This window comes from Candidatus Pelagibacter communis, assembly GCF_001180205.1.
In the GTDB taxonomy this organism is placed as follows: Bacteria; Pseudomonadota; Alphaproteobacteria; order Pelagibacterales; family Pelagibacteraceae; genus Pelagibacter; species Pelagibacter ubique_O.
Map to the genome: position 1 here is coordinate 1 of NZ_CVSU01000021.1, position 57,671 is coordinate 57,671.

Consider the following 57,671-nt stretch of genomic DNA (forward strand, 5'->3'; position numbering starts at 1 on the left):
TTTCCAGATGATGAATTAGAAATTATTAATAATGAAGGTAATCAAATTTGTGAAATCATTTGTTTTAATAAGGATGGTAAATCTGATGTTGGAATTTTAAATTTAAAATCAAACAATGAAAAAAATTTCATTAGAAATATTCTTAATGGTAAAGATGAAACAATATTAGCGACAAATCATCAATTAAAAAAAAGAAACTTAAATATTTCAGATTCAAAATCTTCAATTATATTTGATCCAGATTCTAAAGCAGGAGAAAGTATCAAATTTAAATCAAAAGATAAGTGTTATGCTATTTTTGCAGCACCTGGTGAGGATATGGATGTCACAAATCAAAATCCTCCAACTGATTTAACAATTTTTATTAAAAGATCTAAAATCGTTAATGATAAAGAATTAAATGTAATACCAGATCCAGTCTTTGAACCTTTGTATGAAGAAAATATAAATAAAGAAACTTCTATATCATACCAAGTAAAAGAAGGTGATTATATTCAAGTAATCAGTCCAACTGGAAGACAGTGTTCTGACTTCGTAGCATTTGATACAAGAAAATTAGAAAAAGGAATTGAAAAAGGATTGGACTGGCAAACTACAAGAACATTTATGGGCAATACTTTTCCTGGACCTGGATTGCATTCAAAATTTTATGATACAGACCATGAGCCTCTCGTTGAGGTTATAAGAGATACAGTGGGAAAACATGATACTTTTAACCTAGCATGTACTTCAAAATATTATGAAGACGCAGGATATTTTGGTCACCCAAACTGTTCAGATAATTTGACTGAAAGCATGTCAAAATTTGGAGTACAAAAACAAAAAGGTTGGCATGCGATTAACCTTTTTTTTAATACTTCTGCTGCAGGTTTAAATTCTGTGATATCCGATGAGTCATATTCTAGACCAGGAGATTATGTAATGTTTAGAGCTTTAAAAGATTTAACAATTGGAACTACAGCTTGTCCTAGTGATATTGATGCATGTAATTCGTGGAATCCTACAGATATTTTTGTTAGAACTTATGATAAAAATAAAGAATTTAGTAAATCATTTGCTTTTCGAATGAAAACAGACTCAGAAAAAAAATTAACTAGAAATTCTGGATTTTACGAAAGAACTTCAAAACTTACTAGAAACTTTGTTGATGCAAGAGGTTTTTGGTTACCAAATGATTATACCAAACATGGTTTAGTTAATGAATATAATGCTTGCAGAAACGATGCTGTATTAATTGATCTATCATCACTAAGAAAATTTGAAATAATAGGTCCTGATGCAGAGGAGTTAATGAACTACACACTTACAAGAAATATAAAAAAACTTTCTGTTGGACAGGTGGTTTATTCTGCAATGTGTTATGAAAATGGAATGATGTTTGACGATGGAACTCTCCTAAGATTAAGCGAAACAGGTTTTAGATGGATTTGTGGTGATGAATATGCTGGAGAATGGTTAAAAGAAATTGCTAAGAAAAAAAATTTCAATGCCAATGTTAAAAATTCTACAGATCAAATAAGCAACGTTTCTTTACAAGGACCGAAAAGTAGAGAAATTTTAAAAAAAATTATTTTTACACCACCCACACAACCATCGATCGATGAATTAGGATGGTTTAGGTTTACCATTTGCAGAATAGAAGAATTACAAGGAATTCCTTTAATTGTTTCAAGAACTGGTTATACCGGAGAATTGGGTTATGAAATATGGTGTCATCCAAAACATGCTCCTGAAGTTTGGGATAAATTAATGGAAGCTGGAAAAGATGATGGCTTGATACCAGCTGGATTTGCTGCATTAGACAAACTTAGAATTGAAGCAGGGTTAATTTTATTTGGAAATGAATTTGATGGACAACAAGATCCTTTTGAAGCTGGCATCGGCTTTGCAGTGCCTTTAAAAACTAAAGAAGAGGATTTTATTGGTAAAGAAGAATTAATTAAAAGAAAAGCCAATCCACAAAAAAAACTTGTTGGTTTAGAACTTGTAGGAAAAGAAATTGCAGGCCATGGAGACTGTGTGCATGTAGGGAGATCACAAGTAGGTATTGTTACTAGCGGATGTTTATCATCAACCTTAAATAAAAATGTTGCTCTGTGTAGAATTGATTTACAGTATTCAGAAATAGGTACAGAAGTAGAGGTAGGAAAAATAGATGGACACCAAAAACGAATTAGTGCAAAGGTGGTTGGGTTTCCATTCTATGACCCAACAAAATCAAGGGTTAGAGCATAAAGAAAAATAATGCCCAAAGAAAAAAAAAACACTATTAGATTTTTGGGAAGATCAAATGAGACAATCTCATACATCAAGCAATTACTTTTTTAGAAAATCACCATCGCACTATCATATGATGTTGCTGGTAATGTCTGCATATAAAGAAGGTAAAAAATTATCGGTAGAGGAATTAAAAACGAAATTATTCAAGACTTCTAGACCTAAATCAGCTTTAATAATTACAGAAGCTTGTGAAAAAGGATTCTTTAGACTTGAAAAAACTTCAACTGATCAGCGAATTAAAAATATAATGCCTAGCGAGTCTTTTATTCAAGAATTCGACGATTATTTGCTTACTTTAAAAAACATAAGTTATTAGCCAAATTTTTAAATAAATTCGAAGTATCTATTTTTTATATATAATTTTTAGTTCTATAAAAAATTATATTAATTACCCCTACCAAAAAATAATGTTTTGGCATGACGACATTACCTTCGAAAGCAAAAGTAGTTATCATCGGTGGTGGAATTCACGGACTAAGTACTGCATGGAAACTTTCTGAAACATATAAAAATCCTGGTGACATAATTGTATTAGAAAAAAAAGATACTGCAGCAGGTGCAAGCGGAATTGCTTGTGGTGTTGTAAGAAATAATTATTTCCAACCAGCAATGAGAGAGTTAATGGCTCACTCAGTTTCAGTTTGGGAGAGTGATCCTAAAGCATTTAAATATAATCCAGTAGGTTATTTACAAATTTCGCCTGAAGTAATGCATGAAGATGTTGCAAGTATTTATGAGCAACAAAAAGCGATCGGGTACGAGTCAGTTTTTATTGAAGGTGAAAAAGATTGTTCAAATTATATGAAAGGTATTTTTGATGATTGGCAAGCACAAGGGATCACTTCAATACTTCATGAAAAAAAAGGTGGATACGCATTTAACAAAGATTCAATTAAAGCACTTGAAAATAAATCTACATCAAATGGTGTACAGGTTATGAAAGGTGTAAAAGTAACAGGATTTAAAAGAGGAAGTAACAGTCAAGCTGTTACAGGAGTAGAGACAGACAAAGGTACAATTGAGTGTGAACAGGTTGTTATCGGCGCAGGTCCATGGGCGAGAGATTTTTGGAATATGTTAGAGTTACCTAAAACGGCTAACATAAAAGGTAAAGACGGTAAAATGCATGTGACGGATATGTGGACTTACTGGATGTTACAAGAGGGTGTTATTGGCGTTGAGCCAGATTTTCTAAAAACAAATGACGGAAAACAACCTCCTGTGGTTCATGTAGACTCGACTGCTCCATTATATTCAGACAAAACTAAAAAATTATTAACAGATAAAATTTGGGGAATTTATTACAAACCTGATATTGAAGGTTTGGGTGTACAAGGAGGAACTTCTCCTTACATAGTTAAAAAACATTTTGATGAAGTAAATGTTGATCCTTATGGAATTGAGTCACCTGAATATCAAACAACAGACGCATTTAGTGAAATGTGGTGTTCAGCTTTAGCGCATTGTCAAAAAAGATTTGAAGGTAAATCAGATTTATATAGAAAAGGACCATCGGGTGGACTCGGATGTATGACACCAGACTCGTTTCCAATCTTTGATAGATTTTTTGAAAACGTTTACATGATTGCAGATGCCAATCATGGTTATAAAATGATTGGGGTCGGAGAACTTGTTGCAAAAGAAATTCTTGGTACTGAAAGTGATTTATTAAAACCATTTAGATTCAACCGTTACGAGAAGGGTGAACTTCACCCTACTTCGAACAGTCCGTTTCCTTGGAGCTAGACTCTAAGCCTAGACACAAATAAATTTTTCAGCTACGTTTGAATAAATTAAATTCATTGAGGGGTGAAAATGACAGATCTAGAGAAACACGTTAACCAGCCAGGTAGAGCGAAATTAGTTAAAAAAGTTAGAGAAAAAATTAATGAACTTGGCATCACTTATATTTATTATCAATTCATTTCTGTAACAGGTAGAGTTGTTGGTAAAGGTATACCAGCAGATCACTGGGAAAGAACAGCTGAAAAAGGATTTCAATTAGTTTACGGTGCTACAGCAAACTTGTTCTTAGATCGTCATAATAATTACATTGGATATGGACCAGAGGCTATGGAGCTTGTTGGAATACCTGATCCTGAAACTTTTGTTCAATTACCATGGGATAAAAGAGTTGGAAGAGTATTTGTAACTTGTTTTAGAAACAGAGAAGAAAGAAAAAATCCAGGCGGTCATTTAACTTCAGACTGCAGGGGAAATCTAAGAATTTTCATGGATGAATTTAAGAAAAAACATGGTCTAGAATTAAGAGTTGGTACTGAGCCTGAAATGATGTGGTTAACAAAAAATGAGGATGGAACACCTACAGGTAAAGGTTTTTCTAAACCATTCTGTTATCACATTGATCAATTTGAGTCATTAAGACCAGTGTTTATGAAGGTTATTGAGTACGCAAAAGCAATGGGTCTTGATATGATTCAAGGAGATCACGAAGATGCTCCGGGCCAATTAGAGTTAAACTGGACTTACGATAACGTTTTAAGAAATGCAGATAGATTGTCAACCTACAGACAAATTTGTGCTCAAGTAGCTAGAGAACATAATTTAATTGCTTGCTTTATGACAAAACCATTTATGGGTGTTTCTGCTAGTGGTTGTCATACAAACATGTCTTTATGGAAAGGTGGAAAAATAAAAGTTAACAAACTTGGAAATAAAACTCTACCAGGTGTAGAAGAAGTATTTAGTTATGTTGAAGGTGGAACTAATACTTTCATGCCAGATACAAAAGATATGCAATTACCAGGTAAAATTGGTTTGCAATCAATTGCAGGTATCATGAAGCACTTACCAGCATTGACAGCTCTTGGATCTTCAACTGTAAATTCTTATAGAAGATTATGGGATCAAGGTTTTTGGGCTCCTGTTTACGCAGACTGGGGATATCAAAATAGAACTTGTGGTTTAAGAGTTTCTGCTCCAGGAAGATTTGAATATAGATCAGTAGACTCTATGCACAATCCTTATCTATTAGGTGCTGCTTTATTAAAAGCTTGTGATGAAGGTATAACTAAAAAAATGAAACCAGCAGCTCCAGAATCTAGAAATATTTATGAAGCTCAAAAAGCTGGTAAAGATGTAAAAAAACTTCCATTAAGTTTAGGTGAAGCTTTGGATAGGCTGGCAGAGGATGAAGTAATCAAATCTGCAATGCCAGATGAAATGTATAAAGTTTTCCATTGGTACAAAAACGATGAGTGGGAAAGATTTCTTGGTGCAACAACACAATGGGATCTGGATACTTATCTTGATTGTCTACCGTAGGTCACAGAAATAGATAGAAAGGGTATAAATATATGTGTGGAATAGCAGGTTTAATTCATAGAGGGAAATCTTCAAATGTTGGAAGTGAATTACAAGGTATGCTTCAAGCATTAAAACATAGAGGAGAAGATTCAACAGGTTACGCTTTATATGGCGATACCGATGGAAAAAACTTCATAATGCGTTTTAAAGTTGGAGAAAACGTTGGAGAAGGAAGTTCATCAGTTATGGAGGATGTATCTGTTTACGATGAGAGAAAAAAAATTGTTGATGAAACTCTGGCTGAAATGGGAGCTAAAATAGTTAAAGAAGAAAGAACCCTTCCCTACTCTTTAAGATATGAAATTGATTATAATGTTAAAGATCTGTTAGAATTTTCACAACGTATAGAAAGTATTCCAGGTGTTGAAATTCTTTCTATGGGTAAATCTTTAGAAGTGATTAAAGATCTGGGAAACGCTAAAATGGTTTGTGATAGATATAGCTTAGATAAAGTTGTTGGAACACATGCTATAGGTCATGCTAGAATGGCTACAGAGTCTGGTGTAGATATCAAATCTGCCCACCCTTTTTGGGGATATCCATTTAGTGATGTATCTGTAGTTCATAATGGACAATTAACTAACTACTGGAATAACAGAAGAGTTCTAGAAAACAAAGGCATGAGATTTATGTCAGAGTGTGACTCGGAATTAATTGCAGTTTACCTTGCTGAAAAAATGAGAGACGGTGCAACTTTAGAAGAAGGAATGAAAGCATCTTTAACTGGTTTAGATGGTGTTTTTACTTACTTTGTTGCTACAAAAGACTCATTAGGTATGGCTAAAGATACTATGGCTGCAAAACCATTGGTGTTATATGAGTCTGATGATTTGGTTGCTATGGGATCTGAAGAAATTGCAATTAGATCTGTATTACCACAAGAAATTGATACATATGATCCGTTTGATGGGGAGGTGAAAGTATGGCAAATCTAAAAACAGTTTCAAAAAAATCAAAAGCCCAATCGATGGGTATGCATACTGAGGTTTTAACAGGAAGAACTCAACAAAAATTCTTTAATCCTGATGAGGCAGAAAACTTTTACTATTTTGGGACATACGATGTAGATTTTAATAAAAGAACAGAACTTGATGTTAAAGACATGACAGCGCCTGAGGCTAATAAAGAAATCGATAACTTAATGAGCCAAGGATATGGAACAATAGTAATAAAAAACCCACAAGGTAAACACAGTCTTGGAGTTGGTATTTTAAATAAACTAAATTTAATTTTTGAAGGAAGTTTAGGGTACTTTGGAATGGGTTCTTGTGATGGTCCAATAGTTAGAATTAATGGAAGAGTTGGATGGTCATGTGCAGAAAATTTAATGGCTGGTAAAGTAGTGATCGAAAAAAATGCTGGTTCTTGTTTTGGTGCGGCAATTAGAGGTGGAGATTTAATTTGCAAAGGTAGTGTTGGTGCCAGAACTGGTATTGATATGAAAGGTGGAACTATAATAATTGGTGGTGATGCTGGTGCCTTTACTGGTTTTATGATGCAAAGAGGAAGAATAATTATTCTTGGTGACGTAGGAATAAACTTAGGTGACTCGATGTATGATGGGACAATTTTCGTAGGTGGAGAAATTGGATCATATGGTAGTGATGCAGTAGACGCTGAATTAACTAAAAGTGATCAAGATTGGCTAAAAAGAAAATTAAAAGTTGCTGAGATTGGTGAAAATTTTGACGTTAGTAAAATGAAAAAAATTGTAGCTGGTAAAAAACTTTGGAATTATGACAATTTGGAACCTACAGAGAAGAAGGGAGCAATATAATGCCTAAGAAAAAATCTAAAAAAGTTAAAAAAAATGGAAAAGGTGTTGGTGGAAAAGCTGATGTCCATGCGCATGAAGAAGGTAAAAGAAATAAAAGTTTATTAGGTCATAACGCTATCTTCACACCTGAAGTAATAGATGACATTCATATTAAATCTCAATTAGGAAGATACAGAATGCGAGGAATGGCATTAATGAAAAAAATTCCTACTTTCGATGATTTAGTTTTCTTACCTGGAACACTAACTAGATTTGTAATCGAAGGTTACAGAGAAAAATGTGAGACGAAAACTGTTATTGGACCAAGATGTGAAAATCCAATTGAGTTAGATATTCCAGTTTATATTACGGGAATGAGTTTTGGTGCGCTTTCTTATGAAGCAAAAACTGCTTTAGCAAGAGGAGCAACTATGGCAGGTAGTGCTACATGTTCTGGTGAAGGTGGAATGATACCTGATGAAAGAAGATACTCTGAAAAATGGTACTATCAATGTATTCAATCGAGATATGGTTTTAATCCTCATCATGCACAATTAGCAGACGGTATTGAAGTGTTTATTGGACAAGGTCAAAAAGTTGGAATGGGAGGACATTTAATGGGTCAAAAAGTTACTGACCAAGTTGCTGAGATGAGATCACTACCATCTGGTATTGACCAAAGATCTCCAGCGAGACACCCTGACTGGTTAGGACCAGATGATTTAGCTTTAAAAGTAGAAGAGCTAAGACAATTAACAAAAAATAAAGTGCCAATTCAATTAAAGTTAGGCGCATCTAAAGTTTATGACGATGTGCGTATGGCTGCAAAATGTGATCCTGACTCTATTTACTTAGATGGAATGGAAGGTTCTACTGGAGCTGGCCCACATATCGCTGCTGCAAACACTGGTATTCCAGGTATAGCTGCAATCAGAGAAGCAAGAAGAGCAATCGATGATGTCGGAAAAACTGGAAAAGTAACATTAATTTATGCTGGTGGTGTAAGAGATGGTGCTGATATGGCAAAAGCTTTAGCTCTTGGAGCTGATGCAATAGCTATTGGTACAGGGTCTATGATTGCATTAAATTGTAACAAAGACATCCCAGAAGCAAATTTTGAAAAAGAAATGGGAGTAAAAGCAGGTGAATGTTATCACTGTCATACTGGAAGATGTCCAGTTGGTGTTGCAACACAAGATCCTAAGCTTAGAGCTAGATTAAATCCTGATGATGCTGCGCTAAGAGTTTACAATTATCTTCACTCAATGACTTTAGAAGCTCAGTTGTTAGCAAGAGCTTGTGGAAAAACAAATATCCATTCTCTAGAACCTGAAGATTTAGCTGCTTTAACATCAGAAGCATCAGCTTTAGCAAAAGTTCCATTAGCTGGAACTAACTACACAGTTGGTGTTGATAACTACCACAAAATATAGAGGTAACTATGCCGAAGAAAAAAAATAAAAAAGTAGCAAAAACAAAAGAGATCAAAGGTCAGTTAGGTAAAAAGAAAGAGACTGCCAGAGAAAAAATGATTGGTCAGTCTATTGGTTACAGATACGATGTTAATCTTTTACCGGACTATTCTAAGTTAACTCCATTTCTTAAGAAATATATAGAAGCGATGGGATGGGATGATTTAAATTGGTTAGAAGATGTTCACATGGGTTATGAGGAAGATAGGCCAGCAGTGTTCTGCAGAAATGCGAATGGTTGGGTTACTATTCCAAGCTCAATTAAGCTTCCGAATAATCAACAAGATAGAGATATGATTGCAAGAGAACTTTTAGTAAAGTTTCAAATGTCTCCAAAACATCCTCTTGTTGATTTAAAAAAAGCATATTTAAAATTTTAATATTTCAATTAAGAGTTGATAATTTTTAAAAACCTAGTGTACAGACTAGGTTTTTAACTGTTTTTATATTTGTATCGAATCATAAAATTTAATAGGCTTCGATAAACTAATATGGAGAGAGAATATGACTGATCAGTTAGGTGCTCTTACAACCATATTTACAGAATTTTACTACTGGGTGACAGTGGTGCTGATGTTCTTAATTCACGTCGGTTTCTGTATGTATGAAGTTGGAGCTTCTCGATACAAACACCATCAACATACTCTTATGAAAAATACGATGCTGATACCTTTAGTAACAGTAACGTGGTTTTTATTTGGTTGGTGGATTTACTGGGCTTTTCCTACAGGACCTGGATTAGCACCATCAATAATGAATGAAAGTGCTGCACTAGTTACAGATGAATCTGCATTTAGTGCTACATGGTATACTGCTACAAGTGATTTAATGGCTGTCAATTTAGGAGACCACATTTCTGGTGTCTTCTGGGCTGCCTTTTTACTTTTCTCTTGGACAGCTGCTTCCATCGTTTCTGGAGCAATCATTGAAAGAATAACGACCTTTGCATTTGGTATTTTAGCAATTGCAATTGGTTCTGTATTTTGGACAATTGATGCTGCATGGGGATGGCACTTCGACGGTTGGATGTTGAAACTTCTAGGATATCATGATGCGTACGCATCAGGAGTAATTCACGCAATTGCGGGTGGATTTGCTTTAGGTGTTCTAATGGTTTTAGGCCCAAGAATTGGTAAGTTTTCGTCTAGCGGTGAACCAAGAAACATCGGACCAAGAAATCCTTGGTTAGTAACAGTAGGATTGTTTTTAATTTATACTGGTTTCTGGGGATTTTATGCGGCATGCAACATACCTATTTTCGATCTAGGACCAGAGTATGGTATGGAAGGTATATCTTACTGGACAGCAACAAATATCTACGTAACGCCTACTACACTTAGTGGTATTACATTCAACTTCTTGATGTCATTATCAGGAGGATTGTTAGCTGGATATTGGATTGCTAAAGGAGATCCTTTCTGGACTTACTCAAGTGGTCTAGCAGGTGTGATCTGTGCTTCAGCTGGAAATGATTTATATCACCCAATTCAAGCAATGATCATTGGTATGATCGGTGTTGTTATTGCATACAAACTACATTACTGGGTTGAACGTAAGTTCAAAATTGATGATGCAGTTGGTGCCGTAGCAGTACATGGTTATGCTGGATTTGTAGGTCTTGTTATTTGTGGTTTTGTCTTAAATGGTTATCCATCATCTGGTTACAGTGTTGGTGCTATGTGGGACGGAACAACTTATGCAACAATTAATCCATTAGGACAGTTCATCGGAGCATTAATAATGTTCGTTGTTCTTGGACTAATACCAGGCTACATCATAGCTAAAGTTCTTAACGGAATGGGCAAATTAAGAATCCCACGTGAAGTTGAGATAGCTGGATTAGACTATGAAATGATGGAATCTGCTAAAGAAGATGAAAAAGCAGTTTCATCTGCAACCAGGTAAAGGAGGAAAATATGGCTACAGTTACAAACTGGATAGATCACCTTAATAAGCCAGCAGAAGAAGTTGCTGGCGCAATTTACCCTGGTGCTGGATCTGTTGAAGGCATACTGGTAATAATTGCATTGATCTTATGGGTTGGTTGGCACATTCTAACAGCAAAATCGGAAAGTGATGAACTTTCAAGACTTGCTAGAAAAAGACATAGTGCTAACGATCATAAAAGCAATATTACTGACTGGTAATTAAAATTTAAATTTGGGCGCCACTTAAATGTGGCGCCCTTTTTTATATTTAATATTCATGGAAGATAATAAAGAAGAACTAAGACCCTCAAAAATGAGAGGTGTAGCGTTTCCTAAGGCTAAGTATGGTGCGATACTAGCTGTAATTGTGATTATTGTTGTGAATTTAATTTATTATAAAGAAACAATTTTATCTTTTTTTAAATAATTGTGTTAACCTAAGTTGTGTCTAAAAATTTATTTAAAATTGCTAAACAAAAAAAGATTAAATATTTTTTAATAAGTTTTGTAGATTTATTTGGTGTACTAAGATCAAAATTAGTACCTGCTCACGCGATAAAGGATATGCAGAATGCAGGAGCTGGTTTTGCTGGATTTGCAGCGTGGTTAGATATGACACCCGCAGACTCAGACATGTTTGGAATTCCCGACCCAGATAGTTTAATTCAACTTCCATGGAATAAAGAAGTTGGATGGTTAGCATCTGACTTGTGGATGGATGGCAAACCAGTAGATGCATCACCAAGAGTGATGTTAAAAAAGCAGATAAAAAAACTTAAAAAACAAAATTTAACAATGAAATCAGGTGTTGAGTGTGAATATTTTTTGATTTCACCTGATGGCAACTCAATTGCAGATCCAAGAGATACACAATCCAAACCTTGTTATGATCAATCTGCATTAATGAGAAGGTATGATTTAATTAAGGAAATTTGTGACTGTATGATTAAAATGGGATGGGGCCCTTATCAAAACGATCACGAGGATGCTAACGGACAATTTGAAATGAATTGGGATTATTCAGATTGCCTAAAAACTGCAGATAGACATACCTTTTTTAAGTTTATGGTAAAAACAATTGCTGAAAAGCACGGATTAAGAGCAACATTTATGCCTAAACCATTTGGAAATTTAACCGGTAATGGTTGTCATGCTCACGTATCAGTTTGGCAGGGTAGTAAAAATAAATTTTTAGACAGTAAGGATGAACTTGGTTTAAGTAAAATGGCCTATAATTTTTTAGGTGGAGTAATTAAAAATGCTTCATCTTTATCTGCGTTTTTTAACCCAACAATCAATAGTTACAGAAGAATAAATGCACCACCTACAAAATCTGGAGCATCGTGGTCACCTAGTAGTATTTCGTATACAGGTAATAATCGAACACACATGATCAGAATTCCTGATCCTGGAAGATTTGAATTAAGATTAATGGATGGTTCTGCAAATCCTTACTTGTTGCAGGCAAGTGTTTTAGCAGCTGGTCTATATGGTTTAAAAAATAAAGTTGATCCAGGCAAACCTTTGAATTGCAATATGTATGAAGACCACGCTAAATATCCAGATTTACCCAAACTACCTGATGAACTTGCACAATCATTAAATTTATTAAAAAATAATAAAGATATGAATGATGCTTTTAGCAAAGATGTGATTAATAGTTATATAAAATTAAGAAGTTCAGAAATGAATGAATTCAAGTCAAAAAATAGTTTTGACAAAACAAAAGATGTTACAAAGTGGGAAAAAGATAATACTCTAGATTGTTAGTACATGACTATATTATCTAACGGTCATCAATGGAAATACACAGAATTTACTGACAATCAAAATTATTCATTTAATAAAAAAGAAATTCTCAATTCTTTAACCTCAGAAGAAATTGATGATGCTTATAAGAGTATTTCAAATTGGAAAGGTTATTCTCCTACTCCCTTAATTTCTTTAAATAAACTTTCAAAAGAATTAAATTTAAATAAAATTTTTTATAAAGATGAAAATAAAAGATTTAATTTAAAATCTTTTAAAGCTTTAGGTGGAGCTTATGCAGTAGAAAAAGTAACCAAAGGAAATAAAGATATAGTAGTAGCAACAGCTACCGCTGGCAATCATGGAAGATCAGTTGCCTGGGGGGCCAAAAGATTAGGTCTAAGCTGTAAAATATTTATTAGTGAATTTGTAAGTGATGCAAGAGGCAAGGCTATGGCCGCACTTGGAGCAGATGTAGTAAAAGTAAAAGGTAACTATGAAAAATCATTAATGGAATGCATAAAGCAGTCTACTGAAAATAATTGGCAAATAGTTCAGGATGTTGCTTGGAAAGATTATATGGTCGTCCCTAAGTATACAATGGCAGGTTATACAGTCATGATGAGGGAGATAGCAAATCAAATCCAGGAAGAGAAAATAACTCACATCATTTTACAAGCTGGCGTTGGTGGCATGGCTGCTGCCATGGTTGCAGGTATTGCAAGATATTTAAACTATGTTCCAACAATTATAGTTGTTGAACCTGATAGTGCTGCGTGTGTAATGGAAAGCATTAAAACTGGAAAAATAGAAAAAATAGATATTAAAAGAGAAAGCTTAATGGGTGGTATGTCTTGTGGTGAAGTATCATTAGTCCCATGGGAAATACTCAAAAATTCAGTTAAACATTGTATTAGTTTACCAGATGATGATATTGCAAAAACTATGAAACTACTTGGAAATTCAAGCTTTAGTGATGATAAAATAATTGCAGGAGAAAACTCAGCACCTGGCGTAATCAGTCTGATTACGAGTTGTGAAGATCAAGCAATTAAAGAAAAATTAGATCTAAATGAAAAATCTAATGTTTTGGTTTTTGGTTGTGAGGGAGATACTGATCAAGAAATGTATCAAAAGTTAATTAACCAAAATTAAACCAATGAGTAGCACAGGTATTTTTTGGATAAGAGAGGATTTTAGAATTGAAAATAATCCTGCCTTATCTTTTGCAACACAAAATCATGATAATGTAATTGCATTATATATTTATAATAATAATGATTTTGATAACAAAAGAGAAGCTCAAAAATGGTGGGTTTTTAAATCTCTAGAAACTTTAAAAAAAGAATTATCAGATTATAAAATTAATCTTGAAATAGTAAAAGGTGACGAATTAGAAATTTTTTCTAAATTTAATAAAAAGGATAAGCTTTCAGTTTATTGGAATAAAATTTATGAGCCAGATGTTATAGCTAAAGGAAAAAAAATACGTGACTTATTTATTAAAAATGAAATTAATTATAAATATTTCAAAGGAAATATTTTAAACGAATTTCAAGAGATAACAAAAAATGATGGAACTCCCTTTAAAGTGTTTACACCTTTTTGGAGAAATGCGGAGCAAGTTTATTTAAATAAGCCAACAAGCAAAAATTATATTATTAAAAAGAAAACAAAAAAGATTTCATATTTTAAAAAGTGTATTGAACCAAATGATATTTTACCAAAAAAAAATTGGTATAAAAAATTTGAAAAATATTGGAAAGTTTCAGAAAATGACTCAAAAAAAATATTAAAAAATTTAATTGAAAATAAAATTAAGGATTATGGAACTTCTCGAGATATACCATCTATCGAAGGAACCTCAAAATTATCTCCCTACATCAAACATGGTCAAATTCATGTAGGCAGTATTTGGAAAAAATGTTCTGAAATTAAATCAAAAGGTACTGGTTATAGAAAATATATTAATGAGCTTGGCTGGAGAGAGTTTTCACATAGTTTAATTAATTATTTCCCAGAATTCTTAAAAGGAAATTTTAGAAAGGAATTTGATAAATTCCCTTGGGCAAAAAACGAGAAATTCTTAAAAGCATGGAAAAGAGGAATGACCGGTTATCCTATTGTCGATGCTGGTATGAGAGAATTATATGAAACTGGATGGATGCATAATAGAATAAGAATGGTTGTTGGCTCGTTTTTAGTCAAACATTTGAGAATTAATTGGACTGAGGGTGAAAAGCATTTTAGAAATTGTCTACTAGATTTTAACAAAGCAAATAATGTTGCTCAATGGCAATGGGTTGCTGGCTGTGGAGCAGATGCAGCACCTTATTTTAGAATATTCAATCCAATACTTCAGGGTGAAAAATTTGATAAAGAAGGCAATTATGTAAAAAAATGGGTTCCTGAACTTAAAAATGTTCCAAATAAATTTATTCATAAACCATGGGAAATGGAATTAAAGTATCAAGAAGCTATAAAAACAATTATTGGCAAAGATTACCCGGGCCCTATTGTTGTTCATGAAAAAGCTAGAGCTGCAGCTCTTGAAGCATTTCAATCTTTGAAGAAAAAATGATTTTAATTTTATTCTCCAATAAAATGGTGAATTATAGTTCTTTTTTGAGCCTCTAATCTGTGTTCAAATAAATATATGCCCTGCCAAGTTCCAAGCAACAATTCACTATCTTTGACACTTAGAGAAATTTGATTATTTGTTAATGCGGATTTAATATGTGCAGGCATATCATCTTTTCCCTCCGTAGTATGAACATATAGTTTGTTATCCATAGGAGCTAATTTATCGAAATAATTTATTAAATCTGTTTGTACATCTGGATCTGCATTTTCTTGAACAATTAATGAGGCGCTTGTGTGTTGAATACTTAGATTAAGAAAACCATTTTTAAAGTTATTTTGACCAATCCAATGAATTGTATCATAAGTAAACTCATATAACTTTTGACCATTAGTCTTAATTTGAAGATTATAAAATTCTTGTTTCATTAATTATACTCCTTCGATGTAAGCTCGTATAAACGACTAATGGTTCGTTTAAATGGTTTTTCTAACAATCTTGAAGAGGTAAATTGATCTAAATTTTGATCGGCTGTAACTGCTAATGAAATATTTTTATCATAAATTACATCTAACAAAGTGATAAAACGTTGTTGTTGATTTGAATTTACATCGTTAAATTGAGGTATTTGATCTATTACCATAAATTTACAATTTTTAGTTATTTCCAAATAATCTTCCGCTCCTAAATTTTGATCACAAAGATGATTAAAGTCACATCTAACAATTCCCTCATAAAAGTTTTCTATTTTAAATTCTCTTCCTTTGACATTAATTGTTATTGAAGATTGTTTTTTATCCTTTGTTATGGTTCTAAAAAATTTATTAATCTTAAAATTGGTTTCTTGATTAAGTGGAAAAAAATATCTTTGTTTTTGATTATCATTAGATTTTCTATAATCATCCTCAATTTTTAATTCATACTCAATGGATTGATCTTCCATTATTTTTATAAAAGGTATAAATTGTTCACGTTGAAGACCTTCTTTATAAAGTTCTGAAATTTTAATGTTTGAAGTAAGAATAATTTTAATATCTTCTTTAAAAATTTCTTCAAATAGTTTTCCTAAAATCATTGCATCAACAATGTTTGTTACTTGGAACTCATCGAAATAAACTAATGAAGCTTTTGATTTTAAATTTTTAACAAATTGATTGATTATATTTTCTTCATTTTTTTCTTTTTGCTCATGGACAAAATCATGAAAACCTAACATAAATTCATTAAAATGCTTTTTTAATTTTTTTTCTTCAAGATGATCATAAAAGAAGTTTAAAATCATTGTTTTACCAACCCCTACACCACCATATAAATAAAATCCTTTTTTAGTTTTTTGTTTGAAAAATAATTTTAAAAAAAATGATTTGTAATTACTATTATAGTAATCTTCTAAATTTTTAATAACTTTGATTTGATTAGGATTAGCTTCTAAATTTTGATTTTCACAATAAGATATGAATTCTTTTTCAAATTTTTTTGGCATCAATTTTTTTTAGTTTTAAAATCAATACCATACTCTGATCTTGGTCCTTTTCTTAGCCCAAATGGACCTGAGATGAATAAAGTTAATGGTTTGGTTCCTGGTTCCAAATCTACTCGATGCAAATTATTTGCCGATCTAAAGCCAATATACCCTGGTGGACGCCAAAACTTGCCAGTGCTTAATGTTTCCCAATAACCACCTCTTAAAATTATAGTGATATAAGGAAATGTATGATTATGAACTCCTTCTCCATGGTCATCTGCTAGCATCTCATGAATTAATATATTAAATGGAAACCATTTAGGTCGATGTCTCATCAAAACATAGTAACGGTTCATCCAAGGCTTTGCCTCTTTAAAATTAGGATGTGAAGGTCCTCTATCTAATACAACTTTTTTTCTACCAATTTTTTCTAAAAATTTTAAAAACATGTTTAGTTATATTGTACAATTGAACCATTTCTTACTACATATAAATTGTTATTAAATATAAACGGTTCAGATACTAATCCACCAGAAACTTTTTCAATTTTTATTATTTTTCCATCCTCAATCCCGGCTATGATCATCTTGCCATCTGAGTTAGTTAAAAATATGTTTTTGTCTCCAATTACAAAACCAATTGGATAAATATTTTTTCTTTTTTTATCTTTGTAATTCAGAAATAGATCTGTAATTCGAACTATATTGCCTTTATTTTTGTCAATTAAATATAAATAACCTTCATTAGAGATTGTAAAAATTAGATTTCCAACCAAAATAGGTTTTACATTAGAATTAACTTCATTTATCCAGTTTGTTGTTCCTGTTTTTAAATCAATTGAATAAAACTGATTTTTATTATTTGAAAAAAATATAGAGTTTCCATCTGATACTAGTTTAGAAGTCTTAAAGTTATAAGTTTCATTTATTATCGAGCTACTCTGTGTAGGTAGTTGCCATGTAATTAAACCTGTTTCAATATCTACAGCTGTAATATCCCCTATAGAATTATTGAAAATAACATTATCGTTTAAAATAATTAAAGAATATTTAATATTTGAAATTGTAAATGAGTTCTCTGTTTGCAAATTCCAACATTCAGAACCATCTTTAATTTTAAAACATCTCAATGTATTTTTATAATCAATAACAAATATTTTATCCTTATGCTTTTTAATGTTTGAATTAAACGGATAATCATTATTATTTGACCAATTTAATTCTCCTGTACTAATATTCACAGAATAATATTTTGCTATGCTATCGGTTACTAAAAGATTTTGACCATCTACTAAAAAATTAAGTTTTGGTTTTAATTTTTTTTCAGATTTTGAATAATGGTTTTTTTTCCAAATAACTTTCTGATTATTATCATACCTAATAATTGAACCTTTTTTATCAAAAAATATTATTCCATTGTTCAAAAAAATCGGTTCGAAATCTAATTGATTAAGTTCCTCTAACTTTGAAAACTTAAAGTTACCAATCTTTGTTAATTCACCTTCGTAATTTAGCAAGCCAAGATTATTTAGATTGTCATTTTTTTTATTATTTATTTTTATTGATGATAAATCTAATTTTAAATCTCTATTAAATTCTGAAACATTTACATTTTCTTCCACAAAAACTTTTGTTATTTTTTTATCTGTTTCTAATTTGTTTTCTTTGTCTTTCCAAATTCTAGAGTTTTCGTTAAATGAACAGTTATTAAGAAAAAAAAATGCTATAAAAGTAAAAATAAATTTATTCACTCAAATCTCTGTTTAATCTTTTCTCTGCTTGGAGCCTTATATCTGGATTTGAATTTTCTAAAACTATTATTTGGTTGAAAAATTCTTTAGCTTTTTGTTTTTGATTATTTGCATAAAAATATTCCGCCATTAAATATAAAGAATGTGATTTCCATACACTTTTTGAATTGATCAGTGGATTTAACATATTTAGAAGATCACTCTCCTGAGCGTTATCTGCATTGTAGAGTGCCTTCTTGTATATAATTAAGTTGTTAATCTCACTGTCTAACGAAGTATCGTTTATCAATATATCAAATAATGAATTAATTCTGGACTGATCACTTACAAGATTATTATCAATGATGAAATAAAGGGATAAAGGTGAATAAGTTGGATCTTTCTTGTTTATAATTTCAATTAGTCTGTTAGCTGTTTTTTCTTTTGTTTTTTCTGAATAATCAATGATTATTGAATTATAACTATCTGAGATATCTTTTTTTTTATTAATTAAATATTTATCGTAACTAAAAACGCCAACTATAATAATTATTAAGATAATTATACCTGAAATTATTTTATTTTTATTATTTACAAAAAAATTCTTAATTTTTTCATTTCTTGTATTGGTGTTTATAATTGATAAATCTTCATCCATAACTAAATCATATTCCTTAAAACGTACTGCAGAATACCTCCATTTTTATAATACTCTAATTCATTTTTTGTATCAATTCTGCATAAAGTTTTAATTTTCTTTATTTCGCCTGAAGCATATTTAATTTCAACTGTCACTTCATCTGAGGGATTAACGCCCTTTTCTATATTTAGAATACTAATTAATTCAGAACCAATTAATTTTAGATTTTTTCTATTTACATCGTCGATAAATTGTAATGGCAATATACCCATTCCAATTAAATTAGATCGGTGAATTCTTTCAAAACTCTCTGCAATTACTGCTTTTATTCCAAGTAGTTTTGTTCCTTTAGCTGCCCAATCTCTAGATGATCCGGTTCCATACTCTTTTCCACCAATTACAACTAAATCTGTTCCTCTTTTTTTATATTCAACAACTGCATCATAGACAGGAAGAACTTTTTCTTCTGGATATAACTTTGTAAAACCACCCTCTGTACCAGGAGCCATTTCATTTCTAATTCTTATATTTGCAAAAGTTCCTCGCATCATAACTTCATGGTTACCTCTTCTTGAACCATATGAGTTATAATCTTTAGGTAAAATTTGGTGTTCCATAAAATATTCGCCAGTTGGACTATCTTTTTGAATACTGCCGGCTGGCGATATATGGTCAGTGGTAACCATATCACCTAAAATTAATAATGGTCTTGCATCCTTAATTTCTTTAAATCCTTCTGGTTTATCTGGCAACGAGTCAAAAAATGGAGGTTTTTTTACATATGTTGATCCCTCATCCCAATTATAGATACTGCTTTTATCAGTTTTAATTTTTTGCCATTGAGTTGGGCCCTCAGAAACATTTGAGTATCTTTGTATAAACATCTCAGCATTAAGCGAAGCTTTTAAAGTTTCTTCTATCTCTTTATTTGAAGGCCAAATATCTTTTAAAAATACATCTTTTCCATCTTTATCTTTTCCTAATGAATCTTTATACAAATCAACTTCCATATGCCCAGCTATTGCATATGCAACAACAAGTGGGGGTGAAGCCAAATAGTTAGCTTTTATATGTGGAGAAATTCTTCCCTCAAAATTTCTATTTCCAGATAAAACTGAAACAGCATAAATATTTTCTTTTTGAATCGCTTCTACAATATTTTCTGGGAGTGGTCCTGAATTTCCAATGCAAGTAGTACAGCCATACCCAACTAAATTAAAGCCAAGCTGATCTAAATAAGTGTTTAATCCAGCTTTTGCTAAATAGTCTGTAACTACTTGAGATCCAGGCGCTAAAGAAGTTTTTACCCAGGGTTTAACTTGCAAACCTTTTTCAATAGCTTTTTTAGCTAATAGTCCAGCCCCAATTAGAACATTTGGATTAGAAGTGTTTGTACAAGAAGTTATTGCAGCAATTAATATTGAGCCATCTTTAATTTCGTAATCTGTATTTGATACTTTGGAAATTGAATTTTCATTTTTATTTGTAGCTTCCTGCAATACTTTTTGAAACGAACTAGGTGCATCTGTTAAAAGAACTTTGTCTTGAGGTCTTTTAGGTCCTGAAATAGTTGGTACGACTGTGGACATATCTAAAGATATAATGTCAGTAAATTCTATTTCGTTACTCGCCCATAAACCTTGTTCCTTTGCATAATTTTCAACAATATCAACAGTTTGTTGATCTCTTCCAGAAAATTTTAAATACTTTAATGTTTCCTCATCGATAGGAAAAAAACCACAAGTAGCACCATATTCTGGTGCCATGTTTGCAATTGTTGCTCTATCCGCAAGAGTTAAATTTTTTAAACCTTCTCCATAAAACTCAACAAACTTACCAACCACTCCTTTATCTCTTAACATTTTAACAACAGTTAATACTAAATCAGTTGCAGTAGTTCCTTCTGGCATTTTGTTTTTTATTTCAAAACCGATGACTTCTGGTATTAACATAGAAATTGGTTGACCTAACATTCCTGCTTCAGCTTCAATTCCTCCAACACCCCATCCTAAAACAGATAAACCATTTACCATTGTTGTATGACTGTCCGTTCCAACTAAAGTATCTGGAAAAAGATATTTATCACCTTTAAATTCTTCTGACCAAACAACTTTTGACAAATATTCCAGATTTACTTGGTGACAAATTCCTGTTCCTGGTGGAACTATTCTAAAATTATCAAATGCCTGCTGTCCCCATTTTAAAAAAGAATATCTCTCACCATTTCTTTCAAATTCTATATCGACATTTTTTTCAAAAGAATCTGCTTTTGCAGATTGGTCGACTTGCACAGAGTGATCAATTACAAGATCAACTGCAGACAGTGGATTGATTGAATTTGGATCTTTATTTTTTTCTTTAACTGCTTCTCTCATTGCAGCTAAATCTGCAACCGCAGGTATTCCTGTATAATCTTGAAGCAAAACTCTTGCTGGTCTATATGCAATTTCAGTTTTAGATTTTTTTATCTTTAGCCAGTTTTTAATCGCTTCTATTTGAGATTTCGTTACACTTAAGTCGTCTTCGTATCTTAATAAATTTTCTAGTAAAACTTTTAGTGATTTTGGAAGTTTATTTATTCCTTCAAGTCCATTTTTTTCTGCTTCATTTAATGAGTAATAATTATACTCCTTGTCATTAACTGTGATTTTTTTTAGTGATTTATAAGAATTTTTGTTTCCTGGGGTCATATTATAAATAAAAAGTTATTATGCTTGTTAAAAGAAGCAGTGACATAGCATAATTAAAGTAATTAATAAATTTCTGATTTGTCGCAAATTTCCTGAAAAATTTACCTAAAAAAGTCCACAGAGTTATACTAGTCACTGAAACAATTAAAGCCATAACGATAATTTGAGTCGTATAACTTACAAAGGTTTCTCCTGGATTAATATAAGTTGAAACAAGAATAATTGATGCAATAACGCCTTTAGGATTTAAAAATTGAAAAATAAAAGTTTCATGAAACTTAATTGGATTTTTGTTTTTATTTTCCTGATCAGAAGGTCCTGAAAAAGAAATTTTATATGCTAAATAAATTAAAAATAGAGTTCCTAAGTATTTCAATACCTCTTGAATTAAAGGATAAAGCTTAAAAATATTTATCAGACCTAGAGCTAAACATAATAACAAAAAAGGAAATCCTAAAGTTACACCAATTATATGTGGCAGTGTTCTAAGAATACCAAAATTGAAACCAGAATAGAAAGCAACGAAATTATTTGGTCCAGGAGTAAATGCTGCAACAATTCCAAATAAAGTTATAGAAAGAATTTCAGGATGCATTATTAAGCAATCGGTAATCCGTTTTCTGCTTTTTGAGAAGGATGAACAAGTGTAACTTTGCCATCGGCATCAATTGCTCCTAAAACCAACACTTGAGAAACAATTCCGGCAATATTTTTTTCAGGAAAATTACAAACAGCAATAACTTGTTTTCCTTTTAAATTCTCCTCATTATAATAATGAGTAATTTGAGCGGAAGATTGTTTAATGCCAATTTCGTTTCCAAAATCAACTTCTACCACCAAAGATGGCTTTCTCGCCTTTTCATTTTTTTTTACAGAAATTACAGTACCAATTCTAATATCTACTTTATCAAAATCATTATAGGTAATTTGCTCTTTAATCATAATATAATATAGTGTTTTAAGTTTATGAGTATAGATAACAATTTATATGAAAAATCAATCAAGATTTTAACTGACTTAATCGCATTTAAAACTATCTCAGGTCAGGATAACAGTAATTTAATTGATTATTGTGAAAAAATTTTAAATAACATCGGAATAGATACTTTCAAAGTTTATGATGATGATAAAAAAAGAGTAAATCTTTTTGGAACTCTAAAAGCAAAAAATCAAAGCACAAAAAAACCAATTATATTATCTGGGCACACTGATGTGGTTCCTGTATCTAAAGGTTGGAATAGCGATCCATTCGTTGCAACTATTAAAAATGATAAATTATATGGAAGAGGCTCATGTGATATGAAAGGTTTTATCGCATGTACACTTGCTTATGCGCCTATATTCAAAGAAAGTAATTTAGATAGAGACTTACATTTCTGTTACACATTTGATGAAGAGACTGCATGTATTGGAGCTCCTTTATTAATAGAGGAATTAAAAAAAAGAGAAATCAAAAATGGAATTTGTATAATTGGTGAACCAACTAAAATGAAAATTATTGACGCCCACAAAGGTATGAATGAATACACAGTTCACTTTGGAGGACTTGCGGGACATAGTTCTAAACCACATTTAGGAGTAAATGCAGCTGAATATGCTACTAGATATGTTGGAAAACTTTTAGAAATTAGAGAAGAATTAAAAAAAAGAGTTCAAAAAGATAGTATTTTTGATCCTCCACATTCAACTTTATCAATTGGTGGAATTAAAGGTGGTATTGCTCATAATGTCATTGCAGATAAATGTAGTGTTGAATGGGAAACAAGACCAGTTGTAAGAGAAGATGGAAAATTTGTAACAAATGAAATTGATAAATATGCAAATGAAGTACTTCTACCAGAGATGAAAAAAGTATTTCCAGATTCTTATATTAAAAAAGAAGTGATAGGTGAAGTTGTTGGATTTAATAGATTAGATGAGTCTGAGGCATGTGAATTTGTATCAAATATAACTGGTGATAATTCAAGGGAAGTGGTTTCTTTTGGAACAGAGGCTGGTTTATTTCAAGAATTAGGAATCAGTACAGTTGTTTGTGGACCTGGATCCATAGAACAAGCTCACAAAATTGACGAGTTCATAGAATTAAATGAAATGAAAAAGTGCCTTAAGTTTTTAGAAGGTGTGAAAGATAAATCAGTAAATTAACTCCAACCACCCACTGCTTTTACTTCTAAAAACTCTTCTAAACCGTGTTCACCTGCTTCACGACCTATTCCAGAATGTTTAAAACCACCAAATGGTGCATCAACTGCAATACCAGCTCCATTAACATCAACCATTCCAGATCTTAATTTTCTTGCAACTCTTTGTACTTTTACAGAGTCTTGGGTTTGAATATAATTTGTCAATCCATAAGCAGTATCATTTGCAATTTTAATTGCTTCCTCCTCTGTTTCAAATGGGATAACAGATAAAACAGGTCCAAAAATTTCAGTTCTTGCAACATCCATATCGTTATTTACGTCAGCAAAAACAGTTGGTTTAACAAAGTAACCTTTGTCTAATCCATCAGGTTTACCTGTTCCTCCAGCAACTAATTTTGCTCCTTCATCAATACCTTTTTGGATTAAAGTTTGAATTTTATTGTATTGAGTTTCTGAAATAACTGGACCTATGTGTTCTCCTTCTTTTTTAGGATCACCCACCTCAAAGTTTTCAGTATATTTTTTTAATCTCTCGATAGCCTCATCATACATTGATTTTTCAACCAACATTCTTGTTGGAGCATTACAAGATTGTCCAGAATTTCTAAAACATCTTAAAGCACCTCTTTCAATAGCTTCTGGATCGGCATCTTTAAAAATAATATTTGCTCCTTTACCACCTAGCTCTAAGCTTACTCTTTTAAAATCTTTAGCAGCATTTTGAGAAATCAAAGCTCCTGCTCTTGTTGAACCTGTGAAAGAAATCATATTAATATCTGGATGGCTTGTAAGAGCATCACCTGTTGTTGCTCCATCACCATTAACTAAATTGAACACACCTTTTGGAAATTTTACATCATCAATAATTTCAGCAAGTATCATTGAAGAGAGTGGTGCTAATTCTGAAGGCTTTAAAACCATTGTACAACCTGCAGCTATTGCTGGCATTACTTTTAAACAAACTTGGTTCATCGGCCAATTCCATGGTGTTATTAATGCACAAACACCTTTTGGTTCATAAATTAATCTTTGATTAGGAGCATGCTCTCCTAATGGTTTTTCAAATTCAAAATTTTTTAAATATCTAATAAATGATTTAATATGACTTGCTCCTGTGCCTGCTTGTAATTTTGTTGCAAAATCTTTTGGAGCACCCATTTCAAGAGTTATAGCTTCTGCAATATCTGCCCATCTTTTCTTATAATTTTCATAAAGTTTTTCTAATAATTCAATTCTTTCTTCTTTAGAAGAAAAGGCCCAGGACTCATAAGCATCTTTAGCTGCATTAACAGCAATATCAACATCAGCTTTGTTTCCCAAAGTAATTACAGCACAATTTTCTTCTGTAGCTGGATCGATTACTTTAATTTCCTCAGAGCTTTTTGGCTTAACCCATGCTCCATTAATATAAAAATTTTTTTTATCTAACATGTTTTGACGTTATCCTTTCTTTATGTTTTTGCAAATAAATTTGTTAATTCGTAAACAATTGTAGCAGCTGCAAGAGAGGTTACTTCTGCATGGTCATATGCTGGAGAAACCTCAACAACGTCAGCTGAAACTAAGTTTAGTCCCGATAATCCTCTTAAAACATTTACCATTTCTCTAGTTGTCATTCCCGCAATTTCTGGTGTCCCAGTGCCTGGAGCAAATGCAGGGTCTAAAACATCAATATCAATTGATAAGTATAAAGGATTATCTCCCACTCTTTTTCTTATTCTTTCTGCTATTTTATCGGTTCCTTCTGTTTGAAACTCATCACAATGAATTATTTTAAATCCAAAACTTTCATCATTTTTAATATCATCTCTACTATAAAGTGGGCCTCGAATTCCAACATGCATAGAAGCATCATCTAAAAATAATCCTTCTTCTCTAGCTCTTCTGAATGGAGTTCCGTGAGTATAAGGTGCACCAAAATATGTGTCCCAAGTATCTAAGTGGGCATCAAAATGAACTAAAGATACAGGGCCCTTATTTTTTTTATTGATTGCTCTTAACAATGGAACAGCAATAGTATGGTCTCCACCTAAACTTATAATTCCTCCAACCTTATTTAATAAATCTGTTGCGCCTACTTCTATTTGTTTAATTGCTTCATCAATACTAAATGGGTTGCAAGCGATATCACCAGCATCAGCAACTTGTTGGATTTTAAAAGGCTCAACATCATAATTAGGATGATAATTAGTTCTCAAATGTCTAGAAGCTTGTCTGATGCTTTGTGGACCAAATCTTGCTCCAGGTCGATAACTTGTGCCAGCATCAAACGGAATTCCAACAATTGCAACATCACAACTTTCCACATCTCTTAGTTCAGGTAGTCTTGCAAAAGTACTTGGGCCAGCAAATCTTGGAACTTTAGTTCCACTAACTGGTTGAATTGGATTTTTGTTTCTTTCTTTTTTCATTTTTTAATAATCTAAGATAATATTATCTCAACTAATTCGTCTATAATAATTTAATGAAAATTTTATTTTTATTTATTCTTATTTTTCATATTTCGCATGTAAATGCTGATGAAATTTATAATCTATTAAAAATTCCAAATTTAGAAATTTATCAATTAAAAAACGATAATAATATTCGTTATTTAAGTGCTAAAGGTAATTTTAAGATTGGTGTAAACAAGAACATTGCTTGCGACAAAGTTAATATAAATAATTTAAATGTAAAATTTCCATTAATTAAAAAAAATCTTAATCGATATAATTCTAATTTTCTTAATAAGATAAAATTAAAATATATTGTATTTTGTGAAAATTTATTCATCTCTGAAATTAATACTGGAGGAATACCAGATAGTAAGAACAGAACCTTAATTTTAGATATTAATTTTAATAAAAAGTATTTTGAAAGAATGATACACCATGAAATTTTTCACATGATTCAAAATACTCACATTGAATATTTTGATGAGGGTAAATTTTCTTCTTTTAATCTAAAATCATTTAATTACGCTGAATGTTCAACTTGTTCTGATAGGTTAAATTTAGATCTATATAAAAAAACTGATGGTTTTTTAACAGAGTATTCTAAATCTATTCCATCTGAAGATATGGCAGAAATTTTTTCATTTTTAATGACTGATAAAGAAACAATTGAAGATAAAATTAATAGTGACAAAATTCTTAATAATAAAGTGAATTTTATAAAATCAAACTTAGCTAAAATAGATAAAAATATTTTATGATTAAAACTATTAAACCCTCAAAATCAGAAAAAATTTTATTTATATTTTTAATTGGTCTTTCTATTTTTGCTTTTACATCTTTTTTTTTATTAAAAAATAAATGTCTGTTTGTTGAAAAAAATAATTTAAGTAAACTTAATTTTAACGAACCAAATAATATTGCAGTAATGAATGTTGAGTGTGGTAATGTAATAATTGAACTTTATCCAGATATCTCTCCTAAAGCGGTAGAAAGATTTAAAATTTTAATTGAACAAAAAATGTATGATGGTTCTGCGTTTTATAAAGTTTCAGAAAATACTTTTGTACAAGCTGGAGATATTGAGTATGGAAATATAAATAATTTAGATTATTCCAAAATTGGTAGCGGAAAGTCTGGATTAGGATTGTTAAAATCAGAACTCAGCAATAATTTTAAATTTACGGAGGGTAGTGTTGGTTTTGCTAGAGCAACAGAATTTGATACAGAAGATAGTGAATTCTTTATTACATTAAAGGAAATTCCAATTTATCAAGGTGAATATACTCCAATTGGTAAAGTAGTTTATGGTTTAGATATATTAACTAAAATTAAAACAGGTAATAAGGCAATTTATGTTTTAAGACCTGATTATATTAAAACCTTTAGAATGTTTAATTCTAATTAACCAAAGGTTTTCCAGTCGACAATGTGTGTTTAATTCTTTCTTGAGTTTGTTTTGTTTCTATCAATCTCATAAAAGAGTCTAGTTCTAATTTATACAGATCATCCTCTGACAATTCTTTTTCAATAGTAGTGTCTCCACCACTTAAAACATTTGCAAGTTCAATTCCAACATGCATACCATGATCTAAAATTACCTTTTCGTTGTATAATTTCTCTAAAACCTTAACCATTTTATCTTTCAACGGCTTTCCAGAAAGTTTGAATTTGCACTCTTCTGGAGGAACAAAATCATTATTTTGATCAATTAAATTTTTTGATTCCTCAAAAAGACTGTTTCTGTTCATTATTTTTTTGTCTTCTGGTCTTAAATACTTTAATGGCTCAGCCTCGATTGGAGATGTGGCTGTTTTAGCATAACCAATAATATCAAAAACTTTTAGTGGGGCATAATCTGGATCTGATTTTGCTTCCTCTGTTTGTGACCATCTCCACAACATTTCTTTACATCCTCCGCCTGCAGGAACTAACCCAACAATAGTTTCAACCAATCCAATAACTAAATTTGTATGTGAGGCAACAAAATTACTTTGAACTAAAACCTCAAAGCCTCCTCCAAGTGTAAGTCCAGAAGGTGCTGATACAACTGGGTACTTAGAGTATTTTAAAGTTTTGCAAGTATCTTGAAAATATTTTATAAATTTTTCAATTGATTTAAAATCACCTTTATCAGCAAAATTCATAGTATAACTTAAATTCACACCTGCTGAAAATTGCATGCTTTCATTAATTACTATTAAAGGTTTGTCGGTTGCATTTTTAAGTGCATCCATCGAGTCATAATCTAATGCACAGGCTTTTGTCGTAAACTCAACAATATTAAAATCTTTAAATCGATGAATTTCAGCTGAATTATTTTTATCTACTTTAATTGCTGATGGCCTTATTTTTCCTAAAGTTTGAATGTCTGTATAAATTTGTCTTTCTCCATAAAAGTTTTCATCTTTTGTTTTTGATAAATTTTCTAAAAATATATTATTTTCAAAGTCATCTATTCTTTCAAAGAAATTCTTTACCCCTATAGATTTCAACATTTCAAAAGGACCCATTGCCCAATTAAAACCAAGTCTCATAGCTTCATCGATATCATTGAACTTATCAGTAATTCCTGGAACAAGTGAAGAAGCATATTTAATTATTTTTGATATTACAATCCAAGCATACTCACCAAACTTATCTTTTCGATTAATTAAATTATTTATGTCAACTGTCTCAATTCCTAAATCTATTTTTTTTGTTGCTGAATACTCTCCTGTTTCTAAATTAATTGCTTCTAAAATTTTTTGATCTCCACTTTTATTCATTCTATAAAAGCCACCTTTTCCTTTACGGCCGGTGTAGCCTGTCTCAATTAATTTTTTTACTAATGGAATTTCTTTTGCAACAATTTTAAATTCATCTTTATCTGAAAGTTCCTTTATAAAACTTTTTAATACATCAGCCATCAAATCAATTCCAATTAGATCATACAATCCAAATACTCCTGTTTTAGGTATACCCATCGGTCTACCAAAAACTGCATCTGCTTCTTCTATTGAAAGTTTCATTTTGAATGCTTCCGTCATAGCAACCTGCATAGCGTAAACACCAATCCTATTACCTAGAAAACCTGGCGTATCGTTGCAAATTATTGCTCCTTTACCAAGCTCAACTTCACAAAATTTCTTTAAAGAATTAATTTTTTTTAAGTCATTATTTTCGTTTTTAACAATTTCTAACAATCCCATGTATCTGACGGGATTAAAAAAGTGAGTGATACAAAAATCTTTTTTTTCTTCGTCATTTAGTTTTTCTGATAGAACTTTAATTGGAATTGATGATGTATTTGATGAAACTATTGCACCTTTTTTTCTGTTCTTAAATATCTTCTCATAAATATTATGTTTAATATCAATTCTTTCTACTACTGCCTCTACCACCCAATCTGCATCTTTTACTACGTCAAAATTTTCTTCAATATTTCCAACATTAATATTGTTAATTTTGCTCTTATCTATTAGCAAAGGAGGTCTAGATTTATGTATTCTATCTCTAGCTTTTTCGCTGATTTCAGTAGATAAATCTAAAAGAGTAACTGGAACACCAGCATTACATAAATGTGCTGCTATACCACTTCCCATTGTACCAGATCCAATGACTACAACTTTTCTAATTTCCATAAAGAACTCTATATATGAATAATTTATTTGGGTAAATTATCTATTTATTCCTCTTAATCTTTCAGATCTTCTTCTTAATAACTCTGCACTAATTAATATCAAGGTAGATAAAAGAATTAAACAAGTTGCAACTGCAAGAATTGTGGGGCTTAGTTGTTCTCTCAAACCAGTCCACATCTGTATTGGGATAGTTGTATTTTCTAATCCTGCTAGGAATAATACCACAACAACTTCATCAAAGGATGTTACAAAAGCAAATAATCCCCCAGAAATTACTCCTGGTAATATTAAAGGGAGTGTTATCTTCATAAATGTGTTAACTGGGTTACTACCCAAACTTGCGGCAGCTCTTGTTACGCTATGATCAAAACCTGAAAGTGTAGCTGTTACAGTAATAACAACAAAAGGTGTTCCTAATATAATATGTGCCAAAACTATTCCTGTGTGGGTTGCTGCTAAACCAGCTTTTGCCATGAAAAAGAAAATTGCAACACCTGATATAATTAATGGAACAATCATTGGAGATATTAAGGTCGCCATTATCAATCCTTTATAAGGCATATGTCTACTGCTGAGTCCTAGTGCAGCTAATGTACCTAAAATAATTGATCCAATTGTTGCAAAGATTGCAATTATGAAGCTATTTTTTGCCGCTAGTCCCCATGGATTTTTAGTTCCATAAATCATATCTTTATACCATCTCAAAGAGAACGCATCTGGATCAAGATTTTTCATTCCTTCAGAAAAAACTAAAAATTCTTCTGCATTAAATGACAAAGGAAAAATTACAAATAAAGGTGCAATCAAAAAGAAAAAAACAAAGGTACAAATCGTAAGATAAATATAATGCCAAATTCTATATCTAGTTTCTGTGTAACTTGGTAATGCCATAATTATCCTAATTTAATGTTATCAACTCCAACCAATTTATTATAAATCCAATAAATAACCAAAACTCCTGTCAAAAGCATTAATCCCATCGCTGATGCAAAACTCCAATCAAGAGTTGTCTTCATATGAAATGCAATTTGATTACTTATTAAAGTTCCTGATGCTCCACCAACTAAAGCAGGGGTTATGTAGTATCCTATCGCTAAAATGAAAACTAATAAACATCCAGCTCCTATTCCTGGAATTGTTAAAGGAAAGTAAACTTTCCAAAAAGCGACGAAAGGTGTTCCACCTAATGATTTTCCTGCTCTCATTAAACTTGGTGATATTGTTTTCATGACACTATATAAAGGTAGAACCATAAAAGGTAATAATATTTGTGTCATAGCAACGTAAGTTCCAACTTTATTGTACATCATCTCTGGCCGGTTATCGTCTCCAACTAAACCAATCATTACAAAAAAATCATTTACCACTCCTTGCTGTTGCAACAAAATCATCCAACTTGCAGTTCTGACCAGCAAAGATGTCCAGAATGGGAGCAATACACAAATCATCAATAAATTGCTGTACTTCATCGGAAGTGTTGCAAGCAAATGAGCTATTGGATAGCCCATAAAAAAGCTAAAAAGTGTAACAAAAAATGCAATTTCTAATGTTCTTAGCCATAAAATTCTGTGAATTCTTCTGTCTTCGTCTACTTGAGCTATACTGCCATCTGAAGCAACATACATATCCATACCCTTCAAATATTTTGCCATTGTATAAGGAGGGGCAGTTCTTTTAATTGCTAACCAAAACTCTACATTTCTCCATCTCTTATGAATTTTGTTAATTTGTTCTTTTATACTAATACTTTCATCAATTTTATTTCTTTTTATTTGTCTAAAAAGTCTTTTAGTAATTGTATTAAAACCATTTTTTTCTTTATTTAACCTTTGTCCTAATTTTCCATGCTCTTGCTTCTCAACAAGTACTTTATAATCTTCATAAAATCCTCTATATACTTCTTCGGGTGGTAATTCCTCAAGGTTTTCCCATTTTTCCATTGCTTTGAAAGTTTTTGGAAGCATATTGGTAACCATTCTGTCATCAACACTCCTCATAAACATGTCGCCAATTGGAAATATATAAGTGATAACAAGAAATAATAGTAATGGAGCTACAAGAAGAAATGCTTTTATTTTATTCTTCTTTTCTGCTTTTTTTAAACTAACCTCTAAAGGTATTCCGTCAGTTGTTAATATTTGTTTTGTTTCAGAGCTCATAAAAAAATAGGGCGGTTAAAAATAACCGCCCTAAATATATTATATAAATTCAGTGTTTAAAACTGAAATTATAGTCCTGCTTTCATTGCTTCCCACTTCTCACTGATTTCAGTATTGTTATCAGCCCAGAAGAATGGGTCTACTAAGAAATAATTCTTAGTGTTTGCAGGAGCTGTTGGCATTTGTGGCATCATTTCAGTTTTACCATCTTTGTACCAAGGCTCACCAGCAGTAATTACATCAAGAGATGATTTTCTGTATGGTGCATAAGCAATATACTTCGCACTACCAGCTAACATTTCTGTGTTAGTCATCATTGCAAGAGCTTTTTTAGCATCAGCTTCGTTTGGTCCACCTTTAACTAGTGCAAAGTATTCATAATCAAGACCTTGACCATCCCATACTTGTACAAGTGGTGCACCTTCACCAACTATTGCGTTAAAAAATCTTCCGTTCCAACCAGTTGCCATTACAACTTCACCACTCATTAAAAGTTCTGGTGGTTGGGCACCTGCTGACCAGAATACACATCCGCCATTAGGATCTGTACATAATTTTTTAATTTTATTCATCGCTCTGTCGATTCCACCGTCTTCTAGAAGTTTTCTGTAAACTCTAGTTCCGCCGTCACCTAGCTTAACACCATCTGCAGCTAAAGCGATTTCTAAATTAGTTAAAGCACTTTTATAGATTGCTCTTTTTCCAGGAAACTTTTTAGTATTAAAAAAATCTTTAATAGTCTTTGGAGTGCCTTTTAAATTGTTTTTGTTATAAGCATAGTTCCAAGAATATAAAATGTTACCTACAGCACATTCACTCGGCATTGGTGCAAAGAAATCTTCACTTGCTTTAGTTCCATCTGGTGCTGCTGGGAAATCTTTGTCAAAATCAAATTTAACAAATATTCCTTCGTCACATCCGTTAATAGTGTCGAATGCAAATACATCTATGATATCCCAAGTGATTGCACCTGCTTCTTTCTGTGCTTTGATCTCTGATAAACCACCAGAATAGTCAACCCAATTGATTTCTATTCCTAATGCTTTAGCAGTTGGATCACCATACCCTAGCTTTTGAGACTCTGTATAAGCTCCACCCCATGATGCTACAGTAACAGCAAAGGCTGAAGATGTTAGAGACACAACAAAAGAAAGAGCTAATAATAATTTACTTATTTTTCTCATTATTCCTCCGTTTAAACGTTGATATAAATTAATTTATATAAGTAAAAGTACAACAAATAGGAATGATTAAGTCAACAGCTGATTTTGTCAGTAGTTACTTCTTTTAGATGTAAATATTTTAAATAGGATTATTTTGGGTCTAATGCTCTAGCATCAACACTATTCCAGCCAATATTTATATCTTGACTTACTTTTAACTCTAAATTGGATGTGCTGTTGGGTACTTTAAGAATAAACTCCGAGCTTCCTAAAAGATTTAATCTAACTCTTGTATGATCACCGTGATAAATTACTTCTTCAATCTTTCCAGTAAACATATTATCCATCTTATCAGTCGGATTAATTAACGCCCTTTCAGGTCTTAAAGAAACAGTTGTTTTCTCACCTTTAGACTTTACAGAAATTGGATTGGCTAGTATTTCTGAATTGGCTAATTTAACTTTGCATTTATCTTTATCGATATCCACAACTTCACCATTGAAAGTATTGTTCTCACCAATAAACTCAGCAACAAAAGAATTTACTGGCTTCTCATAAAGTTCAGCTGGATTTGAAAGCTGTTGAACTTTTCCATCATTAAATACCGCAATTCGGTTTGACATAGTTAATGCCTCACTTTGATCATGAGTTACATATACAACTGTTACACCAATACTTTCATGAATATGTTTTATTTCATATTGCATGCTTTCTCTTAAATTTTTATCTAATGCTCCCAAAGGTTCATCCATCAATACGACTGCTGGATCAAACACTAAAGCTCTTGCAACTGCAACCCTTTGTTGCTGACCACCTGAAAGTTGAGCTGGCATTCTAGTTTCAAATCCACTTAATGAAACCATTGATAATGCTTTATCAACTTTTTTATCTATTTCATTTTTTTCAACCTTTCTTACTCTTAAAGGAAAAGCTAAGTTTTCATAAACTGTCATATGTGGAAACAAAGCATAGTTTTGAAAAACCATACCAATACCTCTTTTATGTGGAGGAATATTCGAAATTATGTTTCCATCTAATAATATCTCACCATGAGTTGGTGTTTCAAAACCAGCTAACATCATTAAACAAGTTGTCTTGCCTGAACCAGACGGACCAAGCATTGTTATGAATTCGCCTTCTGCAATATCTAATTGAAGATCTTTGACGACAAGAACTTTACCGTCATAACTTTTATCTACTTTATCGAATTTTACAAATTCTGGATTTTTAGACATAAAAGTGAATATAAAACATTTGTATAAATATATTTCAATAGCTAATTAACTCTTTATATGAAGCTCTTTTGGAAAATTACAAAACAATTCTGATCCATTCTCTGTGACTCTAATAGCTTCTGAAGCTTCAACTCCCCAATCTCCAAACTGCATCACTGCTATCATATGAAAGCAAACATTAGGTTCTAAAACTGTCATATCTCCTTTATAAATATTAAGAGTATGCTCACCCCAATCAGGAGGATAACCAATTCCAATCGAATAACCTGTTCTAGATTTTTTTTCTATTCCGTATTTATCTAAAATTTTCCAAAAAGCTTGAGCAACATCATTTGCTGTATTCCCGGGTTTAATCTGACTTATGCCAGCATTCAATGCTTCTATTGTTTTGTTCATTGTATCAATTTTTAATTGATTGGGTTTTCCAAGCAGAACTGTTCTCGCCATTGGAGCATGATATCTCTTATAAACTCCAGATAATTCAATAATTGTTGCCTCTCCTTCTACAAATTTATCTTGTGTTGCTGTTAAATGTGAAGCTGAAGTGCCTTTCCCTGTTGGAAGTAATGTTGCGATACTAGAATATTCACCTCCAAATTCCTCTGTACCATAAAATAAAGTTTTTTGAATTTCACCAACTGCATCACACTGTCTTACACCTGGTTTAATAACTTCCATGGCAGTTTTCATTCCTTTTTCAGAAATTTTTGCAGCAGATTTCATGAAACCTATTTCATCATCTGATTTTACTAACCTTGCCCAATTAACTAAACGATCGCTATCTTTGATTTTTGCATTAGGTAATCCTTGCTTTATTTTTTCATAACAAAACGCAGTGAAGTAATGCGCATCCATTTCTAATCCAATGCATAACTTATCCCATTTTCTTTCTTTTATAATCTCTACCAAATTATCATAAGGATGTTTTGGCCAAGTATGGATATAATTTTCGTCATAAACTAAAATATTCTCATCCTTTAAATAAGTTTTAATATATGCACCACCTGCATCTTGAGCCCTAACAAAACATAGAGGCTCGTCTGAATCTATATGAACAATTGCACATTGAGCATAATAAAAAGACCAAGCATCATAACCTGTTAGGTAATTCATGTTGTTAGTGTCATGTGAGATTAAAAGATCGATGCCTTTTTCTTGCATCATTTTTTTAACTTTTGTTAATCTTTGCTTATATTCTTCTTTTGTGAACAACATTAATTTTCATTAAATAATTTACCAAATCCTTCGACGGAATTATTTTTGTTTATTTTAACAAGCGTATCCCAAATTAAAGCCTGATTGCTAGATAAAACTGTAGTATTTAATTTTTTCTCTAATTTATCAATAATTGGCAATACTGGTAAAGCAGTACAAGAAACAAAGAGAGCCTCTGCTCCATTTAAATTTATTTCGGATAGAACATTAAATAAATAATTCTGATCAACTTTTCCGATATCGTAATCAGCTTCTATATCAAAGTAAGAATTTGAAGTAACTTCAAACCCTTCGTTTTTAAAATATTCCAAAACTTCATCGTTAAGTTTTTTGCTATAAGGTGTAAATAGACTTATCTTACTTATATTTAACTTCTTTAAAGCTTTAATTGCTGCGGTACTTGGAGTTGTCACCTCTGCCATAGGTTTTGCAGCTTTTACTTTTTTCTCTATAGACTCATAACCTGCAGCTATTGTTCCAGAGGTACAGCCATAAACAACGCAATCGATATCCTGATCAGGTAATATATCTTTTGTTACCTCAGTTACTTTGTCTGACATTTTGATCAAGTTTTCTTTTGTTAGCGGGTTGTAGCATTCAATACGATTTACAAAAAAATCAACTTCTCTGTCTTTAATTACGTTTATAAAATCTCTTTCAATCATAAAATCGCTTGCAAGCGCAATAAGTCCAATTCTTGGATTTGATTTGGTGATGTATTTAGGATCTATTTTTGTTGAATTCATATTTTAAAAGGTGAATATATCAGAAGTTCTTTAATAATCATTAATATAAAAAAATAGGTATGAATATAAAAGATACTTTCGTAGCATCCTTGGTGCCTATTTTTTTAGGCTTTGGTTTTGTAATAGCTAAACCAGCATTTGAATCTTTTCCTCCTATTCTTTTAATGGGTATCAGATTTACATTTGCTGCATCATTATTAATTTGGTGGTTTCCAATTCCAAGAGGATATTTAAAAAGAATTTTTGCTGCATCATTAGTCGCTAATACATTGCAATATAGCATTACGTATACTGGTTTAGATTTAATTGATGCATCGGCAGCAGTTCTTTTGGTTCAAACAGAAGTTCCGTTTGGAGTTATTTTTGCTTACTTCATGCTTAAAGAAAAACCAACTATTAGAGCTTTGATTGGTATAGCTATCGCTTTTGTTGGTGTTTATATTTTAACCGGATCTCCTAACTTGGATGGAAAATTTATTGGAATTGGACTTACGATTTTAGGTTCAGCTGTATGGGCTCTTGGGCAAGTTATGGTCAAACCTTTAAGTAAAGAAATAAATCCTTTAGCGTTAGTTGCTTGGTTAGCATTATTCTCTGGACCAATATTAGTAATGTCATCTGCGATAATTGATGGAAATACAATTAATTATCTAACAAATGCAAAATTTGATCATTGGATTATTGCAATTTATATAGGTTTCATCATGCAACCAATTACATACGGTTGTTTCTATTATGTTTTAAAAAATAACCCACTTTATAAAGTTCTACCGATTGTAACTATGGGGATACCACCAACCGGTTTATTGGCAGCAATATTTCTTTTAGGTGAAAAACCAACTTCAGAATTATTTATAGGTGGTACAATAATCATAGTTGGTGTGATTTTAATTGTATTTACAAAAAACAAAAAGGAAGAGGAAATAAAATGAAAATTGGATTTATTGGTTTAGGTAATGTTGGAGGAAAACTTGCTGGAAGTTTATTAAGAAATAACTTTGATCTTACAGTAAGAGATATAGATGAAAATTTAACAAATTCCTTGAGAGAATTAGGTGCTAAGGTAGCAAAATCACCAAAAGAATTAGCAGAAAAAACTGATTTAATAATTACCTCTCTTCCTTCCCCTGAAGTATCCGCTGAAGTGATGGAGGCTGATGACGGAATTATAAATGGACTGTCAGAGAATAAAATTTGGTTAGAAATGAGTACAACAGATGAAAACGAAGTTAAAAGACTTGGTGACAGGGTAATATCAAAAAAAGCTATCCCTTTGGATGGACCTGTGAGTGGTGGATGTCATAGAGCAGCAACAGGTAATATTGCTATATTCGTGGGTGGAGAAAGAAAAGCATTTGAAAAAATTTTACCTGTATTAACTGTTATGGGGAGAAAAATATTGCACACTGGTGAGCTTGGTACAGCAAGTGTATTAAAAGTAATTACAAATTATCTAGCATCTGCGCATTTAGTTGCATTAGGTGAGGCTTGGACTGTAGCAAAAAAATCTAATTTAGATTTAGCAAAAACTTATAAAGGGATTACTATTTCCTCTGGTAATTCATTTGTGCATGAAACTGAAAGTCAGGTTATATTAAATGGATCTTATAATATAAACTTTACAATGGATTTGGTTTTAAAAGACACAAGTTTATTTGATAATCTTGCAAAAAAAATAAATGCTCCTTTAGAAATTTCTCCACAAATAGTTGAAATTTTCAAAGATGGAAAAAAAAAATATGGTTCTAGAGCTTGGTCATCAATGATTGTGAAAAGGATGGAGGATTTAAATGATATTAATTTTAGAGCTAATGGTTTTCCTGATGAGTTGGTTGATAGCGAACCTGAGGAAAAAGGATATGAAATTTAATTAATGTGTTAAGATAAAAAATGTTAGATAAAAGAAAATTTTACATAAATGGTCAATGGGTTGATCCAATTAAAAAAAATGATTTTGAAGTCATTAATCCATGCAATGAAGATCCGTTTGCTGTTATTTCTTTAGGTTCAAAAGAGGATACAGATTTAGCTGTCAAATCAGCAAAAAATGCCTTTAATACTTGGAAAGAAACTAGCAAGAAAGAAAGGCTCAGTTTACTTGAAAAATTATCATCAGTTTATAAAAAAAGATTTAATGAAATGGCTGAGGCTATTTCTCTTGAAATGGGTGCACCAATAGATTGGGCAACAGATGTTCAAACAGCTTCAGGGAAAGATCATTTAGATGATTTTATTTTAAGATTAAAAAATTTTAAATTTGATGAACACTTTGATAATAAATCAAATAATCATATCTATTATGAGCCAATTGGAGTTTGTGGATTAATCACACCGTGGAATTGGCCAATTAATCAAATTGCTTTAAAAGTTGTTCCTGCATTCGCAACTGGATGTACAATGATTTTAAAACCATCAGAAATTGCTCCTATTTCTGGAATGCTATTTGCAGAAATGATTGATGAAGCAGGTTTTCCAAAAGGTGTATTTAATTTGGTAAATGGAGACGGTGCAGGAGTGGGAACCCACATTTCAAGCCACCCTGAAATTGATATGGTTTCTTTCACGGGTTCAACAAGAGCAGGAAGATTAATTTCAAAAAATGCTGCTGAAACAATTAAAAGAGTTTGTCTTGAATTAGGTGGAAAAGGTGGAAATATTGTTTTTGCTGATAGTTATAAAGATGCAGTAAGAGACGGTATTAGAAATGTAATGAGCAATTCTGGTCAATCTTGTGATGCACCAACAAGGATGCTTGTTGAAAAATCAATTTATGAAAGAGCTGTTAAAGAAGCTGTTGATGAAGCAAACAAAATTAAAGTTGATCAAGCTTCAAAAAAGGGAGATCATATAGGACCAGTAATTTCTAAAATTCAATATGATAAAATTATAGATCTTATTGAAAGTGGAATTTCTGAAGGCGCAACTCTTGCAGCAGGTGGACCTGAGTTACCAAACGGTTTGAACAAAGGTTACTTCATCAAACCAACTATATTTACAGATGTAACTAATGAAATGAGAATTGCTAAAGAAGAAATTTTTGGACCTGTATTATCTATAATTCCCTTTGAAACTGAAGATGAGGCGGTCAATATTGTAAACGATACTTCTTATGGTCTTGGAAATTATTTGCAAACTGAAGACAGAGAAAAAGCACACAGAGTTGCTAAAAAATTAAGATCTGGATGTGTTTACATTAATGGAAATGGAGCAGATGCCGGAACTCCGTTTGGTGGTTACAGACAATCAGGTAATGGGAGAGAAGGAGGTGTTTGGGGCCTTGAGGAATATCTTGAAGTGAAGAATGTTACTGGTTGGAATTAACAGAATTTTTTAAATATCTTAGTCTCCCAATAATTTCATCTCGATCCATGTAATAACCTTGTAAATGTCTATGTCCTGAGTTTGGATCATATTCAGTTCTACCGTGTAATAATCTTCTATTGTTAAAAGAAAAAATATCACCTTGTTCTAATCTAAATTTAATCTGGAATTGATCGTCATGAAGTAAATTTCCAAATCGGTGATGAGCTTTGTAAACTTTATCCATCAAATCAGGATGACAGTCTAAAGCATCCATAGTTGCTACGCTAAACCGAATATCATGGTAATCATTATCTTTGGTTAGAGATATCGCGGGTGCGTAATAACTTCTAACAGACTCTTGTGTATAATCCATGTCTCTAAATTTTAAATGAACGTTTACTAGTGTATCAAATATTTCTTTATCATTTTTTCTTAAATAATCTGCAACTGCAAAGCCATCTACAGCAGATGAGTCTCCTCCTGTTGCAGAATTAACTAAACAATGAAGAAATTGATAACCAGGTGGTGTTTCAAACCATGGTAAATCCATATGATTTCTTAGGGCGTGTGCTGTGTAAGCAGAATTATTTGGTTTAGGAATGTTAATTACTTCAAAAGGTGTTTTAAAAAAAGTTTCCCTAGTATGGCTAATTCTATTTAAAATTTTAAATCCAGAATTATTTTCAGTTGGAGCATTTTTTACTATAGCAATTCCAGTATGATGTAAAAGCTCTAACCATCTGACAAGCCCCTCATCTGAACTCATAATTTCATCATGTTCAATCTCAATTGACTTCAGATCATTTTGTAAAGAGTTGTCCCAAAGTTGATATGGAGATTTATATTCTAAATTATTTTTTATAGTATAGCAGTTTTCTCTTAACCAATTTTGGTCATAATAACTTACGTGGTCTCCTTCACTCCATTCAATTTCAAGCTTACCTTCATTATTTACTGCAAATTTTTTTGGATTAATATTATTTGATACTTTTAAAATATTAAACATTCTATGACGAGAGTCTTTATCATGTGCAGTTGGACAGTTGTCTCTTAGCCATAAATAATTAAATTTACTTTTTTTTCCGTCACTCCAGTCAACTTCTAAATTTGTAGAATTTTTAGTTATATTTTTAATTGTAAAATTTTGTTCCATTAATTTTTATAATTTGAATGTTCTCTTTCTAGTTTTCTTAATAAAGCAGCCCACTCTGTTTTTCCATCATAATTATAATCATCAGAGTCACTCATGTTTTCCCAGAAATATGCAGCTTTCTGTTTATCTATTTCATGTTTGTTTAAACCCATAGCAAGATTTTTTACCTGAACTGAACATGCTTGCTCTAGATAATAAGCTCTGAAAAATGCTTCTGCAGCAGTTTTTCCTACTGTGTAATATCCATGATTTCTTGTAATCAAAATGTCGTGTTTGCTAATTAGGTTTTCAAACTTGATTCCAAATTCTTTATCCTCAACAAATTCATAATCAATATATCCAACAAGATGATTTAAATAAACTGCGGCCTGTGAAAGATACATCAAACCTTCTTTGGTACCTCCAACTGCCATTACATCATTAGCATGTCCGTGAACATAAAAGTTTACATCATTTCTTTTATTAAAAATCCATTGAGCAAGATTAATACATCCATCATTTAACCAAGGTCCGTCTGAATCTAATTTTTTTCCATTTTGATCAATTTTAACTAAAGATGAAGCGGTAATTTCTTCATAAAACATTCCATATGGATGAACGAAAGAACAATTCTTATCTTCAGCAGATCTTGCCCCTGCACATTGGTTAGCAAGGTCTGTCATGCCGTACATATGTAAAATTCTATAGAGAGCAGACAACTCTAGTCGCACATCTTTATCTGTTTGCGCCATATATAAAATTCTTATTTAAAAAATAAGCAAAAGCAAATAAATACAACTGTTATTTCTTAAAACAATTATAAGTTGTATAATATTTGTTTTACATATGATGATTGTAACTGTTAGAACATTACATCATGTCAAAAATTGAGATCAACAACGTATACAAAATTTTTGGAAACAACCCTTCTTCTGTACTGCCAATGGTAAAAGATGGTGCAACAAAAGACGAAATTTTAGAGCAAACTGGTCATACCGTTGGATTAGACAATGTTTCGCTTAAAATTGAAGAAGGAGAAACCTTTGTTTGTATGGGTTTATCAGGATCAGGAAAATCAACACTAATAAGACATTTAAATAGACTAATCGATCCAACAGATGGTGAAATTTTAGTTGAGGGCACGAATGTAATGTCACTTGATAAAGAAAAGCTTATTGAATTTAGAAGACATAAAATGAGCATGGTGTTTCAAAGATTTGGTTTATTCCCGCATAAAACAGTAATTCAAAATGTTGGTTACGGACTAGAAATGCAAGGAAAAGGTGAAGATGAGAGAAATAAAATCTCAATGGAAAAAATCGATGCAGTTGGTCTAACTGGTTTTGAAAATCAATACCCTGCCCAATTATCAGGAGGAATGCAGCAACGTGTTGGTTTAGCAAGAGCATTAGCTACTGATACAGATATTATGTTAATGGATGAAGCTTTCAGCGCTCTAGATCCTCTGATCAGAAGTGATATGCAAAAACAATTAATTGATCTTCAAGCAGAACTAAAAAAAACAATTGTATTTATTACTCACGATCTAGATGAATCATTAAGATTAGGTGATCATATCGGGATATTAAACTCTGGAAAATTAGTCCAAGTAGGAACTCCCGAGGAAATTATTATGAACCCTGCTGATGATTATGTAAAAGCTTTTGTAAAAGATGTGAACAGGGCAAAAGTAATCAAGGCAAAAATTATTATGAAAACTGCTGATCAAGCTAATGATATAGATAAATCAAACTTAATAAAAGTAAATGAAGATGAATTTATAGAGGATTTTTTACCAAAAATCGTATGCTCTGATTCAAATTGTGAAGTGGTTGATAAAAGTGGAAATGTAAAAGGATACATTTCAAATCAAGAATTACAGTCTTCATTAACAAGATCATAAAGTGTTATTAAAAAATTTCGAAGTAAAAAAGGAATGGGTTGATTACAACAACCACATGAACATGGCTTATTATGTTCTTGTTTTTGATCAAGCATGGGAAGTTGCACTTGAAAAATTTAAAATGGGAGGAACTGCAGCAAAAAATCTTGATAGGAGCACTATGGTTGTTGAGACAAATACTAAATACTTAAACGAAGTTAAAGAAGGTGAAAAAGTAAATGTTAATCTAACCTATTTCGACCACGACAAAAAAAGACTTCATTTAAAGATGGAAATGATTTCTCAAAAAACTAATAAAATTTCAGCTTCTATGGAATGGATATCGCTGTATATAGATTTAAGTAAAAGGAAAGTCACAGAATTTGAGGAAGAAAAAGTAAAATTAATGAGAGACTTTATTGAACAAAATAAGTCAAAATTTTCAAACGAAGGTCTTCTATTCACCTCTAAATTGAAGAAATAATTAAATTTTCGAGAGATTTTTTTTTTGATATAGGTGCATAATGAGCACTGATAATAACTCAAAAGGAATTCTTTTAATAATTGCAGCAATGACATTGTTTGCAATGCAAGACTCTTTAATTAAATTTATTTTTGAAAAAGCAGCTTTATATGAAATATTTTTTGGAAGGTATTTAGTTGCTGCAATTTTGCTGTTTTGTTACATCAAATTTAGAGGTCAAAAAGTTTCTTTAAAAACTTATTATCCTTTTTTAACGTTTGTTAGAGTAATTCTTCATTTTTTAGCCTTTTCTGCATTCTTTATTTCTTTAACGTATATGCCTTTAGCTACAGCAAATGCTTTATTTTTCTCATGTCCATTTTTCGTCTCAATTTTTGCAAAATTTTTTTTGAAAGAATTTATTGGTATCAGAAGATGGTCTGCAATTGTGTTTGGTTTTATAGGTGTGTTTATTGTTCTAAATCCAAACTTTGATGATTTTGAATATAAAAGTCTACTACCAGTTTTGTGCGCATTTTTTTATGCAGCTTCAATGACAATAACAAAATATACGTCTGATAAAGATGATGTTAATACTCAACTTTTTTATTTCTACCTAATAGCACTAATACTTTGTGGTATTATCTTTGTTTTTATGGGCAATGGTCAACTTAACGATCCTAATTTTGACCCCACTACTCAATTTATATTCAGAGAATGGTTTTCTAACTTTGATTATACTTGGAAGTTTATTTTATTTTTTGGTTTTGCTGCATCGATTGCATTTGTATGTATTTTTTCAGCGTATATAGTTGCTTCACCATCTGTTGTTTCATTGTTCGAATATTCTTTAATTATAATGTCGATGATCCCTGGTTATTTTCTATTTAACGAAATACCTTCGGCTAGAACTTTCATTGGAGTTGCGTGCATAATAGCAGCTGGAATTTATATTTATATGAGAGAGAGAGTTAGAGATCAATATATTGCAACTGAAACTCCAGTAAGAAGATGAGTAAAAGCTATATACCTACAATCAATATATCGTCACTAATTAAAAATAATTTTGAAACTCAGAATGCATTTAAAACAATTAAAGAAATTGAAAAAGCTTGTATCAATGTAGGTTTTTTTCAAATTACCGGTCATGGAATTAATCTAAAAGAAATTAAAAAAACATGCGAAGTTGGGAATAAATTTTTTAATTTACCAGACAGTAAGAAAAGAAAATTATCACCTAAAAAATGGAATAAAAAAAATAAAAATCTTTACAGAGGATATTTTTCTAATGATGTGAACGGGAAAGAAGGTTTAGATATAGGTGATTTAAAAGTAACTAAAAAATATTCTTCAAATCTAAATAATCAATACATAGAATTTCTTAATCTAGATGAGTGTTTTAAAAAAAGTTCAATAAATATTTTAAACAAATATTTCGATAATATTTATAGATTGAGTGAAACTTTATTTAAAAGTGTAATAAAACTTAATAAAAAAAATCCTGATATTTCTAGTGTAGCTTTTTCAAGATTAAAAACATTAAGCACATTAAGATTTAATTATTATCCTAATCAGACAAAACCGATAGAAATATCTAAACAAGATGGGGTTGCTCTTGGGTGTGAAACACATGTTGATACTGGTATATTTACAATTCTCTATCAAGATAGAAAAGGTGGATTGCAGGTACAAAATAGAAAAAATAAAAAATGGTATGATGTACCATTTAACAAAAAAGCTTTAGTAGTAAACACTGGTAGAGCTTTGGAGTTTCTAAGCAAAGGTAAATTTAAAGCAACTAATCACAGAGTTTTATGGAATAAAAGTAAAAGACTCTCTGTTCCTTTTTTCTTTGAACCTTCCTATGATTTCAAAATGAACCAATCATTTTTAAATGGAAGCAAATTCAAAAATAATGGTCCAATTTATGAGAAATTTCTTAACAAATCTTTAAAGAAATTTATTGAATATCAACGCTAGTAATAATAAAGTTTAACTATAAAGCGATACATAACTCGTCGTTAAATTCAAAAATTTACGAAAGTGGGATCGGTCGTCTTTAAATTAATTTTTAAAGGAGGCTTTATGAACTTTGGATATTTTTGTAATACTACTAATTGGGATAAAAAACCTTATGCCCAACTTCTAGACGAAGCTAGAGAAATCACTGAATATTGTGATCAAAATAATTGGAATTCTATTTGGTATACTGAACATCATTTTAATCATGAAGGAATGGAGTCTTGCACCAATCCACTAATGATGTGTACTGATGCTGCTGCAAGAACTAAAAATATTCGTTTAGGACAAGCTTGCAACGTAATAACATTTCATAATCCTATAAGACTTGCAGAAGATATTGCTACCCTTGACCAAATGTCAAGAGGAAGAGTGGAAATTGGTGTTGGAAGAGGAGTTTACGGAAGAGAAGCCATTAACATGAACAAAGAAGCTGACTTAAAAGATCAAGCAAAAAATTTTAGACTATTTTCTGAAACATTGGACGTAATGAAAAAAGCTTGGTCTGAGGACTTCTTTTCTCACCAAGGTGAATTCTATACTTATCCCTCACCAAATTTTATTTGGCAGCACGATATGAGTCCTCCTAAAGAAAATGTAGTAGATTTAAAAACAAATGAATTAAAACAAATATCTGTTTTACCAAAACCTTATCAAAAACCCTTTCCACCAATTTCTCAAGTTGTTGATGGAGAAAGATCAATTCAGTGGGCAGCAGAAAATGGACTAAATACAATTATGTGGATCCCAACTGTAAAAGCTTTGAAAAAAAGATTTGAAATTTATAAAGAGGCAAAATCTAAAGCTGAAAATAGAGATGTGCCACTGGGTGAAGGTATTAGTTTGGTTAGAGATATGTTTGTTGCAGAAACTATGGAAGAGGCTGAAAAAATGGCTGGAGAACATATAGTTAATTATATGAGATGGGTTTGCCATTGGAGAGGATTGGGAAATCATATGGATCCAGATGAAAAATTACCAGAGACAAAAAATAAGCTAGATTTATTAAATTATGAATTTCTTCATAAAAGAAATCTTTTATTTGGAACACCTGAGTTTGTAATAGAAAAAATAAAAGAACTTCAAGAAGAATTAAATCTTCAAAATTTACAAGTCTGGTCTAACTTTCCAGGTGTCAAACATGAAGACTGTATGAGAAGTATCAAGTTATTTACAGAAGAAGTTATTCCAAATATAAAACCAATAGATACAAACATACAAAGAGCTAGCTAGTAGATGGATTTAAAGCTTAGAAAATTTGCAAAATTTGTAGATAAAACTTTTATAGAAGGTGGAAAAAAAGCAAAAGAACCTGTTCTATTAGTCTCAGTTGCAGCTGTTATAGAAAACCCTTGGGCTGGAAAAGGTTTTGTAGAAGATTTAAAACCAGAAATACTAGATCTTGCACCTCAATTAGGAGATCTTTTGGTTCCAGAATTAACAAAAGAAATTGGATCAGGTGAAAAAATTTTAGCTTATGGAAAAGCTGCTATGGTTGGATTAAATGGTGAGATAGAACATGCATCTGCATTTATTCATACTTTAAGATTTGGAAATAAATTTAGAGATGCCGTTGATGGAACTTCCTATTTAAGTTTTACAAATACCAGAGGTCCTGCGGGTGCAAAAATTTCAATTCCAATGATGCATAAAACTGATGCTGGATTAAGACCTTTTTATCTAACGCATGAATTTACAATTCATGATGCACCTAATGAAGATGAAATAGTTGTTGCAATTGGAGGCGCTCCAACTGGACGAGCTCATGCAAGAACGGGTGATAGATATCAAGATATGAAAGAGATGGGCATCGATAACTAATTGATGTCTTACAATTTTGATAACGATCAAAATCATTATTATTTTAACAACAAAAATTCTTTACCATTAATCTTTATTCATGGTGTTGGTTTAAATCAACAAATGTGGAAACCACAAATTGAATTTTTTAAGAACAATTCGTTTATAACTTACGATTTGTTGGGACATGGAAAAACACCTTTTAAAAAGCCAAATTTATCAATGGAAAATTTTACTGATCAATTATCAAATTTAGTAAAAAACCTAAAGATAGAGAAATTTAATTTAATTGGTTTTTCTATCGGATCTTTGATTGCAATTGAATTTACTTCAAAATATGAAAATTATTTAAATTCTTTAACACTAATATCCACTACATACAAAAGGACAGCAGAAGAAAGACAAAATGTAATTGATAGAGTTAATTTAGCAAAAAAAAATATGCCGATATCACAAATGGCAATGAAGAGATGGTTTTCAGATCAATACCTTGAACAAAATCCTGAATTATATGATGAGTTTATGAAAATTCTTAACAAGAAAGGAATTGATCAAGAAAATTTTGTTAAATCTTATGAAGTGTTTGCAAACTATCAAGACAATCTTGAAAATATAAAAAATATTAAAACAAATACCTTAATTATAACAGGATCAGATGATCCAGGATCTACGCCTGATATGTCAAAAAATTTAAATAAAGATATACAAAATTCAACATATGTTGAAATTAAAAATGGAAAACATTTATGCACTATTGAATATGCAGACGAAGTAAATAATGCAATAATGAAACATATAAATAATGCCTGAGTTAAAAAAATATCAAATGTTTATAGATGGTCAGTGGGTAGACTCTGATACAAAAAAAACTTTTGAAACTTTAAATCCAGAAAATAATAAGCCTTGGGCTATAGTTCCTGAAGCTAGCGCAAATGATGTGGATAGAGCTGTAAAAGCTGCACAAAAAGCTTTTGAAGGTGAATGGCCAAAGATGATTGCAAGAGATAGAGCAAAATATTTGAGAGCAATCGGAAATAAACTTAGAGAAAATTCTGAATTATTAGGAAAGATTGAAACAATTGATACAGGGAAACTGTACAGAGAAACTTATCAACAAGCAAAATACATTGCAGAATATTATGATTACTATGCAGGTTTAGCTGACAAAGTTGAAGGAACAGTTCTTCCAATAGATAAACCAAATATTCAAGCGATCACAACAAGAATTCCAATAGGTGTTATTGCAGCTATCATTCCTTGGAATTCTCAAATGTTTTTAACTGCAACAAAAGTTGCACCTGCTTTAGCTATGGGTAATACAGTAGTAATTAAATGTTCTGAACTAGCACCAGCAACTATGTTTGAATTTGCAAAGTTAGTTGAAGAAACTGGAATACCAAAAGGTGTTGTAAATGTAGTTTCTGGTTTTGGAGATCCATGTGGTAAAGCTTTAACTACTCACAACTTAGTTGAGAAAGTAGCTTTTACAGGAGGTCCTGAAACTGCAAGGCATATTATTAGAAACTCTGCAGAAAATTTATCTGAAGTAAGTTTAGAATTAGGTGGAAAAAGTCCTGTAGCTGTTTTTGATGATGCCAAACAAGAAAATGCAATTAATGGAATAACTGCTGGAATATTTGGAGCAAGTGGTCAAAGTTGTATAGCAGGTTCAAGGTTATACTTACAAAAAGGAATATATAACGAATTTTTGGATAAGTTAGCATCAAGAGCAGAAAAAATTAAAATAGGTGCTCCTATGGACTCTGATACTGAAATGGGTCCCTTAAGTAACTTTAAACAATTAGAAGTAATCGAAAAAAATATTAAATTAACTGTTGAACAAGGTGGAAAAATTAAATGTGGTGGTAAAAGACATCCTTTTTCGAATGAAGGTTATTATTTCCCACCAACAATTATTGAGTGTGAAAATCATAATCTGCCAGCTGCTGAGAATGAACTTTTTGGCCCTGTATTATCGGTAATGAAATTTGATACTGAAAAAGAAGTAATAGAATTAATGAATGACAATCAGTACGGTCTTTCTTCAGGTGTTTATACTAGTGATCTCGCTAGAGGAATGAGGGTATCTAATGCTATCCGAGCAGGAATAACATTTGTAAATACTTATAGATTAATTTCACCTTCAGCTCCATTTGGGGGTATCAAGGATAGTGGATATGGAAAAGAAGCAGGAATTGATTCAATTAAAGACTACACAAGAGTAAAAACAACTTGGTTCTACACATCAGACGAACCCTCTCTAGACCCCTTCTCAATAAGATAATCTGTACCAATTAACCCATCTAAAATAGGATAATTTTGTCATTGAATATTGATTGTATTCATACTTAAATTAGTTTTTATAAATTGTTAACAATAAAGAGGAAGATAATGAGAAAACTATTTATCGCTGTATTTATGTTTGTATCAAGTTTTGGTTCAAATGTAATGGCAGACGGACATTCGATTAAAATGGGGATCATCTTAGGATTCACTGGTCCTATTGAATCTCTAACTCCAGCAATGGCTGCATCTGCAGAGCTTGCGTTTAAAGAAGCTTCTGATTCAGGTTCGCTATTAGGTGGAAAAAAAATTGAGCCAGTAAGAGCAGACTCAACTTGTGTTGACTCAGCAGCGGCAACAGCTGCAGCTGAAGGGTTAATTTCAGGTGGTGTAGCTGCAATTATGGGAGCAGACTGTTCAGGTGTAACTGGTGCTATCGCAACTAATGTTGCTGTACCAAATGGTGTAGTAATGATTTCACCTTCAGCTACTTCTCCTGGTTTAACAACTCTAGATGACAATGGATATTTCTTTAGAACTGCTCCATCTGATGCTAGAGGTGGTCAAATTTTAGCTGACATAACTAAAGATAGAAAAGTAAAAAGTGTTGCAATCACTTATACTAACAATGACTATGGTAAAGGTTTAGCTGATGTTTACAAAGCAGCAGTTGAAGCTCATGGTATTAAAGTTACAACTGTAACTGCTCACGAGGATGGAAAAGCAGATTACTCATCTGAAGTAGCAACTCTTGCTTCTGCTGGTGGTGATGCTGTAGCAGTTATTGGTTATCTTGACCAAGGAGGAAAAGGAATTATTCAAGCTTCTTTAGACTCTGGTGCGTTTGATAGATTTATTTTATCAGATGGTATGATTGGTCAATCTTTAGTTGATGCATTCGGAAAAGATTTAAGCAAATCATTTGGATCATTACCAGGTTCTACTGGTAAAGGTGCAGGTATATTTGCTGAAGTTGCAAAAGCTGGAGGTGTAGAAGCTTCTGGTCCTTACACAGGTGAATCTTACGATGCAGCTGCTTTAATCGTTCTTGCAATGCAAGCAGGTAACTCTGCTGACAGAGCATCTATTGCAAAAAATGTAATGGATGTTGCTAACGCTCCTGGAACTAAAATTTATCCAGGTGAGCTTAAGAAAGGTTTAGATTTACTGGCAAAAGGTAAAAAGATTAATTACGAAGGTGCTACTGGAGTAACTTTTACTGACGTTGGTGAAGCTGAAGGTTCTTTCTTAGAACAAGAAGTTAAAGGTGGAAAATTCAAAACTAAAAAACAAAGATAATTTTTTATCTTAATTCAAAAAACCCCAGTAATTTAATTACTGGGGTTTTTTTTTTAAATCAGCTCTTATAGTAGATAGAGCTATGATAATTAGAAAAATCAAACATGTTAAATTCATAGTTTTCCAGCTAGTTAGGCTAAGAAATACTCCAGCAGACAAACTGGCTAATGCTTGTATAGAATAAACAATTAAATCATTATAACCTTGAGCTCTAAATTTTTCCTCTTCTCTGTAACACAAAACAAGTAAGCTTGTTCCTGAAATGAATAGAAAATTCCACCCTAGCCCCAGGAAAATAAGTGCAACCATATAGTTAATATAATTCTGTTCAAATAAACTGGTAATAATTGTGACTAAAAACAATAAAACTCCCACATACATTATTTTACTATGACCAAATCTTTTAATTAAATTTCCTGTAACTAGTGAAGGTAAAAACATGGCTGCTATATGAAGCTGAATAACAAATCCAGTCTTGCTTAGACTTATTTTCTCCATCAGATGCATACTTATAGGAGTTGCTGTCATTAAAAAAGTCATTACAGCATATGCAAAAGCTGAAGCTACGAGCGCCTGTAGAAATCTAGGTTGAGAGATAAGCTCAAAAAAACTTCTTCCAGTTTTATATTGATTACTAGATATCGTTTTTGGTTCCTGATAAAAAATTAAAAAAATTGTTGATGAGATAGATAAAATGGCAAGTGCAAGATAAGAACCTGCATACATATGATTTGAGATAAGTCCTTTAGAAATGTTTGCAATGTTTGGACCAATAAACGCCGAACCTATTCCTGCTAACAAAATGATAGAAATTGCTTTTGGTGCATAATCCTTATCCACAACCTCGACTGCTGCAAAACGATATTGATGGCTAAAAGCTATTCCTCCACCAATTAAAAAGCATCCTAAATTATATAAGACAAAACTTTCTATAATTATAGAGTATGCAGTTAAAAGGGATGCAAAACATGTGCCTATTGATGCAAAAATAAAACCTAATTTTCGTCCAATTATACTCATTAACTTTGCAGCAAAAAAAGCAAATAACGCAATTCCGACTACTGACAAAGCCATTGGAAGAGTTGCTAAAGTATTTATTGGACTAAATTTTGAACCAATTATACCACTTAAAAAAACGGTGACTGGGGCAGCTGTAAAAGCAAAAATCTGGCTTAATATAAGTAACGAAAGATTTTTATTCATTAAAAGAATAAATACTTATCAGCCATATACAAAGCCCAAGCAGCAGCAGCACCTAATATAATATATTTCATTACGTTTACTTTATTTCTATTTTTTCAGGAAGTATACCTTTAGGTCGATACCTCATTATAAACAACAATCCTAATCCCATCAGTAAAAATCTGAAATAAGGAACGCTTTCAATTAAATGAGCTTTAAGTGCATTTGTTTCAGGAATTCCCGCAGTGAAAAAGTTTATTAAGAATAATGATATTGGTGCAGCTTCTATCCATAAAAACCAAACAACAAATCCTCCTAAAATTGCTCCAAAATTATTTCCACTTCCTCCAACAATTACCATCACCCAAATCAAAAACGTATATCTCATAGGTCTATAACTTCCCGGTGTAAATAAACCATCTTGTGTAACAAGCATTGCACCCGCAATTCCAACAATTGCTGAGCCTAAAATAAAAATTAGTAAATGTTGTTTAACAACATTTTTACCCATTGCATTTGCAGCTTCCTCATTATCTCTAATTGCTCTCATCATTCTTCCCCATGGAGAATAAAGAGCTTTTTGAGTTAAAATTAAAAGAATAATTACTACTACTAAGAATAATCCTGAATAACACAGTTTTACAAATACTGATGAACCTTCTATAACAAGCTGGTTTAAAGCAGCTTGTCTATCAGCTAAATTCTCAATTACACTTAATTTTCCTGCATTAAACTTTTCAACTAATTTAATAAACCAATCAGTTGTTTGAAGATCTACTTCATAAGGTGCAGGTCTTTTTAATCCAATAACATTTTTAACTCCTCTTGTGAGCCAATCTTCGTGTTTAATAATTGCAATAACAATTTCGGAAATAAGAAGAGTAGCAATAGCTAAATAATCTGCTCTAAGACCAAGTGCAACTTTTCCAACTATAAATGCTAAACCCCCTGCAAAAAGAGCTCCAACTATCCAAGAAAATATAATTGGTAATCCAAATCCTCCTAGGAAACCAGTTTTAGCAGGGTCAACTGCTTCAATAGCTTCTATGCCTGGCTCTGCAGAAAATCTAATAAGTAAAATACCTGAAATTATTATTGCAGCTATGCTGTATGTTCTGATTTTTGATTTTTCAAATCTTTTTAAAATAAAGCGTATAACTAATACCATTACTACTATCAGCCACAACGACATTAGAATGTCGAAACCTCCTGCCCTCCAAGCTTCTTGAACAGGATCAACAGATATCAATACCGCAGCTAAACCACCTAAAGCAGTATAGCCCATAATTCCAAAATTAATTAGACCAGCGTACCCCCATTGAATATTCGCACCCATTGTCATGACTGCAGAAATCAAACAAAGATTAAATATTGATAAAGCAATATTCCAAGACTGAAATATCCCAACCATTAGAATAAGCACCATCATGATGCTGTAAGCTGCAATTACATTTAGGTTTTTTCTCACAATACTTTCCCCTTAAATATTCCCGAAGGTCGATAAATTAAAACAATTACTAGAATAGAAAACGAGACTGCAAACTTATAATCAGTAGATAGTAACTGAACCAAACTATTTGGCTCCATACTTTCTGGTAAAACATACATAAAGAATTTTTTATATGCATAAGTGAGAAGTATTTCAGAAAAAGCAATTACATATCCGCCTAAAAAAGCTCCAAATGGATTTCCAATTCCTCCAACAATTGCAGCAGCAAAAATAGGAAGCATATTATTAAAATAAGTAAATGGCTTAAAACTTTTATCTAAACCATACAAAGCTCCACCAATAGTTGCTAAGATACCAGCAATTACCCAAGTAACTAAAACTATTTTTTTGGGATCAATACCTGACAACAAAGCAAGATCTTCATTATCAGAATAAGCTTTCATACTTTTTCCAGTTTTAGTTCTATTTAAAAACCAAAATAATAAAGAAACTAAAACTATTGTTACAAAAATAGTTATTACTTGAGTTGATTTTAATGCAAGACCTTCATTTAAACCCGTCATCTCTTTAAATTCACGGGCTTTAATAATAAATTTTTCTCCATCAAAAAATCTTCTGTCACCAGGTCCAATTATAATTCTTACTACTGCTTGAGTTACAAACATTACACCAATACTTACCATTGCAAACTGAACTGGAGGGCTTTTCTGATGTCTATAATATTTGAATACAAATTTATCTATTAAAAGCATGTAAAGAATCATAAAAATAATTCCAAATGGGATAGCTAACAGAGCAGTAGGTAAAACACCTAAAGAAACACCTAAAGATTGAAAATACCATGTGAATAAGATCGTAGCCATGGTTCCAAAAGACATCATGTCACCAGTTGCAAAATTAGCAAATCTTAAAATTCCATAGATAAGTGTTACGAATATTGCACCCAGTGCTAACTGAGAACCATAAGTTAATGCAGGAATGAAAATATAATTTAATAAAAGAATTATTGCATTTACAAAATCCATATTACCCTCCTAAAAAAGAACTTCTTACTCTTGGATCGTCTAATAATTCTTTTCCAGTTCCTGAATAACGATTTTCTCCAGTAACCAGAACGTAACCTCTATCTGAAATGCTTAAGGCTTGTTTTGCATTTTGTTCTACCATTAAGATAGCAACGTTTGTTCTTTTTACTTTTACAATATGATCAAATAATTCGTCCATCACAATTGGTGATACACCAGCAGTTGGCTCGTCTAACATTAAAACAGTAGGTTTAATCATTAAAGCTCGACCTAGAGCAACTTGTTGTCTTTGACCTCCAGAAAGTTCACCGACCATCTGATTTCTTTTCTCTCTTAAAATCGGAAATAATTCATAAATTTCTTCAATTATATTTTTGATTTCATCCTCAACAAGAAATGCACCTATTTCTAAATTTTCTTCAACAGTCATTCCTGCAAAAACATTTTTAGTCTGTGGAACAAAAGAAATACCTTGTTTAACTCTATCTTGAGGAGATAATTTTGAAATATCCTTACCATCAATCTTTACTGATCCAGATTTTAAATTAAGCAATCCTAACATTGCTTTCATAGCAGTTGATTTACCAGCTCCATTAGGACCTAAAATAGAAACTATTTCACCCTTATTTACATTCACTGAACAAGAACTAATAATGTCAGGACCATTACCATAACCACCTGTCATTTCTATTCCTTCAAAATATGCCATTTAAAATAATCCTATTAAATTTGGTAAATATCTTCCTGGTAATAAAGTAAAAATACCCGCAACTATTAATCCTATAAAGTTTCCAACCATTAATATTTTATGCAAAAATATTTTTTTTATTCTAATAAAGTAAACTGCAAGAGACAAAGAGATCAATGTCCATAAGCTTAAAATGTGTATCCAGCTATAATTTCCATCATTAAGTTCTTTGATCCAATAGGAAGAAATAGCAACATAAAACATAAGCAATACCCAAATCCAACCTATAACTTTATGTTTATTATCCCCTTTTTTTGCAATTAAGTTCCTTATTCCAAAACCAACTGCAAATAAAGCAAAAATTATGTGAGAAGCGATTGTCATAATTAATTTTCTTTTAGTTTCGATCCTCTTCCTAAGTAACTTTCAATTACTTTCTCATCTTTTTTTGCCTCTTCGACACTTCCCTCAAATAAAACTGATCCTTCAGCCATTACAATTACTGGATCACATAATCTTCCAATAAAATCCATATCGTGTTCAATCATACAAAAAGTATAACCTTTTTCTTTATTTAACTTTTCTATCGCAGTTCCAAGATCTTTTAACAAAGTTCTGTTAACTCCAGCCCCTACTTCATCTAATAGTACTAATTTTGCATCAACCATCATGGTTCTTCCAAGTTCTAATAATTTCTTTTGACCGCCTGAAAGATTTCCAGCAAGTTCATTAGATAAATGTCCTAGATTTAAAAATTCAACAACTTCTTTTGCTTTTTCTTTAACCACAGCTTCTTCTTGTGCAACTAAACCTGGTTTAAATAATGCAGTCATTATTTTTTCACCAGATTGATTTCCAGGAACCATCATTAAATTTTCTAAAACAGATAAATTTGAAAATTCGTGTGCAATTTGAAATGTTCTTAACAACCCTTTAGAAAATAACTCATATGATGGAACATCTGTAATGTTTTCATCATCGAAAACAACATTGCCACCAGAGGACTTTAAGTTTCCAGCAATTAAATTAAATAAAGTTGTTTTACCAGATCCATTTGGTCCAATAATACCTGTGATTGTTCCTCTTTTAACTTTTATTGAACAATCTGAAACTGCAGCTAATCCACCAAAATATTTACTTAAATTATTAATCTCTAAAATATTGTTGGACATTTGATTTATTTGTTTAGTCTTCTATGAATACTATTTAAAGTTTTTTCTAGAGATTTATAAAAACCTGCTTTGGTTAATTCTTTCACACCTTGTTCATTTAACCCTTTTGGCGTTTGAGATTCTTTTACTAAATTCTTTAAATTTTCTTTTGAATTTACTACAGCATCTTCAGATAAAGCTAAAAATAAAGAAGTAATATATTTTTGAGCATTATTTCTTTTTACCCCTCTTTTTACCAACCAATCAGTCATTACTCTCAACATCTCATAAAAAGGCGCCATCATGCCAGAAGTTGACCAAAAATTTATAGAAGATTTTTCATTTTTAATTTCTACAGTTGTGCCCAAGTTATTGAAAAACGCTTTAACTTTTGAATTAGGTGGACAAATAGGTACAGGACCTTTCTTTAATGAAATTGGAGGTAGAGGTATTGCTCTTACAATTTTTGCTTTTACTTTAATTGCTTTCTTTAATTGAGATAAGGTAATTGTTGAAATAAAACTAACAACTGTTTGGGTCGATTTAAATTTTAAATCTTTAATAATTTTTTCACCAACAGTAGGTGTAACAGATAAAAACACCCAATTAGACTGATCTATAATTTGCTGATTATCCTTGGCAATAACTATTTTTTTAAACTTTCTTTTTAACCCAAGAGCTATTTTTTTATTTCTTGGAGAAATAATAATTTTCTTATAGTAAATTTTTGATTTACATATTCCAGTAATCACTGAAGCTGCAATTTTTCCAGTACCAATAAAACCTAAATTCATAATTTTGGATACTTTATATTGATTATATTGAATTAATTAACAAAAAAAGAACCTCTAATTCTTAGTAATTCTCTGCTTAATTCCTTGTTTTCTTTGAAGGGTTTTCTTCCATGAAGCCAGAAATAATTATTTGCAATCACAGAGAATCCAACAGGTAATTTTGTAATTATTTTATTTTTACTTTCCTCTAATCCATCAGATAATCTTTGTAAAAAATTTCCTTGATCCATATTTTGAGGTTCTGGAAATTGATCTATATAAGATATCGTTGGTCTTCCCTCTTTATCAGTTGAAAAAACTGGGTGCTCTACCTTGTAATCAATATTTTTACTTTTTGGTGACCCCCAAACAAAATTTTGTCTCCCAACTGGATCATTGTATAAATCATCACAATGTTCCCAGTCATCAAGGTGTAACATAGCTGTTTCACCACCTTCAACATTTTGCTCATCAATTTTTGTCATAATTAACCAATCAGTTATATCTTTCACATATGTCCCATCTGTATGAAGATCCATATTCCTATAAGCCTTTCTTAAATAAGAGTCGCTACTATCTTCATGTTTAACATGAAAACGAGCATAATATTTTCCTGCCATCGCATCATGATTAGGTACACCTATTAGATGAGCTATTGCGGTTGATAACTTAACTAAAAATGTATCATTAATTTTTGCAATTATATTTTTTGGTCCAATAACAAAACAACCTGTAGATCTATCTCTAATAATTGAGTTCATTAATTCGCTTAACTTATTATTTGTTAAATCATCTAAACTTTTAGCTAAAGTAAATCTTGTAAATGGTTTTAGCTCTAATGCTGTTAAATCAAATTTATTAAAAGGGAAAATTAATTTATCTATTAT

The 57,671-nt window shown here is 31.5% G+C and carries 56 protein-coding genes (1 of these 56 running past the window's edge); 29 read left to right on the forward strand and 27 right to left on the reverse strand.

Going from position 1 to position 57,671, the window contains the following annotated elements; translation table 11 throughout:
- The 14 genes from gcvT to AMO08_RS00825 form a co-directional block, all read left to right on the forward strand.
- A partial coding sequence (gene gcvT / locus AMO08_RS00765) for a glycine cleavage system aminomethyltransferase GcvT (RefSeq protein ID WP_075484311.1) occupies positions 1-2,235 on the forward strand: 2,235 nt, incomplete at its 5' end.
- 55 nt (positions 2,236-2,290) lie between these two features.
- Positions 2,291-2,596, forward strand: coding sequence for a hypothetical protein (locus AMO08_RS00770; RefSeq protein WP_075484312.1), 306 nt, complete (start codon positions 2,291-2,293; stop codon positions 2,594-2,596).
- A gap of 101 nt (positions 2,597-2,697) precedes the next feature.
- On the forward strand, positions 2,698-4,026 hold the full coding sequence (locus tag AMO08_RS00775; protein ID WP_075484313.1) for an NAD(P)/FAD-dependent oxidoreductase: 1,329 nt from the start codon (positions 2,698-2,700) through the stop codon (positions 4,024-4,026).
- 69 nt (positions 4,027-4,095) lie between these two features.
- Entirely contained in the window at positions 4,096-5,565 is a 1,470-nt protein-coding gene (locus tag AMO08_RS00780; protein ID WP_075484314.1) for a glutamine synthetase family protein, read from the forward strand.
- Positions 5,566-5,597: 32 nt separating this feature from the next.
- Positions 5,598-6,542: a class II glutamine amidotransferase domain-containing protein gene (locus AMO08_RS00785; protein ID WP_075484315.1), complete on the forward strand. Its 945-nt coding sequence runs from the start codon at positions 5,598-5,600 to the stop codon at positions 6,540-6,542.
- A complete protein-coding gene (locus tag AMO08_RS00790; RefSeq protein ID WP_072090448.1) occupies positions 6,530-7,384 on the forward strand; it encodes a GltB/FmdC/FwdC-like GXGXG domain-containing protein in 855 nt (284 codons plus the stop codon). The genes AMO08_RS00785 and AMO08_RS00790 overlap by 13 nt, the downstream gene beginning before the upstream one ends.
- Positions 7,384-8,796 (forward strand): FMN-binding glutamate synthase family protein, encoded by a 1,413-nt coding sequence (locus tag AMO08_RS00795; protein WP_072090449.1) that lies wholly within the window; start codon positions 7,384-7,386, stop codon positions 8,794-8,796. The genes AMO08_RS00790 and AMO08_RS00795 overlap by 1 nt, the downstream gene beginning before the upstream one ends.
- 8 nt (positions 8,797-8,804) lie before the next feature.
- A complete protein-coding gene (locus AMO08_RS00800) occupies positions 8,805-9,215 on the forward strand; it encodes a hypothetical protein (protein ID WP_075484316.1) in 411 nt (136 codons plus the stop codon).
- A 124-nt stretch (positions 9,216-9,339) separates the two neighbouring features.
- Positions 9,340-10,740: an ammonium transporter gene (locus AMO08_RS00805; protein WP_075484317.1), complete on the forward strand. Its 1,401-nt coding sequence runs from the start codon at positions 9,340-9,342 to the stop codon at positions 10,738-10,740.
- Positions 10,741-10,751: 11 nt separating this feature from the next.
- On the forward strand, positions 10,752-10,982 hold the full coding sequence (locus tag AMO08_RS00810; RefSeq protein ID WP_075484318.1) for a hypothetical protein: 231 nt from the start codon (positions 10,752-10,754) through the stop codon (positions 10,980-10,982).
- Between the two features lie 58 nt (positions 10,983-11,040).
- Positions 11,041-11,190: a hypothetical protein gene (locus AMO08_RS05695; RefSeq protein WP_179850556.1), complete on the forward strand. Its 150-nt coding sequence runs from the start codon at positions 11,041-11,043 to the stop codon at positions 11,188-11,190.
- A 17-nt stretch (positions 11,191-11,207) separates the two neighbouring features.
- Positions 11,208-12,533: a type III glutamate--ammonia ligase gene (gene glnT / locus AMO08_RS00815; protein ID WP_075484319.1), complete on the forward strand. Its 1,326-nt coding sequence runs from the start codon at positions 11,208-11,210 to the stop codon at positions 12,531-12,533.
- A gap of 3 nt (positions 12,534-12,536) precedes the next feature.
- Complete coding sequence (locus AMO08_RS00820) at positions 12,537-13,667, forward strand: diaminopropionate ammonia-lyase (protein ID WP_075484320.1); 1,131 nt, start codon at positions 12,537-12,539, stop codon at positions 13,665-13,667.
- Between the two features lie 4 nt (positions 13,668-13,671).
- A complete protein-coding gene (locus tag AMO08_RS00825) occupies positions 13,672-15,093 on the forward strand; it encodes a cryptochrome/photolyase family protein (protein ID WP_075484321.1) in 1,422 nt (473 codons plus the stop codon).
- A gap of 8 nt (positions 15,094-15,101) precedes the next feature.
- On the opposite strand, the gene AMO08_RS00830 is transcribed toward AMO08_RS00825, so the two are convergent.
- Genes AMO08_RS00830 through AMO08_RS00865 form a run of 8 tightly spaced genes read right to left on the reverse strand, consistent with a single transcriptional unit; the run spans position 15,102 to position 22,556 of the window.
- Positions 15,102-15,521, reverse strand: a complete 420-nt coding sequence (locus AMO08_RS00830; protein ID WP_075484322.1) for a secondary thiamine-phosphate synthase enzyme YjbQ — start codon at positions 15,519-15,521, stop codon at positions 15,102-15,104.
- Positions 15,521-16,576, reverse strand: coding sequence for a cell division protein ZapE (gene zapE, locus AMO08_RS00835; protein ID WP_075484323.1), 1,056 nt, complete (start codon positions 16,574-16,576; stop codon positions 15,521-15,523). The genes AMO08_RS00830 and zapE overlap by 1 nt, the downstream gene beginning before the upstream one ends.
- Positions 16,576-17,007 (reverse strand): hypothetical protein, encoded by a 432-nt coding sequence (locus AMO08_RS00840; protein ID WP_075484324.1) that lies wholly within the window; start codon positions 17,005-17,007, stop codon positions 16,576-16,578. Before AMO08_RS00840 ends, zapE begins: the two co-directional genes overlap by 1 nt.
- 2 nt (positions 17,008-17,009) lie before the next feature.
- Entirely contained in the window at positions 17,010-18,308 is a 1,299-nt protein-coding gene (locus AMO08_RS00845) for a PQQ-binding-like beta-propeller repeat protein (RefSeq protein ID WP_075484325.1), read from the reverse strand.
- Positions 18,301-18,945 carry a hypothetical protein gene (locus AMO08_RS00850; protein ID WP_075484326.1) on the reverse strand — a complete coding sequence of 215 codons (645 nt, stop codon included), beginning with the start codon at positions 18,943-18,945 and terminating at the stop codon, positions 18,301-18,303. The genes AMO08_RS00845 and AMO08_RS00850 overlap by 8 nt, the downstream gene beginning before the upstream one ends.
- Positions 18,946-18,947: 2 nt before the next feature.
- Positions 18,948-21,617 (reverse strand): aconitate hydratase AcnA, encoded by a 2,670-nt coding sequence (acnA, locus tag AMO08_RS00855; protein ID WP_075484327.1) that lies wholly within the window; start codon positions 21,615-21,617, stop codon positions 18,948-18,950.
- A 1-nt stretch (position 21,618) separates the two neighbouring features.
- On the reverse strand, positions 21,619-22,212 hold the full coding sequence (locus tag AMO08_RS00860) for a LysE family translocator (protein WP_075484328.1): 594 nt from the start codon (positions 22,210-22,212) through the stop codon (positions 21,619-21,621).
- 2 nt (positions 22,213-22,214) lie between these two features.
- Positions 22,215-22,556, reverse strand: a complete 342-nt coding sequence (locus tag AMO08_RS00865; protein ID WP_075484365.1) for a tRNA-binding protein — start codon at positions 22,554-22,556, stop codon at positions 22,215-22,217.
- 27 nt (positions 22,557-22,583) lie between these two features.
- Between AMO08_RS00865 and argE the strand changes: the two genes are divergently transcribed.
- A complete protein-coding gene (argE, locus tag AMO08_RS00870; RefSeq protein ID WP_075484329.1) occupies positions 22,584-23,762 on the forward strand; it encodes an acetylornithine deacetylase in 1,179 nt (392 codons plus the stop codon).
- On the opposite strand, the gene AMO08_RS00875 is transcribed toward argE, so the two are convergent.
- A complete protein-coding gene (locus tag AMO08_RS00875; protein WP_075484330.1) occupies positions 23,759-25,192 on the reverse strand; it encodes an aldehyde dehydrogenase family protein in 1,434 nt (477 codons plus the stop codon). The genes argE and AMO08_RS00875 overlap by 4 nt on opposite strands.
- Before the next feature lie 20 nt (positions 25,193-25,212).
- Complete coding sequence (gene speB / locus AMO08_RS00880) at positions 25,213-26,172, reverse strand: agmatinase (RefSeq protein WP_075484331.1); 960 nt, start codon at positions 26,170-26,172, stop codon at positions 25,213-25,215.
- 53 nt (positions 26,173-26,225) lie between these two features.
- Between speB and AMO08_RS00885 the strand changes: the two genes are divergently transcribed.
- Positions 26,226-26,954 carry a putative zinc-binding metallopeptidase gene (locus AMO08_RS00885; protein WP_075484332.1) on the forward strand — a complete coding sequence of 243 codons (729 nt, stop codon included), beginning with the start codon at positions 26,226-26,228 and terminating at the stop codon, positions 26,952-26,954.
- The gene (locus AMO08_RS00890; RefSeq protein ID WP_075484333.1) at positions 26,951-27,601 is read left to right on the forward strand and encodes a peptidylprolyl isomerase; all 651 of its coding nucleotides are present in this window, start codon (positions 26,951-26,953) and stop codon (positions 27,599-27,601) included. Before AMO08_RS00885 ends, AMO08_RS00890 begins: the two co-directional genes overlap by 4 nt.
- On the opposite strand, the gene AMO08_RS00895 is transcribed toward AMO08_RS00890, so the two are convergent.
- From AMO08_RS00895 to AMO08_RS00925, 7 genes are all read right to left on the reverse strand, one after another.
- Positions 27,594-29,816, reverse strand: a complete 2,223-nt coding sequence (locus AMO08_RS00895) for a 3-hydroxyacyl-CoA dehydrogenase/enoyl-CoA hydratase family protein (protein ID WP_075484334.1) — start codon at positions 29,814-29,816, stop codon at positions 27,594-27,596. The genes AMO08_RS00890 and AMO08_RS00895 overlap by 8 nt on opposite strands.
- Before the next feature lie 36 nt (positions 29,817-29,852).
- Positions 29,853-30,707, reverse strand: a complete 855-nt coding sequence (locus AMO08_RS00900) for an ABC transporter permease (protein ID WP_075484335.1) — start codon at positions 30,705-30,707, stop codon at positions 29,853-29,855.
- A 2-nt stretch (positions 30,708-30,709) separates the two neighbouring features.
- Complete coding sequence (locus AMO08_RS00905; RefSeq protein ID WP_075484336.1) at positions 30,710-31,975, reverse strand: ABC transporter permease; 1,266 nt, start codon at positions 31,973-31,975, stop codon at positions 30,710-30,712.
- 68 nt (positions 31,976-32,043) lie between these two features.
- A complete protein-coding gene (locus AMO08_RS00910; RefSeq protein WP_075484337.1) occupies positions 32,044-33,159 on the reverse strand; it encodes an extracellular solute-binding protein in 1,116 nt (371 codons plus the stop codon).
- 128 nt (positions 33,160-33,287) lie between these two features.
- Positions 33,288-34,373, reverse strand: a complete 1,086-nt coding sequence (locus tag AMO08_RS00915; protein ID WP_075484338.1) for an ABC transporter ATP-binding protein — start codon at positions 34,371-34,373, stop codon at positions 33,288-33,290.
- Between the two features lie 45 nt (positions 34,374-34,418).
- A complete protein-coding gene (locus AMO08_RS00920; protein WP_075484339.1) occupies positions 34,419-35,588 on the reverse strand; it encodes a M24 family metallopeptidase in 1,170 nt (389 codons plus the stop codon).
- Positions 35,588-36,334 (reverse strand): maleate cis-trans isomerase family protein, encoded by a 747-nt coding sequence (locus tag AMO08_RS00925; protein WP_075484340.1) that lies wholly within the window; start codon positions 36,332-36,334, stop codon positions 35,588-35,590. Before AMO08_RS00925 ends, AMO08_RS00920 begins: the two co-directional genes overlap by 1 nt.
- A gap of 59 nt (positions 36,335-36,393) precedes the next feature.
- Between AMO08_RS00925 and AMO08_RS00930 the strand changes: the two genes are divergently transcribed.
- The 3 genes from AMO08_RS00930 to AMO08_RS00940 are packed head-to-tail and all read left to right on the forward strand — an operon-like array spanning position 36,394 to position 39,655.
- A complete protein-coding gene (locus AMO08_RS00930) occupies positions 36,394-37,266 on the forward strand; it encodes a DMT family transporter (protein WP_075484341.1) in 873 nt (290 codons plus the stop codon).
- Positions 37,263-38,204, forward strand: coding sequence for an NAD(P)-dependent oxidoreductase (locus AMO08_RS00935; RefSeq protein WP_075484342.1), 942 nt, complete (start codon positions 37,263-37,265; stop codon positions 38,202-38,204). The genes AMO08_RS00930 and AMO08_RS00935 overlap by 4 nt, the downstream gene beginning before the upstream one ends.
- A gap of 20 nt (positions 38,205-38,224) precedes the next feature.
- Positions 38,225-39,655, forward strand: coding sequence for an aldehyde dehydrogenase family protein (locus AMO08_RS00940; RefSeq protein WP_075484343.1), 1,431 nt, complete (start codon positions 38,225-38,227; stop codon positions 39,653-39,655).
- Here AMO08_RS00940 and AMO08_RS00945 read toward each other — a convergent pair.
- Entirely contained in the window at positions 39,639-40,790 is a 1,152-nt protein-coding gene (locus AMO08_RS00945; protein WP_075484344.1) for a TauD/TfdA family dioxygenase, read from the reverse strand. The genes AMO08_RS00940 and AMO08_RS00945 overlap by 17 nt on opposite strands.
- Positions 40,790-41,521, reverse strand: coding sequence for a class II aldolase/adducin family protein (locus AMO08_RS00950; RefSeq protein WP_075484345.1), 732 nt, complete (start codon positions 41,519-41,521; stop codon positions 40,790-40,792). The genes AMO08_RS00945 and AMO08_RS00950 overlap by 1 nt, the downstream gene beginning before the upstream one ends.
- A gap of 125 nt (positions 41,522-41,646) precedes the next feature.
- On the opposite strand from AMO08_RS00950, the gene AMO08_RS00955 reads away from it, so the two are divergent.
- The 9 genes from AMO08_RS00955 to AMO08_RS00995 all read left to right on the forward strand — a co-directional run bounded on the left by AMO08_RS00955 (position 41,647) and on the right by AMO08_RS00995 (position 50,515).
- Positions 41,647-42,672: a quaternary amine ABC transporter ATP-binding protein gene (locus AMO08_RS00955; RefSeq protein ID WP_075484346.1), complete on the forward strand. Its 1,026-nt coding sequence runs from the start codon at positions 41,647-41,649 to the stop codon at positions 42,670-42,672.
- Between the two features lies 1 nt (position 42,673).
- Entirely contained in the window at positions 42,674-43,135 is a 462-nt protein-coding gene (locus AMO08_RS00960; protein WP_075484347.1) for a thioesterase family protein, read from the forward strand.
- 40 nt (positions 43,136-43,175) lie between these two features.
- A complete protein-coding gene (locus AMO08_RS00965) occupies positions 43,176-44,129 on the forward strand; it encodes a DMT family transporter (RefSeq protein ID WP_075484348.1) in 954 nt (317 codons plus the stop codon).
- Entirely contained in the window at positions 44,126-45,094 is a 969-nt protein-coding gene (locus AMO08_RS00970) for a 2OG-Fe(II) oxygenase family protein (protein ID WP_075484349.1), read from the forward strand. The genes AMO08_RS00965 and AMO08_RS00970 overlap by 4 nt, the downstream gene beginning before the upstream one ends.
- Before the next feature lie 105 nt (positions 45,095-45,199).
- Entirely contained in the window at positions 45,200-46,366 is a 1,167-nt protein-coding gene (locus AMO08_RS00975) for an LLM class flavin-dependent oxidoreductase (protein WP_075484350.1), read from the forward strand.
- Between the two features lie 3 nt (positions 46,367-46,369).
- Positions 46,370-46,954, forward strand: a complete 585-nt coding sequence (locus tag AMO08_RS00980; protein WP_075484351.1) for an amino acid synthesis family protein — start codon at positions 46,370-46,372, stop codon at positions 46,952-46,954.
- Positions 46,955-46,957: 3 nt separating this feature from the next.
- A complete protein-coding gene (locus AMO08_RS00985; RefSeq protein ID WP_075484352.1) occupies positions 46,958-47,743 on the forward strand; it encodes an alpha/beta fold hydrolase in 786 nt (261 codons plus the stop codon).
- Positions 47,736-49,217: an aldehyde dehydrogenase gene (locus AMO08_RS00990; protein ID WP_075484353.1), complete on the forward strand. Its 1,482-nt coding sequence runs from the start codon at positions 47,736-47,738 to the stop codon at positions 49,215-49,217. The genes AMO08_RS00985 and AMO08_RS00990 overlap by 8 nt, the downstream gene beginning before the upstream one ends.
- 107 nt (positions 49,218-49,324) lie before the next feature.
- Entirely contained in the window at positions 49,325-50,515 is a 1,191-nt protein-coding gene (locus AMO08_RS00995; protein ID WP_075484354.1) for an ABC transporter substrate-binding protein, read from the forward strand.
- A gap of 36 nt (positions 50,516-50,551) precedes the next feature.
- Here AMO08_RS00995 and AMO08_RS01000 read toward each other — a convergent pair whose 3' ends face one another.
- From AMO08_RS01000 to glaH, 8 genes are all read right to left on the reverse strand, one after another.
- Positions 50,552-51,718 carry an MFS transporter gene (locus AMO08_RS01000; protein ID WP_075484355.1) on the reverse strand — a complete coding sequence of 389 codons (1,167 nt, stop codon included), beginning with the start codon at positions 51,716-51,718 and terminating at the stop codon, positions 50,552-50,554.
- A 76-nt stretch (positions 51,719-51,794) separates the two neighbouring features.
- On the reverse strand, positions 51,795-53,126 hold the full coding sequence (locus AMO08_RS01005) for a branched-chain amino acid ABC transporter permease (protein ID WP_075484366.1): 1,332 nt from the start codon (positions 53,124-53,126) through the stop codon (positions 51,795-51,797).
- Positions 53,127-53,161: 35 nt separating this feature from the next.
- Positions 53,162-54,172, reverse strand: coding sequence for a branched-chain amino acid ABC transporter permease (locus AMO08_RS01010; RefSeq protein ID WP_075484356.1), 1,011 nt, complete (start codon positions 54,170-54,172; stop codon positions 53,162-53,164).
- 1 nt (position 54,173) lies between these two features.
- Positions 54,174-54,881 (reverse strand): ABC transporter ATP-binding protein, encoded by a 708-nt coding sequence (locus tag AMO08_RS01015; RefSeq protein WP_075484357.1) that lies wholly within the window; start codon positions 54,879-54,881, stop codon positions 54,174-54,176.
- Entirely contained in the window at positions 54,882-55,244 is a 363-nt protein-coding gene (locus AMO08_RS01020) for a DUF2306 domain-containing protein (RefSeq protein ID WP_075484358.1), read from the reverse strand.
- Between the two features lie 2 nt (positions 55,245-55,246).
- Positions 55,247-56,032: an ABC transporter ATP-binding protein gene (locus AMO08_RS01025; RefSeq protein ID WP_082254995.1), complete on the reverse strand. Its 786-nt coding sequence runs from the start codon at positions 56,030-56,032 to the stop codon at positions 55,247-55,249.
- Between the two features lie 5 nt (positions 56,033-56,037).
- Complete coding sequence (locus AMO08_RS01030) at positions 56,038-56,805, reverse strand: pyrroline-5-carboxylate reductase (RefSeq protein ID WP_075484359.1); 768 nt, start codon at positions 56,803-56,805, stop codon at positions 56,038-56,040.
- A gap of 32 nt (positions 56,806-56,837) precedes the next feature.
- On the reverse strand, positions 56,838-57,671 hold the 3' portion of the coding sequence (gene glaH / locus AMO08_RS01035) for a glutarate dioxygenase GlaH (RefSeq protein ID WP_075484360.1). Its footprint extends 78 nt past the window's final position; the window shows 834 of its 912 coding nt (coding positions 79-912); its start codon lies off the right edge, out of view — the gene reads right to left on this strand; it ends in the stop codon at positions 56,838-56,840.

Bases quoted from the DNA above. Each gene is read 5' to 3' on its own strand.
- AMO08_RS00770 (WP_075484312.1), top strand. From the start codon at position 2,291: ATGAGACAATCTCATACATCAAGCAATTACTTTTTTAGAAAATCACCA.
- AMO08_RS00775 (WP_075484313.1), top strand. From the start codon at position 2,698: ATGACGACATTACCTTCGAAAGCAAAAGTAGTTATCATCGGTGGTGGA.
- AMO08_RS00780 (WP_075484314.1), top strand. From the start codon at position 4,096: ATGACAGATCTAGAGAAACACGTTAACCAGCCAGGTAGAGCGAAATTA.
- AMO08_RS00785 (WP_075484315.1), top strand. From the start codon at position 5,598: ATGTGTGGAATAGCAGGTTTAATTCATAGAGGGAAATCTTCAAATGTT.
- AMO08_RS00790 (WP_072090448.1), top strand. From the start codon at position 6,530: ATGGCAAATCTAAAAACAGTTTCAAAAAAATCAAAAGCCCAATCGATG.
- AMO08_RS00795 (WP_072090449.1), top strand. From the start codon at position 7,384: ATGCCTAAGAAAAAATCTAAAAAAGTTAAAAAAAATGGAAAAGGTGTT.
- AMO08_RS00800 (WP_075484316.1), top strand. From the start codon at position 8,805: ATGCCGAAGAAAAAAAATAAAAAAGTAGCAAAAACAAAAGAGATCAAA.
- AMO08_RS00805 (WP_075484317.1), top strand. From the start codon at position 9,340: ATGACTGATCAGTTAGGTGCTCTTACAACCATATTTACAGAATTTTAC.
- AMO08_RS00810 (WP_075484318.1), top strand. From the start codon at position 10,752: ATGGCTACAGTTACAAACTGGATAGATCACCTTAATAAGCCAGCAGAA.
- AMO08_RS05695 (WP_179850556.1), top strand. From the start codon at position 11,041: ATGGAAGATAATAAAGAAGAACTAAGACCCTCAAAAATGAGAGGTGTA.
- AMO08_RS00820 (WP_075484320.1), top strand. From the start codon at position 12,537: ATGACTATATTATCTAACGGTCATCAATGGAAATACACAGAATTTACT.
- AMO08_RS00825 (WP_075484321.1), top strand. From the start codon at position 13,672: ATGAGTAGCACAGGTATTTTTTGGATAAGAGAGGATTTTAGAATTGAA.
- AMO08_RS00830 (WP_075484322.1), bottom strand. From the start codon at position 15,521: ATGAAACAAGAATTTTATAATCTTCAAATTAAGACTAATGGTCAAAAG.
- zapE (WP_075484323.1), bottom strand. From the start codon at position 16,576: ATGCCAAAAAAATTTGAAAAAGAATTCATATCTTATTGTGAAAATCAA.
- AMO08_RS00840 (WP_075484324.1), bottom strand. From the start codon at position 17,007: ATGTTTTTAAAATTTTTAGAAAAAATTGGTAGAAAAAAAGTTGTATTA.
- AMO08_RS00850 (WP_075484326.1), bottom strand. From the start codon at position 18,945: ATGGATGAAGATTTATCAATTATAAACACCAATACAAGAAATGAAAAA.
- acnA (WP_075484327.1), bottom strand. From the start codon at position 21,617: ATGACCCCAGGAAACAAAAATTCTTATAAATCACTAAAAAAAATCACA.
- AMO08_RS00860 (WP_075484328.1), bottom strand. From the start codon at position 22,212: ATGCATCCTGAAATTCTTTCTATAACTTTATTTGGAATTGTTGCAGCA.
- argE (WP_075484329.1), top strand. From the start codon at position 22,584: ATGAGTATAGATAACAATTTATATGAAAAATCAATCAAGATTTTAACT.
- AMO08_RS00875 (WP_075484330.1), bottom strand. From the start codon at position 25,192: ATGTTAGATAAAAAAAATTTTTATATTAATGGAGCATGGGTTAAGCCA.
- speB (WP_075484331.1), bottom strand. From the start codon at position 26,172: ATGAAAAAAGAAAGAAACAAAAATCCAATTCAACCAGTTAGTGGAACT.
- AMO08_RS00885 (WP_075484332.1), top strand. From the start codon at position 26,226: ATGAAAATTTTATTTTTATTTATTCTTATTTTTCATATTTCGCATGTA.
- AMO08_RS00890 (WP_075484333.1), top strand. From the start codon at position 26,951: ATGATTAAAACTATTAAACCCTCAAAATCAGAAAAAATTTTATTTATA.
- AMO08_RS00895 (WP_075484334.1), bottom strand. From the start codon at position 29,816: ATGGAAATTAGAAAAGTTGTAGTCATTGGATCTGGTACAATGGGAAGT.
- AMO08_RS00900 (WP_075484335.1), bottom strand. From the start codon at position 30,707: ATGGCATTACCAAGTTACACAGAAACTAGATATAGAATTTGGCATTAT.
- AMO08_RS00905 (WP_075484336.1), bottom strand. From the start codon at position 31,975: ATGAGCTCTGAAACAAAACAAATATTAACAACTGACGGAATACCTTTA.
- AMO08_RS00910 (WP_075484337.1), bottom strand. From the start codon at position 33,159: ATGAGAAAAATAAGTAAATTATTATTAGCTCTTTCTTTTGTTGTGTCT.
- AMO08_RS00915 (WP_075484338.1), bottom strand. From the start codon at position 34,373: ATGTCTAAAAATCCAGAATTTGTAAAATTCGATAAAGTAGATAAAAGT.
- AMO08_RS00920 (WP_075484339.1), bottom strand. From the start codon at position 35,588: ATGTTGTTCACAAAAGAAGAATATAAGCAAAGATTAACAAAAGTTAAA.
- AMO08_RS00925 (WP_075484340.1), bottom strand. From the start codon at position 36,334: ATGAATTCAACAAAAATAGATCCTAAATACATCACCAAATCAAATCCA.
- AMO08_RS00930 (WP_075484341.1), top strand. From the start codon at position 36,394: ATGAATATAAAAGATACTTTCGTAGCATCCTTGGTGCCTATTTTTTTA.
- AMO08_RS00935 (WP_075484342.1), top strand. From the start codon at position 37,263: ATGAAAATTGGATTTATTGGTTTAGGTAATGTTGGAGGAAAACTTGCT.
- AMO08_RS00940 (WP_075484343.1), top strand. From the start codon at position 38,225: ATGTTAGATAAAAGAAAATTTTACATAAATGGTCAATGGGTTGATCCA.
- AMO08_RS00945 (WP_075484344.1), bottom strand. From the start codon at position 40,790: ATGGAACAAAATTTTACAATTAAAAATATAACTAAAAATTCTACAAAT.
- AMO08_RS00950 (WP_075484345.1), bottom strand. From the start codon at position 41,521: ATGGCGCAAACAGATAAAGATGTGCGACTAGAGTTGTCTGCTCTCTAT.
- AMO08_RS00955 (WP_075484346.1), top strand. From the start codon at position 41,647: ATGTCAAAAATTGAGATCAACAACGTATACAAAATTTTTGGAAACAAC.
- AMO08_RS00965 (WP_075484348.1), top strand. From the start codon at position 43,176: ATGAGCACTGATAATAACTCAAAAGGAATTCTTTTAATAATTGCAGCA.
- AMO08_RS00970 (WP_075484349.1), top strand. From the start codon at position 44,126: ATGAGTAAAAGCTATATACCTACAATCAATATATCGTCACTAATTAAA.
- AMO08_RS00975 (WP_075484350.1), top strand. From the start codon at position 45,200: ATGAACTTTGGATATTTTTGTAATACTACTAATTGGGATAAAAAACCT.
- AMO08_RS00980 (WP_075484351.1), top strand. From the start codon at position 46,370: ATGGATTTAAAGCTTAGAAAATTTGCAAAATTTGTAGATAAAACTTTT.
- AMO08_RS00985 (WP_075484352.1), top strand. From the start codon at position 46,958: ATGTCTTACAATTTTGATAACGATCAAAATCATTATTATTTTAACAAC.
- AMO08_RS00990 (WP_075484353.1), top strand. From the start codon at position 47,736: ATGCCTGAGTTAAAAAAATATCAAATGTTTATAGATGGTCAGTGGGTA.
- AMO08_RS00995 (WP_075484354.1), top strand. From the start codon at position 49,325: ATGAGAAAACTATTTATCGCTGTATTTATGTTTGTATCAAGTTTTGGT.
- AMO08_RS01000 (WP_075484355.1), bottom strand. From the start codon at position 51,718: ATGAATAAAAATCTTTCGTTACTTATATTAAGCCAGATTTTTGCTTTT.
- AMO08_RS01005 (WP_075484366.1), bottom strand. From the start codon at position 53,126: ATGATGGTGCTTATTCTAATGGTTGGGATATTTCAGTCTTGGAATATT.
- AMO08_RS01010 (WP_075484356.1), bottom strand. From the start codon at position 54,172: ATGGATTTTGTAAATGCAATAATTCTTTTATTAAATTATATTTTCATT.
- AMO08_RS01015 (WP_075484357.1), bottom strand. From the start codon at position 54,881: ATGGCATATTTTGAAGGAATAGAAATGACAGGTGGTTATGGTAATGGT.
- AMO08_RS01020 (WP_075484358.1), bottom strand. From the start codon at position 55,244: ATGACAATCGCTTCTCACATAATTTTTGCTTTATTTGCAGTTGGTTTT.
- AMO08_RS01025 (WP_082254995.1), bottom strand. From the start codon at position 56,032: ATGTCCAACAATATTTTAGAGATTAATAATTTAAGTAAATATTTTGGT.
- AMO08_RS01030 (WP_075484359.1), bottom strand. From the start codon at position 56,805: ATGAATTTAGGTTTTATTGGTACTGGAAAAATTGCAGCTTCAGTGATT.